At 72.0% G+C, this 56,120-nt stretch carries 53 protein-coding genes and 1 riboswitch (2 of these 54 cut by a window edge); of the genes, 26 read left to right on the forward strand and 27 right to left on the reverse strand.

Annotated features, from left to right (window positions below):
* Positions 1-206, forward strand: partial view of a DUF3263 domain-containing protein gene (locus ABD466_RS22615; protein ID WP_344659129.1) — the 3' portion only. The gene continues 136 nt to the left of window position 1, outside the view; 206 of the gene's 342 nt are visible here — the last part of the coding sequence; its start codon lies beyond the left edge, outside the window; the stop codon is at positions 204-206.
* A 416-nt stretch (positions 207-622) separates the two neighbouring features.
* On the opposite strand, the gene ABD466_RS22620 is transcribed toward ABD466_RS22615, so the two are convergent.
* Positions 623-1,951 carry an MFS transporter gene (locus tag ABD466_RS22620; RefSeq protein ID WP_344659130.1) on the reverse strand — a complete coding sequence of 443 codons (1,329 nt, stop codon included), beginning with the start codon at positions 1,949-1,951 and terminating at the stop codon, positions 623-625.
* 116 nt (positions 1,952-2,067) lie between these two features.
* Between ABD466_RS22620 and ABD466_RS22625 the strand changes: the two genes are divergently transcribed.
* Positions 2,068-2,808: an ArsR/SmtB family transcription factor gene (locus ABD466_RS22625; RefSeq protein ID WP_344659131.1), complete on the forward strand. Its 741-nt coding sequence runs from the start codon at positions 2,068-2,070 to the stop codon at positions 2,806-2,808.
* On the opposite strand, the gene ABD466_RS22630 is transcribed toward ABD466_RS22625, so the two are convergent.
* Positions 2,756-3,751: a glucosyl-3-phosphoglycerate synthase gene (locus ABD466_RS22630; protein WP_344659132.1), complete on the reverse strand. Its 996-nt coding sequence runs from the start codon at positions 3,749-3,751 to the stop codon at positions 2,756-2,758. The genes ABD466_RS22625 and ABD466_RS22630 overlap by 53 nt on opposite strands.
* A gap of 208 nt (positions 3,752-3,959) precedes the next feature.
* Positions 3,960-4,108: riboswitch (SAM riboswitch) on the forward strand.
* A 15-nt stretch (positions 4,109-4,123) separates the two neighbouring features.
* On the opposite strand from ABD466_RS22630, the gene thrC reads away from it, so the two are divergent.
* From thrC to ABD466_RS22660, 6 genes are all read left to right on the forward strand, one after another.
* Entirely contained in the window at positions 4,124-5,386 is a 1,263-nt protein-coding gene (gene thrC / locus ABD466_RS22635) for a threonine synthase (protein WP_344659133.1), read from the forward strand.
* A 65-nt stretch (positions 5,387-5,451) separates the two neighbouring features.
* Positions 5,452-5,727 (forward strand): ubiquitin-like small modifier protein 1, encoded by a 276-nt coding sequence (locus tag ABD466_RS22640; RefSeq protein ID WP_344659134.1) that lies wholly within the window; start codon positions 5,452-5,454, stop codon positions 5,725-5,727.
* Between the two features lie 347 nt (positions 5,728-6,074).
* Positions 6,075-6,278: a cold-shock protein gene (locus ABD466_RS22645; RefSeq protein ID WP_344659135.1), complete on the forward strand. Its 204-nt coding sequence runs from the start codon at positions 6,075-6,077 to the stop codon at positions 6,276-6,278.
* A gap of 336 nt (positions 6,279-6,614) precedes the next feature.
* A complete protein-coding gene (gene groL, locus ABD466_RS22650; RefSeq protein WP_344659136.1) occupies positions 6,615-8,237 on the forward strand; it encodes a chaperonin GroEL in 1,623 nt (540 codons plus the stop codon).
* A 213-nt stretch (positions 8,238-8,450) separates the two neighbouring features.
* A complete protein-coding gene (locus ABD466_RS22655; protein WP_344659137.1) occupies positions 8,451-8,999 on the forward strand; it encodes a Uma2 family endonuclease in 549 nt (182 codons plus the stop codon).
* Positions 9,000-9,103: 104 nt separating this feature from the next.
* Positions 9,104-12,031, forward strand: a complete 2,928-nt coding sequence (locus tag ABD466_RS22660; RefSeq protein ID WP_344659138.1) for an ATP-binding protein — start codon at positions 9,104-9,106, stop codon at positions 12,029-12,031.
* Between the two features lie 27 nt (positions 12,032-12,058).
* Here ABD466_RS22660 and ABD466_RS22665 read toward each other — a convergent pair whose 3' ends face one another.
* Genes ABD466_RS22665 through ABD466_RS22675 form a run of 3 tightly spaced genes read right to left on the reverse strand, consistent with a single transcriptional unit; the run spans position 12,059 to position 13,774 of the window.
* Positions 12,059-12,469: a helix-turn-helix domain-containing protein gene (locus tag ABD466_RS22665; protein WP_344659139.1), complete on the reverse strand. Its 411-nt coding sequence runs from the start codon at positions 12,467-12,469 to the stop codon at positions 12,059-12,061.
* Positions 12,466-12,834 (reverse strand): DUF4031 domain-containing protein, encoded by a 369-nt coding sequence (locus ABD466_RS22670; protein ID WP_344659140.1) that lies wholly within the window; start codon positions 12,832-12,834, stop codon positions 12,466-12,468. Before ABD466_RS22670 ends, ABD466_RS22665 begins: the two co-directional genes overlap by 4 nt.
* Entirely contained in the window at positions 12,800-13,774 is a 975-nt protein-coding gene (locus ABD466_RS22675) for an NAD(P)/FAD-dependent oxidoreductase (RefSeq protein WP_344659141.1), read from the reverse strand. Before ABD466_RS22675 ends, ABD466_RS22670 begins: the two co-directional genes overlap by 35 nt.
* A gap of 66 nt (positions 13,775-13,840) precedes the next feature.
* Here ABD466_RS22675 and ABD466_RS22680 point away from each other — a divergent pair, with 66 nt between their 5' ends.
* On the forward strand, positions 13,841-14,398 hold the full coding sequence (locus tag ABD466_RS22680; protein WP_344659142.1) for a helix-turn-helix domain-containing protein: 558 nt from the start codon (positions 13,841-13,843) through the stop codon (positions 14,396-14,398).
* Here ABD466_RS22680 and ABD466_RS22685 read toward each other — a convergent pair whose 3' ends face one another.
* From ABD466_RS22685 to ABD466_RS22705, 5 genes are all read right to left on the reverse strand, one after another.
* A complete protein-coding gene (locus ABD466_RS22685; RefSeq protein ID WP_344659143.1) occupies positions 14,399-15,025 on the reverse strand; it encodes an HD domain-containing protein in 627 nt (208 codons plus the stop codon). It lies immediately after the preceding gene.
* Positions 15,026-15,124: 99 nt separating this feature from the next.
* Positions 15,125-16,837 carry a phosphoenolpyruvate--protein phosphotransferase gene (ptsP, locus tag ABD466_RS22690; RefSeq protein WP_344659144.1) on the reverse strand — a complete coding sequence of 571 codons (1,713 nt, stop codon included), beginning with the start codon at positions 16,835-16,837 and terminating at the stop codon, positions 15,125-15,127.
* Positions 16,830-17,096: an HPr family phosphocarrier protein gene (locus tag ABD466_RS22695; RefSeq protein WP_344659145.1), complete on the reverse strand. Its 267-nt coding sequence runs from the start codon at positions 17,094-17,096 to the stop codon at positions 16,830-16,832. The genes ptsP and ABD466_RS22695 overlap by 8 nt, the downstream gene beginning before the upstream one ends.
* 40 nt (positions 17,097-17,136) lie before the next feature.
* Positions 17,137-17,586, reverse strand: a complete 450-nt coding sequence (locus tag ABD466_RS22700; protein ID WP_344659197.1) for a PTS sugar transporter subunit IIA — start codon at positions 17,584-17,586, stop codon at positions 17,137-17,139.
* Between the two features lie 88 nt (positions 17,587-17,674).
* Positions 17,675-17,905 (reverse strand): PTS sugar transporter subunit IIB, encoded by a 231-nt coding sequence (locus ABD466_RS22705; RefSeq protein ID WP_344659146.1) that lies wholly within the window; start codon positions 17,903-17,905, stop codon positions 17,675-17,677.
* A gap of 208 nt (positions 17,906-18,113) precedes the next feature.
* Here ABD466_RS22705 and ABD466_RS22710 point away from each other — a divergent pair, with 208 nt between their 5' ends.
* From ABD466_RS22710 to ABD466_RS22720, 3 genes are all read left to right on the forward strand, one after another.
* Complete coding sequence (locus ABD466_RS22710) at positions 18,114-18,872, forward strand: GntR family transcriptional regulator (protein WP_344659147.1); 759 nt, start codon at positions 18,114-18,116, stop codon at positions 18,870-18,872.
* Between the two features lie 70 nt (positions 18,873-18,942).
* On the forward strand, positions 18,943-20,280 hold the full coding sequence (locus tag ABD466_RS22715; RefSeq protein WP_344659148.1) for a PTS transporter subunit EIIC: 1,338 nt from the start codon (positions 18,943-18,945) through the stop codon (positions 20,278-20,280).
* A 165-nt stretch (positions 20,281-20,445) separates the two neighbouring features.
* The gene (locus ABD466_RS22720) at positions 20,446-21,144 is read left to right on the forward strand and encodes a copper homeostasis protein CutC (protein WP_344659149.1); all 699 of its coding nucleotides are present in this window, start codon (positions 20,446-20,448) and stop codon (positions 21,142-21,144) included.
* Positions 21,145-21,317: 173 nt separating this feature from the next.
* Here ABD466_RS22720 and ABD466_RS22725 read toward each other — a convergent pair whose 3' ends face one another.
* From ABD466_RS22725 to ABD466_RS22745, 5 genes are all read right to left on the reverse strand, one after another.
* Positions 21,318-22,325 (reverse strand): SPFH domain-containing protein, encoded by a 1,008-nt coding sequence (locus ABD466_RS22725; protein WP_344659150.1) that lies wholly within the window; start codon positions 22,323-22,325, stop codon positions 21,318-21,320.
* A 72-nt stretch (positions 22,326-22,397) separates the two neighbouring features.
* Entirely contained in the window at positions 22,398-24,539 is a 2,142-nt protein-coding gene (locus ABD466_RS22730) for a HelD family protein (protein ID WP_344659151.1), read from the reverse strand.
* Positions 24,540-24,735: 196 nt separating this feature from the next.
* The gene (locus ABD466_RS22735; protein ID WP_344659152.1) at positions 24,736-26,388 is read right to left on the reverse strand and encodes a DNA repair helicase XPB; all 1,653 of its coding nucleotides are present in this window, start codon (positions 26,386-26,388) and stop codon (positions 24,736-24,738) included.
* A gap of 48 nt (positions 26,389-26,436) precedes the next feature.
* Positions 26,437-28,083, reverse strand: a complete 1,647-nt coding sequence (locus ABD466_RS22740) for a flavin monoamine oxidase family protein (RefSeq protein ID WP_344659153.1) — start codon at positions 28,081-28,083, stop codon at positions 26,437-26,439.
* A 136-nt stretch (positions 28,084-28,219) separates the two neighbouring features.
* Positions 28,220-28,936 carry a TetR/AcrR family transcriptional regulator gene (locus ABD466_RS22745; RefSeq protein WP_344659154.1) on the reverse strand — a complete coding sequence of 239 codons (717 nt, stop codon included), beginning with the start codon at positions 28,934-28,936 and terminating at the stop codon, positions 28,220-28,222.
* 113 nt (positions 28,937-29,049) lie between these two features.
* Here ABD466_RS22745 and ABD466_RS22750 point away from each other — a divergent pair, with 113 nt between their 5' ends.
* From ABD466_RS22750 to ABD466_RS22775, 6 genes are read left to right on the forward strand one after another with little or no spacing between them, the layout of a single operon-like run.
* The gene (locus ABD466_RS22750; protein WP_425558706.1) at positions 29,050-30,741 is read left to right on the forward strand and encodes an amidohydrolase; all 1,692 of its coding nucleotides are present in this window, start codon (positions 29,050-29,052) and stop codon (positions 30,739-30,741) included.
* A gap of 45 nt (positions 30,742-30,786) precedes the next feature.
* Positions 30,787-32,454, forward strand: coding sequence for an ABC transporter substrate-binding protein (locus ABD466_RS22755; protein ID WP_344659155.1), 1,668 nt, complete (start codon positions 30,787-30,789; stop codon positions 32,452-32,454).
* 26 nt (positions 32,455-32,480) lie between these two features.
* Entirely contained in the window at positions 32,481-33,404 is a 924-nt protein-coding gene (locus ABD466_RS22760) for an ABC transporter permease (protein ID WP_344659199.1), read from the forward strand.
* Positions 33,401-34,285: an ABC transporter permease gene (locus tag ABD466_RS22765; protein WP_344659156.1), complete on the forward strand. Its 885-nt coding sequence runs from the start codon at positions 33,401-33,403 to the stop codon at positions 34,283-34,285. The genes ABD466_RS22760 and ABD466_RS22765 overlap by 4 nt, the downstream gene beginning before the upstream one ends.
* Positions 34,282-35,301, forward strand: a complete 1,020-nt coding sequence (locus ABD466_RS22770; RefSeq protein WP_344659157.1) for an ABC transporter ATP-binding protein — start codon at positions 34,282-34,284, stop codon at positions 35,299-35,301. The genes ABD466_RS22765 and ABD466_RS22770 overlap by 4 nt, the downstream gene beginning before the upstream one ends.
* Positions 35,298-36,086: an ABC transporter ATP-binding protein gene (locus tag ABD466_RS22775; RefSeq protein WP_344659158.1), complete on the forward strand. Its 789-nt coding sequence runs from the start codon at positions 35,298-35,300 to the stop codon at positions 36,084-36,086. The genes ABD466_RS22770 and ABD466_RS22775 overlap by 4 nt, the downstream gene beginning before the upstream one ends.
* Before the next feature lie 36 nt (positions 36,087-36,122).
* On the opposite strand, the gene ABD466_RS22780 is transcribed toward ABD466_RS22775, so the two are convergent.
* Positions 36,123-37,601, reverse strand: coding sequence for a beta-N-acetylhexosaminidase (locus ABD466_RS22780; protein ID WP_344659159.1), 1,479 nt, complete (start codon positions 37,599-37,601; stop codon positions 36,123-36,125).
* An 88-nt stretch (positions 37,602-37,689) separates the two neighbouring features.
* The gene (locus tag ABD466_RS22785) at positions 37,690-38,721 is read right to left on the reverse strand and encodes an ABC-2 transporter permease (RefSeq protein ID WP_344659160.1); all 1,032 of its coding nucleotides are present in this window, start codon (positions 38,719-38,721) and stop codon (positions 37,690-37,692) included.
* Positions 38,722-38,875: 154 nt separating this feature from the next.
* Here ABD466_RS22785 and ABD466_RS22790 point away from each other — a divergent pair, with 154 nt between their 5' ends.
* Together ABD466_RS22790 and ABD466_RS22795 are read left to right on the forward strand one after the other, a co-directional pair.
* The gene (locus ABD466_RS22790) at positions 38,876-39,298 is read left to right on the forward strand and encodes a MarR family winged helix-turn-helix transcriptional regulator (RefSeq protein ID WP_344659200.1); all 423 of its coding nucleotides are present in this window, start codon (positions 38,876-38,878) and stop codon (positions 39,296-39,298) included.
* A gap of 88 nt (positions 39,299-39,386) precedes the next feature.
* Positions 39,387-39,770 (forward strand): hypothetical protein, encoded by a 384-nt coding sequence (locus ABD466_RS22795; RefSeq protein WP_344659161.1) that lies wholly within the window; start codon positions 39,387-39,389, stop codon positions 39,768-39,770.
* Between the two features lie 216 nt (positions 39,771-39,986).
* On the opposite strand, the gene ABD466_RS22800 is transcribed toward ABD466_RS22795, so the two are convergent.
* Entirely contained in the window at positions 39,987-40,646 is a 660-nt protein-coding gene (locus ABD466_RS22800) for a TetR/AcrR family transcriptional regulator (RefSeq protein ID WP_344659162.1), read from the reverse strand.
* A gap of 117 nt (positions 40,647-40,763) precedes the next feature.
* On the opposite strand from ABD466_RS22800, the gene ABD466_RS22805 reads away from it, so the two are divergent.
* On the forward strand, positions 40,764-42,266 hold the full coding sequence (locus ABD466_RS22805; RefSeq protein ID WP_344659163.1) for a DHA2 family efflux MFS transporter permease subunit: 1,503 nt from the start codon (positions 40,764-40,766) through the stop codon (positions 42,264-42,266).
* 24 nt (positions 42,267-42,290) lie between these two features.
* On the opposite strand, the gene ABD466_RS22810 is transcribed toward ABD466_RS22805, so the two are convergent.
* The 5 genes from ABD466_RS22810 to ABD466_RS22830 all read right to left on the reverse strand — a co-directional run bounded on the left by ABD466_RS22810 (position 42,291) and on the right by ABD466_RS22830 (position 46,029).
* Positions 42,291-42,902 carry a DUF7003 family protein gene (locus ABD466_RS22810; RefSeq protein WP_344659164.1) on the reverse strand — a complete coding sequence of 204 codons (612 nt, stop codon included), beginning with the start codon at positions 42,900-42,902 and terminating at the stop codon, positions 42,291-42,293.
* A 14-nt stretch (positions 42,903-42,916) separates the two neighbouring features.
* Positions 42,917-43,531: a MarC family protein gene (locus ABD466_RS22815; RefSeq protein WP_344659165.1), complete on the reverse strand. Its 615-nt coding sequence runs from the start codon at positions 43,529-43,531 to the stop codon at positions 42,917-42,919.
* A gap of 117 nt (positions 43,532-43,648) precedes the next feature.
* Positions 43,649-44,848, reverse strand: a complete 1,200-nt coding sequence (locus ABD466_RS22820; RefSeq protein WP_344659166.1) for a trans-sulfuration enzyme family protein — start codon at positions 44,846-44,848, stop codon at positions 43,649-43,651.
* A 64-nt stretch (positions 44,849-44,912) separates the two neighbouring features.
* A complete protein-coding gene (locus tag ABD466_RS22825; RefSeq protein WP_344659167.1) occupies positions 44,913-45,308 on the reverse strand; it encodes a cold-shock protein in 396 nt (131 codons plus the stop codon).
* 103 nt (positions 45,309-45,411) lie between these two features.
* Complete coding sequence (locus ABD466_RS22830) at positions 45,412-46,029, reverse strand: HAD family hydrolase (protein WP_344659168.1); 618 nt, start codon at positions 46,027-46,029, stop codon at positions 45,412-45,414.
* A 66-nt stretch (positions 46,030-46,095) separates the two neighbouring features.
* Between ABD466_RS22830 and ABD466_RS22835 the strand changes: the two genes are divergently transcribed.
* Both ABD466_RS22835 and ABD466_RS22840 read left to right on the forward strand, forming a co-directional pair.
* Positions 46,096-46,389 carry a hypothetical protein gene (locus ABD466_RS22835; RefSeq protein ID WP_344659169.1) on the forward strand — a complete coding sequence of 98 codons (294 nt, stop codon included), beginning with the start codon at positions 46,096-46,098 and terminating at the stop codon, positions 46,387-46,389.
* Between the two features lie 116 nt (positions 46,390-46,505).
* Positions 46,506-47,180 carry a sucrase ferredoxin gene (locus ABD466_RS22840; protein ID WP_344659170.1) on the forward strand — a complete coding sequence of 225 codons (675 nt, stop codon included), beginning with the start codon at positions 46,506-46,508 and terminating at the stop codon, positions 47,178-47,180.
* Between the two features lie 36 nt (positions 47,181-47,216).
* Here ABD466_RS22840 and ABD466_RS22845 read toward each other — a convergent pair whose 3' ends face one another.
* Positions 47,217-48,224, reverse strand: a complete 1,008-nt coding sequence (locus tag ABD466_RS22845; RefSeq protein WP_344659171.1) for a UbiA prenyltransferase family protein — start codon at positions 48,222-48,224, stop codon at positions 47,217-47,219.
* A 103-nt stretch (positions 48,225-48,327) separates the two neighbouring features.
* On the opposite strand from ABD466_RS22845, the gene ABD466_RS22850 reads away from it, so the two are divergent.
* Entirely contained in the window at positions 48,328-50,592 is a 2,265-nt protein-coding gene (locus ABD466_RS22850; protein ID WP_344659172.1) for a helicase-associated domain-containing protein, read from the forward strand.
* Between the two features lie 63 nt (positions 50,593-50,655).
* On the opposite strand, the gene ABD466_RS22855 is transcribed toward ABD466_RS22850, so the two are convergent.
* From ABD466_RS22855 to ABD466_RS22865, 3 genes are all read right to left on the reverse strand, one after another.
* Complete coding sequence (locus ABD466_RS22855) at positions 50,656-51,477, reverse strand: 1,4-dihydroxy-6-naphtoate synthase (RefSeq protein WP_344659173.1); 822 nt, start codon at positions 51,475-51,477, stop codon at positions 50,656-50,658.
* 8 nt (positions 51,478-51,485) lie between these two features.
* Entirely contained in the window at positions 51,486-52,133 is a 648-nt protein-coding gene (locus ABD466_RS22860; RefSeq protein ID WP_344659174.1) for a futalosine hydrolase, read from the reverse strand.
* Between the two features lie 100 nt (positions 52,134-52,233).
* Entirely contained in the window at positions 52,234-54,006 is a 1,773-nt protein-coding gene (locus ABD466_RS22865) for an MFS transporter (protein WP_344659175.1), read from the reverse strand.
* Between the two features lie 134 nt (positions 54,007-54,140).
* On the opposite strand from ABD466_RS22865, the gene ABD466_RS22870 reads away from it, so the two are divergent.
* Positions 54,141-55,286 carry a DUF3027 domain-containing protein gene (locus tag ABD466_RS22870; RefSeq protein WP_344659176.1) on the forward strand — a complete coding sequence of 382 codons (1,146 nt, stop codon included), beginning with the start codon at positions 54,141-54,143 and terminating at the stop codon, positions 55,284-55,286.
* 17 nt (positions 55,287-55,303) lie between these two features.
* Positions 55,304-56,120, forward strand: partial view of an MFS transporter gene (locus tag ABD466_RS22875; RefSeq protein WP_344659177.1) — the 5' portion only. The gene runs 551 nt beyond the window's last position; 817 of the gene's 1,368 nt are visible here — the first part of the coding sequence; the start codon lies at positions 55,304-55,306; its stop codon lies off the right edge, out of view.

Here is a 56,120-nt window from a genome sequence, read left to right on the forward strand (position 1 = left end):
ACTACCAGATGCTCAACGCCCTGCTGGACGACGAGGCCGCGCTGGCCGCCGAGCCGGAGGTGGTGAAGCGCCTGCGCCGGCTGCGCGCGGCGCGGCAGCGTGCCAGGTCCGGACGGGTGAACCGGGTCGCCGACATAGAGCCGGAGCCCGACGGGGACGCCGCGTCTGTGTCTAATGAAGGGCATGATCGGGGCCAAGCTGCTTGACCGGGACCGCGCCGACGACCGGCCGGGATACCGGGACCCGCTGGGATTGGTGAGCGAGGGACGGCCCCCGGGCCGCGCGCGGCGGGCCCTGGTGGCCGCCGCCGTGTGCGGAGCCGGGCTGCTGGCCGGGCTCGGGCTGTTCGGCGGCTCGCCGGCGAAACCGGCCAAACCGGTCGCCGCGACCGGGATCATGACCGCCGCGGATGCGCTGGGTACGGGGTCTGAGGCGGCGCACGCGCCGCGGGCGCACCGGTTGCGCACGCGCCATCCGGCGAAGCAGCCGGCGCACTGGACGCACTCCTCGACGGCCAGGCACAAGAACAGCACACACAAGAACAGCACACGTAAGGGGAGTGCCGGAACCGGCGCCCCACACGGCGCCGTCCGGCACTCCCCGGCTCGGAGTCCGGCCTCCGTCAGCCGGCCTGCCGCGCCTCCGGCCACTGTGCCGCACGCAGGGCCCGTTGCGACACCGCGTACAGCACGGCCAGCGACATCACCAGGGACAGCCCCAGCAGTGTCGCGGTAGGCGAGAACCACTGCAGCGCGGCGCTCGCGGCCAGCGTCCCGGCCGGGATCCCGACGAGCAGGAACATCTCCAGGGCGGCGGCGGTCCGGCCGCGCTGCTCGTCCGGCACCGCCTGCAGGATCAGGACGTTGACCATCACCACCGCGGACGGGATGGCGGCGCCGGACGCGGCCAGGAACGCGGCGTCGGCCCACGGGTTCGCGACGAACGTCATGCCGAAGTTGGTCAGGGCGAACATCATGCAGGCCACGATCAGGACCCAGCCCGGGCGCAGCGCCCGCAGCAGCGGCTTGGCCAGCGGCGTGCCGAGCAGTCCGCCGACCGCCGTCGCGGCCACCACCAGACCGGTGGTGCCGGAGGCGGCGTGCTGCTGGTCCAGGCGGACGATCAGGCTCAGGAAGATCGGGTAGCCGGCCATGTTCACCAGGCACAGGCTCAGGGCGGTGGCCCGCATCACCGGGTCGCGCAGGATGGTCTTGATGCCGAGCAGGACGCCGCCCTCGGGCTTGCCCTCCGCGGCGCCGCCGTGGCCGCCGTCGGCCCGCGCGGCCGACTCCGGCAGGCGCAGGAACAGGACCGTCAGCAGGGACAGCACGCCGGAGAGCGCGGCGAACAGGAACGGCAGCGCCCGCGAGGCGGCGAACAGCGCGCCGCCCAGCGGCGGGCCGGCCAGCTCGCAGGCGTGGTTGCGCAGCTGCTCCCGGGTGAGCGCGTCCGGCACCTGCTCGGCCGCCACCACCTGGCGGATCATCAGGGTGCGGGCCGCCGCGAACGGCTGGATCCCGCCGAGCACCGCCGCGGTGGCCAGCAGCTGCCACAGGCTCAGCGCCCCGGCGAAGTAGGCGACGGCCACGCCGCCGGCCGCGACCGTGCGGACCGACTCGGACACCAGGAGCAGGCGGCGGCGGTCGTGGCGGTCCATCAGGTGGCCCACCGGCAGCGTCGCCAGGACCGAGGCGATCAGCTGGACGGTGGCGAACAGACCGGCCTTCAGCGGCGACCCGGTCATGGCCAGGATCACCAGCGGGTAGGCGATGTCGGCGGTGGTCAGGCCCAGCATCGCCGCCACCGAGCCGCCCCAGAGCAGATTGAAGTCGCGGTTGCGGCGGAGCGAGACGGGCGCGGCCGGGGCCGGAGCGCTGACGATCGGCGCGGCCTCGACCGGTATGGCGTCCACTGCTGCGGCCTCCGTCTGCTCGAGCGCTGTTGCGGTCATCGTGAACCCTCCCCTGAAGATGAACGTTCTCGTTCGTGCGAGCATTCACGGTCGATTGACCATTCACGCTTGAGTGAATGATGGCGCATCCGTGAGCATCTGGCAAGATGGACCCCATGGGCAGCAAGGGGAACGGTTCTGACCTGGGCGGCATGCTCGACGGCGTCCGGAAGGAGGTCCGGGGCGCGGTCCGGGACGCGCAGAAGGCGGTGTCCGAGGCCAAGAGCCAGGTGGCCGGGATCGGCCCGCTGATCGACGAAGTGGTCCGCACCGTCACCGACGTCGACACCATCAAGGCGCTCGCCGACACCACGCGGCTGTCGATCCTGCGCGCGCTGTCCCGGGACCGGGTCCCGAAGTCGGCCAAGGAGCTGGCCGAGGAGCTCGGCGAGCCGCAGACCAAGCTCTACCGGCACCTGAAGGTGCTGCTGGAGGCCGGCCTCATCGAGGTGGCCGAGACCCGCGTGGTGTCCGGGATCGTGGAGACGAAGTACCGGGCCGCCCAGTCCTCGGTGACCATCGACCCCTCCGAGCACCCGGACGAGACCCGCGAGGTGATGAGCCGGATCATCAGCGACAACATCGGCGACTACACCCGGCGCTTCCTCCGGCACCTCGAGACCGAGGAGTACCCGGCCGATCCCGAGGCCGCCAAGTCCCACGGCATGCTGATGAACCTGTCCGCCACCCTGCCCCCGGAGGTCGCCGAGGACTTCCAGCGCAGGATGCAGGCCCTGGTCAAGGAGTTCGACGACTATCCGCGCGATCCGGACGGCGTCCGGATCGAGGGGATGGTCACGTGGTTCACGCCGTCGGGCCCGGGCGCCCGGGGCGGCCGTCCCGGCCCAGAGTCCTGATCGGCGGCCGCTCCACCACCGCCACGTCGGTGGAGCGCGGCGCGAACCCCTCGGCGTCGCGGTGGAACTGGGTCATCAGGGTGTTGGGCTCCGTCGCCTCGTCGCCCGGCACTATCCGGCCCTCGCGGTGCAGCCGCTCCCACGCCACCTGCATGATCTCGCTGGCCATCCGGCCCAGCCCGGCGTCGTCCTGGTGGTGGTGCAGGCGCACGCCCACGTCCACCTGCGCCATGCCGTCCAGCCCGACCAGCGCCAGGGTGTCGATCAGCATCGCCGTCTCCACGCCGTAGCCGGTGGGGAACGGCAGCCGCTCCAGCAGCGACCGGCGGGCCGCGTACTCCCCGCCCAGCGGCTGCACGAACCCGGCCAGCAGCGGCCAGTGCAGGTTCAGGATCGGCCGCGCCACCAGCTCCGTGACCCGGCCGCCGCCGGCCGGCAGCACCGCCGAGCCGGCCACCAGCGGGCGGTCGTACATGGCCTTCACCAGGTGCACGTCCGGATCGCCCAGCAGGGGCCCGAGCACGCCGGTCACCACGGTCGCGGAGAACTCCCTCAGGTCCGCGTCCACGAAGCACACCAGGTCGCCGGTGGTCGCCGCCAGCGACCGCCACAGCACCTCGCCCTTGCCGCGCACCGAGGGGATCGCCGGGAGGATCTCGTCGCGGTGCAGGACCTTCGCCCCGGCCGCCGCCGCGTTCTCCGCGGTCCGGTCGGCCGAGCCGGAGTCGACCACCAGCAGCTCGTCGACCAGCGGCGCGGCCTCCATGAGGTCCTCGCGGACGGTGGCGACGATCGCGCCGACCGTCTCCTCTTCGTCCAGGGCGGGCAGGACCACGCTGATCCGGGCGCCGGTCGCGTCCTTGGCGGCCAGCAGCCGCTCCAACGGCCAGTCCGACGCCTTCGAGGAGCGCACGGCAAGCCACCGCTCCACCTCTTCCAGCACCGGGCTCTCCACTCCTGAAATCGGTATCCGCGGGCCCCTCCAGACTAAGCGAACGATTCCCCGCCCCACCGGCCCCCGGCCCCGGCGCGTCTTCGCCGAGCCCCGGACCGGGATCGCGGAGGGGCCCGGACTCGCCGTCTCGGGATCCGGACGGGCTGGTCCCGCAGAGCGCCTCGCGGCTTACGCTCCTTGAACACAACTCAATAAGCGCTCATCCAGAGGAGCTGAGGGACCGGCCCTACGACGCTCCGGCAACCATCCGTTCTGCCGCCTCCGATCTTCATCGGCCCTGTGCGGCACGGCGCGGTGCCAACTCCGGCCCACCCGGCAGCCGCCGAGCCGTGGGAAAGATGAGGAAAGGAACCTCGCGTCATGTCCAGCACCCTGCTGTCCGCCGCCACCTCCATCGCTCCGTTCGGCCCCGCGGTGCACCTCTCGTGTCGTGAGTGCGGGCACACCACGGAGCTCGGCCCGAAATTCGCCTGTGAAGAGTGTTTCGGCCCGCTGGAGATCTCCTACGACTTCGGAACGGTGACGCGCGAGCAGATCGCCGCGGGTCCCTCGTCCATCTGGCGCTACGCCCCGCTGCTGCCCGTACCGGCCGACGTCGCCGCCCGCCCCAACACGAACCCCGGCTGGACCCGCCTGGTCCGCGCCCACCACCTGGGCCGGGAGCTCGGCCTGGCCGACCTCTACGTCAAGGACGACTCCGGCAACCCGACGCACTCCTTCAAGGACCGCGTCGTCGCGATCGCCGTCGAGGCCGCCCGGACCTTCGGCTACACCACCCTGTCGTGCTCCTCCACCGGCAACCTGGCCGGCGCGGTCGGGGCCGCCGCGGCGCGCGCGGGCCTGGACGCGTGCGTGTTCATCCCGTCGAACCTGGAGAAGGAGAAGGTCGTCGTCGCCTCGGTCTACGGCGGCCGGCTGATCGCCATCGACGGCACCTACGACGAGGTCAACCGGTTCTGCAGCGAACTGATCGGCGACGAGCTCGGCGAGAAGTGGGGCTTCGTCAACGTGAACCTGCGGCCGTACTACGCCGAGGGCTCCAAGACGCTGGCGTACGAGATCGCCGAGCAGCTCGGCTGGCGGCTGCCGGAGCAGATCGTGATCCCGGTGGCCTCGGGGTCGCAGCTCACGAAGATCGACAAGGGGTTCCGGGAGCTCGTCAAGCTCGGGCTCGTCGAGGACACCCCGTACAAGGTGATCGGCGCCCAGGGCTCCGGCTGCTCCCCGGTGTCGCAGGCCTACAAGGACGGCATCGACGTCATCCGCCCGGTGAAGCAGCCCGACACCATCGCCAAGTCGCTGGCGATCGGCAACCCGGCCGACGGCCCCTACGTGCTCGACATCGCCCGGCGCACCGGGGGAGCGGTGGAGGACGTGACCGACGAGGAGATCCGGGCGGGCGTGAAGCTCCTGGCCCGCACCGAGGGCATCTTCGCCGAGACCGCCGGCGGGGTGACCGTGGGGGTGCTGAAGAAGCTCGCCGACGAGGGCCGGCTGGACCCGGACGCGGTGACCGTGGTGATCAACTCCGGCGACGGGCTCAAGACCCTGGACGCCGTCTCCGACTGCGGCCCGACCGCCGTGATCAAGCCGTCCCTGGACGCGTTCCGCGCGACTCTGTGAATTCCCGCCCCCTTTTCGCACATCTTTATCAGCGTCGCAGGGCGCATCAAGTAAGGAGCATGTGAATGAGCATCACCGTACGGATTCCCACCATCCTGCGCACCTACACCGACGGACAAGCCGAAGTGTCGGTGGCGGGCGGTACGCTGGCGGATGTGATCGATCAGCTGGAGGCCGGTCACACCGGGATCCGCGCGCGGGTCCTGGACGAGGACGGGAAGCTGCGGCGGTTCGTGAACGTCTACGTCAACGACGACGACGTGCGGTTCGCCGAGGGTCTGGGGACCGCGGTGCCGGACGGCGGCAGCGTCTCCATCATCCCGGCGGTCGCAGGGGGCTGATGCGGCACCCCGGTGCCCGCGGCGCGGATCGGTTCCCGTATCGTTATCTACTCACCGTGTTCACGGCGAGCGGATACGCGGGGATCGGTCCGTATTTGTCCGCACACCTCTTACAAACCCATCCAGAATCTCTCTGATTTAGGCCTGTTGTACTGAGCGTCACTTTGGCTAGTCTCAGCGCCGGTCGAACGATTCGGCGAGATCCCTCCAGCTCAACCCTCTTGGTACGGCGGGTGGTACGGCGGCGAACGCAGACCCTGGCCCGCGGGGTGCGGGCCGGAAATGGGGTGGGTGTTCCACAGGGGGTAGCCCACTCCGTCTAGAGCCGGCAGCAAGGGGAGTACGGAATGGCTCAGGGCACCGTCAAGTGGTTCAACGCGGAGAAGGGCTACGGGTTCATCGCGGTCGACGGCGGGTCGGACGTCTTCGTCCACTACAGCGCGATCCAGATGGACGGCTACCGCAGCCTGGAGGAGGGGCAGCGGGTCGAGTTCGAGATCTCGCAGGGCCAGAAGGGCCCGCAGGCCGACATGGTCCGGGTCACCGTCTGACACGTCCCCGGTCCGCGCCGCAGGCGCTGACCTCCCCCACCCGGGTCGCGACCATTCGGGCATGAACCGCCGCCCGACCGGAGGACTCCGCACCATACCCAGGGCCCGCTCCCGCAGCACCGGGGGCGGGCCCTCGCCGTGCCCACCGGCTTGCACTCGCCGGGGGAGAGTGCTAATCATTGAGCTTGGCAGTCTCACACCGAGAGTGCCAACCCGAGAACCTCTCAGGCGAGGCTCCACCTCCGGCGCGGCAGGGACCGCGCGGGCGGGCGGGCCGTCCGTCGCGGGCGCCTGGCGGTTCGCCAAGGATCCCTGGTGTGGGAGGTCTGTACCACAATGTCTAAGATCATCGCGTTCGACGAGGAGGCCCGGCGCGGCCTCGAGCGCGGCATGAACCAGCTCGCGGACGCGGTCAAGGTGACCCTCGGCCCGCGCGGGCGCAACGTCGTTCTGGAGAAGAAGTGGGGCGCCCCCACGATCACCAACGACGGTGTGTCGATCGCCAAGGAGATCGAGCTCGAGGACCCGTACGAGAAGATCGGCGCCGAGCTCGTCAAGGAAGTCGCCAAGAAGACCGACGACGTCGCCGGCGACGGCACCACCACCGCCACCGTGCTGGCCCAGGCGCTGGTCCGCGAGGGCCTGCGCAACGTGGCGGCCGGCGCGAACCCGATGGCGCTCAAGCGCGGCATCGAGGCGGCCGTGGAGGCGGTGTCCTCCGAGCTGTCCGGGATGGCCAAGGACGTCGAGACCCGCGAGCAGATCGCCGCGACCGCCTCGATCTCCGCCGCCGACACCGCCATCGGCGACATGATCGCCGAGGCCATGGACAAGGCCGGCAAGGAAGGCGTCATCACCGTCGAGGAGAGCAACACCTTCGGGCTGGAGCTGGAGCTCACCGAGGGCATGCGCTTCGACAAGGGCTACATCTCTCCGTACTTCGCCACCGACCTGGAGCGGATGGAGACGTCCTTCGACGACCCGTACATCCTGATCGCGAACTCCAAGATCGGTAACGTCAAGGACGTGCTGCCGATCCTGGAGAAGGTGATGCAGAGCGGCAAGCCGCTGGTCATCATCGCCGAGGACGTCGAGGGCGAGGCCCTGGCCACCCTGGTCGTGAACAAGATCCGCGGCACCTTCAAGTCGGTCGCGGTGAAGGCCCCCGGCTTCGGCGACCGCCGCAAGGCGATGCTCGGCGACATCGCGATCCTCACCGGCGGCCAGGTCATCTCCGAGGAGGTCGGCCTGAAGCTGGACTCCGTCGGCCTGGAGATGCTGGGCAAGGCCCGCAAGGTCGTGGTGACCAAGGACGAGACCACCATCGTGGACGGCGCCGGCGACAGCGACTCGATCGAGGGCCGCAAGAACCAGATCCGCGCCGAGATCGAGAAGTCGGACTCCGACTACGACCGCGAGAAGCTGCAGGAGCGGCTGGCCAAGCTGGCCGGCGGCGTGGCCGTGATCAAGGCCGGCGCGGCGACCGAGGTCGAGCTCAAGGAGCGCAAGCACCGCATCGAGGACGCCGTGCGCAACGCCAAGGCGGCCGTCGAGGAGGGCATCGTCGCCGGCGGCGGCGTGGCCCTGCTGCAGGCCGGCCAGAAGGCGTTCGAGAAGATCGACCTGGCCGGCGACGAGGCCACCGGCGCGAACATCGTGCGCCTGGCCCTGGAGGCCCCGCTGAAGCAGATCTCGGTCAACGCCGGCCTCGAGGGCGGCGTCGTGGTCGAGAAGGTGCGCGGCCTGGAGTCCGGCTTCGGCCTGAACGCCGCCACCGGCGAGTACGTCGACATGATCAAGGCCGGCATCCTGGACCCGGCCAAGGTCACCCGCTCGGCCCTGCAGAACGCGGCCTCCATCGCGGCCCTGTTCCTGACCACCGAGGCCGTCATCGCCGACAAGCCGGAGAAGGCCGCGGCGCCGGCCGGCGGCATGCCCGGCGGCGACATGGACTTCTGAGCCGACGCTCAGGATTCTGGTTCGCGGTAGTACGCGGGAGGCGGTTCCGGCTTCGGCCGGGGCCGCCTTCGGCGTGTTCGAACTGATTGTTACCCGTCTGGGTGAAATTTTCCGGTTCGCTTCCCCCGCGCTGCCCGTGGTGTGTGAGTCTATGCTCGGAGTGTGACGATAACGGGACACTCCGATGCCCATGGCGGCAGCAGGGAGCCACTCATGACGGTCACGGCGGAAGAACGGCAGGCCTTCCTCGAGTTCGACGCGACGCTCGGCCCCGAGTACCGCGCCGAACTCATCGCGGGGAGGATCGTCGTGAACCCGCCGCCGGTCGGCAACCACGAGCGTGTCATCAGCCGGATCACGCAACAGCTCGCACGAAAGTCGGCCGTGGAGTTCGATCACTCCGCCAATCGAGGGCTGAGCACTCCGGTGGGCAACGTCATTCCGGATCTGACGGTTGCCGAGCCCGGATCGTTCGATGACGAACCCTCGTGGGGAACGCCTGCCGGGTGGTTCATGGCTGTGGAGGTGACGTCGTCGGCGCCGGAGGACGACCGAGAGACGAAACGCCGTGCCTACGCGGCGGCCGGCATCCCGCTTTATCTACTCGTCGACCGCGGCCGACGCGAAACGGTGCTCTTCAGCCTCCCCGACGTCGAAGCCCAGGACTACCGCGCCGACGTCCGCGTCCCGTTCGGATCAGACCTCGAACTTCCGGCGCCGTTCTCCTTCACCCTGACCGACTTCACGCCGTCGGGAGCCTGATCCCGTTTCCCGTTGCCGCAGCTACCGCCCCGGCCGACACCCTTGCGCCGCTTATCCGATCTTTGGGTTAATGATGACATCAGCCCTATGAGACAGGAGAGCGCATGGCCCCAGCGTCGCCCGGCCGCCATCGCGTACTCCGGTGGCTGAACCATCCGCGACGGCTGGTCCGCCTCACGCCCGGTCAGCGGCGGCGCTTCATTCTCGTCATCGGCAACACGATCGTGACCTCCGGGTCGATCATCCTGCAGGTCTCCACGCGCGGGAACATCGTGGTGTGGACGCTGGCGCTGATCACCGTCTCGCTGATCACCGGCGTCCTGGCCATCGGGACCGAGTGGCTCATCGTCGAGGGGACGAATCAGCCGTCGACGGCTCAGCTTCCGTCCCCGGCGACCGGGTGGCCGGAGAAGGGCCGGGCGGACCCTCCCCAGACGCCGTACTCCTCGGATCCCGATCACACCGCGCCGCTGGAGCTGCCCCCCACCGACTCGCAGTTCATCGGGCGGCGGGCCCAGCTCGACCAGCTCCGGACCATGCTCGCCCGCACCGCCGACGACGGGCGCGGCGCTCCGGTCCTCGCGCTCTACGGGATGGGCGGCGTCGGCAAGACCTCGCTCGCGATCCAGTTCGCCGAGGAAGTCCGCGACGACTATCCCGGCGGAGTGCTCTACCTCTCCCTCGGGGAGGGCGGCACCGTCGGGCTCGACGCCCCCGACCCGGCCACCTCCCTCGGGCGCCTTCTCGCGTCTCTGGGCGTCCGTCCCGGTGAGGTCCCGCCCGAGGAGGACGCGCGGCGGCGCCTCTACCACGACCGCCTCGTCGGCCGCCGGGTGCTCGTCGTCCTCGACGACGCCAAGTCCGCCGCGCAGGTCCGTCCGCTGCTCGCCCGCGTCCGCGGCTCGGCCACCGTCATCACCAGCCGCCGTCCGCTCGGCCTGCTCGAAGCCGACCCCTTCACCGTCGGGGGCCTCGACGACGACAGCCTCCGCGAGCTCCTCATCCGCCAGGTCGGCGCGCGGCGCGTCGCCGACGAACCGGACGCCGCGCGCCGGATCATCCGCGCGTGCGGCGGCCTCCCGCTCGCGCTGCGCCTGGTCGCCGCCCGGCTGCGGGCCAACAAGCACTGGACGCTCGCCGAGCTCGCCGACCGTCTCAGCCTCGACGAGTTCCGCTCCGGCGACGTCCGCGTCCGCGACGCCATCGCCGTCTCGTACGCCGACCTCAGCCCTCGCAGCCGCCGCGCCTTCCACCTCCTGACCCTCTTCCCCTCCGTGTCTCTTCGCGAGTGGGCCCCGGCACCGCTTCTCGACATCCCCGTCGCCGAGGCCCCGCTCGTTATGGAAGACCTCGTAGAGGCCCAGCTCCTCGAACGCGCCGCGCGCGGCAGCACCAGCGGTGCCGAGTACCGCTTCCACTCCCTCGTCCGCGAGTACGCCGAGGAACGCCTCGCGGCCGAGGAGACCCCTGAGGAGCAGCGCGCCGCGCTCGCCCGCCTCGGCGGCGCCTTCCTCACCCTCGCCGAGTACGCCGAACACCTCACCGACCCCACCGTCCCCCGCCACGGCCGGGCCGGAGGTGCCCTGCCCTCCCGCGCCGAGCACTGGCATGTCGACGACCCCGACCTGCTCCGCTATGCCGAGTACGGCCCCACCCGCTGGCTGCTCGGCGACTGCCGCCGCGTCGGCCGCATGGTCGAGCGCGCCCACGAACACCAGCTGTGGGACCTGTGCTGGGAGATGTCGGTCGTCATCGCCCGGGTCCTGGAGACCGTCTACACCGTCTGGAACCGGTGGGACGACGTCCTGCGGGCCGGCCTCGCCGCCGCCACCCGCCGGGGGGACCGGCGCGCCGAGTCGATCATCCAGCAGGGCTACGGCGTCCTGCGCCACTACCAGGACCGCTTCGACGAGGCCCAGCAGCACTTCACCGTCTCGCTCCGCCTCTGCCAGGAGATAGGCCACCGCCCCGGCGAGGCCTACACCCTCCGCTGGATAGGCCGCAGCCACTACTTCTCCGGCCACTTCGCCGCCGCCGTGCACGAGCTTGAGAACGCCCTCGAACTCTCCCGAGCCCTCGGCAACAAGCTCGCCGAGGCCCGCGTCCTGCGCGATCTCTGCGAGGCGTACGCGGGTCTGCGCCGGTTCACCGACGCCGAGGAGGCGATCCGCGCCGCGCTGGAGCTCTTCGAGGGCGACGCCGTGGAACAGGGCGCCGATTGGGACGTCCGCCAGCCCGCCGAGGCGGCTCGCGCCCGCCGCGACCTCGGGGTCCTGCTCAACCGCCGCTACAAGTTCGCCGAAGCCGAGCAGCAGCTCACCTCGGCCGTCGACACCCTGACCACCTTGAGCCACTGGTACTGGCGCGCGTCGGCGGTCTTCGACCTGGGCATGCTCCGCCTGCGGCAGCACCGCCCCGTCGAGGCCGAATCCCTGATCTGGCAGGCTTACGAGACGTTCCACAACTCCGGCTACCGGTACTGGACCGCTGTCGTCGGCCGCCGCATCGGCATGCTCCGGCTGGAACAAGGCCGCGTGGAGGAGGCGGTCGAGTACCTGCTCCCGGCGCTGGAGACGTTCCAGCAACTGGGCCTCGGCCTCTGGGAGAGCTACACGCTGCGGGTGCTGGCCTGGGCGCGCCGCGACGAAGGCCGGCTGGACGTCGCCGACCAGCACCTGGAGGACGCCGCCGCCCTCGCCGCCCGTTACGACGACCCGTGGGGCCTGATGCGGGTGCGCTGGATGCAGGCCTCGGTCTGGATGGGACAGGGCCGGGCGGCCGACGCGGTCAGGCTCTACCGGGAAGCCGCGGCCACGGCCGCCCGGTACGAGGAACCGTGGCAGGAAGCCGAGATCCTCGCCGACCTCGCCAAAGCGCTCCGCGCCACCGGCGACCGCGCGGCCGCCGCCCAAGCCGAGGCCGAGGCCGAGGCGAAGGCGGTCGGGACGTCGCCGCGGCGGGCCGGGCGCTGGCGGTCGCTGGCGACGATGGGGCCGGGACGCCGGGACAGGCGCGGCGGTCCGGCTTCCTGACAGGCGAGGACAGGCCGCCGACGGTGTCTACACCCAACCCCACAACGTCGCCCGCCAACCCAGCTCCACCCGGCTCTGGGCGCCGGCCATCGTCATCAGATCCTTGATCCGCCGCTCAAGGCTTCGCCGGCTCATGTGCAGGGAACGGAGTGCTTCCTCGCACGCGTCGTCCAGCAGCGCCTTCAGCAGCTGGCGGCCTTCGCGGTCCGGTGTCCGCCCGCTGGGCGCCGGTACGGGCTCGGACACCGGCAGCCCGGTCAGCGCGGCATGGCGACCCAGCTGCATGCGGTTGCGGCACTGCGCGCCCTCCATCAGGGCCCGGACATAGCGCTGAACGGTCCGTTCGCTGACGCCCAGACGGGTCGCGACGGCGCGGTCCGTGAGCCCGGCGACCAGCAGGCCGAGGGTCTTCTGCTTCGTGTTCGTCGACAGCATCATGGGTGAGCCCCCGGCGAGGTCGACTCGGGAAGCCGGCGAGGTTCGGTCTCGGTCCCGCCGCGCGGCCGGCGGGACCGCTTGGGACGCCGCAACCCGGCGGCCGTGAGCCGCAGCAGCAGCTCACGCGATCCCACCGGCGTCGCTCCCGCGCCGACCGCCGTCTCATACAGGTGCGACGGGATGTCGTAGTGGTCGCGCTCGAAACCGCGCGGCGGGAGGCCGATGCGGTCGGCGAAGGCGTGCAGTTCCGCGAACGACACGTCGCTCACCAGATGCGACCACAGGCGACCGTGGCCGGGCCACGTCGGCGGGTCGATGAGGATCACCTCTTCATCCAAGCACGGGCTCCAGGGCCGCCTCAACATCCGCCTCCACCAGCGCCGCGTTGATCTGCGCCGCGGTCATCGTGGCCGCGCCCGCGCCGGCGATCACGCCGCCCGAGGGGTCGGCGACGTTGCCCGCGGCCCAGACCCCCGGGACCGAGGTGCGGCCGCCGGGGCCGATCACCGGCCAGCCGGTCTCCGGATCGGACTCGCAGCCCAGCGCGTCGAGCAGCATGCTGTTGGGCTGGAACCGCGGCACCAGGAACAGCCCCTCGCGCGGGATCACCGTCCCGTCCTCCAGCTCCACGCCGCTCATCCGTCCCTCCGTCTCGACCAGCCGTCGCACTCGCCGCTCCTCGACCACGACGCCGCGCGCCGCCAGCCGGGCGCGGTCGGCGTCCTCCAGCGGGTGCCCGTCGAGGAAGTACACGAGGTCGTCCGTCCACTGCCGCAGCAGCAGCGTGTGGTGCGTCGACATCGGGCCGGTGGCCAGTGTCGCGAGCGCGCCGTCCCGGACCTCCCAGCCGTGGCAGTACGGGCACACGTGGACGTCGACCGCCCACAGGTCCGACACGCCCGGCACGTCCGGCAGCACGTCCGTCAGCCCCGTCGTCACCAGCAGCTGCCGCGCCGTCGGAACGCAGCCGCTGGCCAGCGTCACGGTGAAACCGGTGCCGGTGCGCTCGACCTTCTCGGCGAAGTCGGTGACGACCACGCCTCCGTACGACAACACCTCGGCACGGCCCAGCTCCAGCAGCTCCATCGGCGGCATGCCGTCCCGCGACAGGAAGCCGTGCATGTGGGCGGCCTTGGCGTTGCGCTGGGCGCGGGCGTCCACCACGAGCACGCGGCGGCGCGCGCGGGTGAGCATGAGGGCGGCGGACAGGCCGGCCGGGCCGCCGCCGATGATCACGACGTCGTAGTGCTGATCGGACATCCCGAAGGACGTGGACTCCGGTGCGGTGCTCATGTCGGTGCTCATGCCGCGAGGATGCGCTCCCGGCGCGCCGCCGGTAAAGAAAAGTTGCCGGTTTGGCAAAATGGGACCATGGCTGACACCCCCTCCCACCTCGGCGAACGGCTCCGCGCCGCGCGTCGCGCCCTCCACCTGACGCTGGCCGAAGCCGCCGCGGAGACGGGCATCTCGGTGAGCACGCTCTCGCGCCTGGAGAACGGCGGGCGGCGCGCCACGCTGGAGCTTCTGCTGCCGCTGGCCGGTCTCTACGACGTGTCGCTGGACGAACTCGTCGGGCGTACACCGCCGCCGCGCAAGTACCCCGACGGCCGGGTGATCGTGCCGCTCACGAGGGAACCCGGTGGTCTGCGCGCGTACAAGATGCTGCTCCCGCCGCCGCAGGGTGAACAAGTGCCGGAACTGCGGACCCACGAGGGCTGGGAGTGGATGTACGTGCTCAGCGGGCGGTTGCGGGCCGTGCTGGCCGAGCACGATCTGATCCTGGTCAAGGGCGAGGCGATGGAGTTCGACACGCACGTGCCGCACTGGTTCGATGCGGCTGGTCCGGGGCCGACGGAAGTGCTGACGTTGTTCGGGCCGCAGGGGGAGCGGGTGCATGTGCGGGCGCGCTCCCGAGGGAAGTGGGGCTAGTCACCCCTCCAGCTCGGCGATTTCAGCACTCAGATTCGCCCGCGCCCGCTTCTCGTACCGCTCCACCGCCACCGGCGTCCGGAACAGCGCCGGCAGCTCCAGCAAGGCCTTCAACACCGCCGCCCGCCCCGGCCGGAACAGCTCGTCCGGAACCTCGGAGTACTCCTGCCGGATCGCCTGCTTGTAGGCCGCGTAATCCGCCGCGCGGCCGCCCAGGACGGCGAGGTCGGCGTCGCAGAGCACCGCACCGTTGCGGTCGTCCTCGGCCGCGGCGTGTCCCTTGGTCAGCCGCACCAGCCGCGCCACCTCCGCGACCCGTTCCGGCGGGACCAGGAGCACCGGCAGCTCGGTCTCGGCCAGCTGGGCGCTCAGCTCCTCGTTGTCGCCGCTGGCTTCGCCGCCGTCGTAGACCGCGTCGTGGAACCACGCGGCGTAGCGGACCGCCGTCACGTCGTCGGCGTAGCCGCCGAACTCGTCGACGCCGTCCAGGACGCGGGTCAGGTGCTCGAGGGTGTGGTAGCGCCGATGCGGTTCGGACCAGCGGGCGACCAGGTCGTCGCCCAGCCGGATGCTTTCCGGCGTGATGCCGGCCAGCGCCAGCCAGCGCTCGTGCAGCGACTTCGCCATGGTCGCAGCCTACGCCGATCGATCAGTGGCGCAACGCGCGCGGGGCGGGGCACCGCCGGTCGGGTGCGGTGCGGGCACGATCCGGGGCCCCACGGCGCCCTACTCCTCCGCGGCCGCCTCCCGCGCCTCGCGCGCGGTGGCCGCCGCGCTGGCGCGCACCGCCATCGCCCCGCAGCGGGCCAGCGTCCGCGCCGCCAGCGCGTCGCGGACCTCGGCGATCGCCGAGGGCGCCATCGACAGCGACCGCACCCCGAGGCCCACCAGCACGCACGCCAGCAGCGGGTCGGCCGCCGCCTCCCCGCACACCCCCACCGGCTTCCCGGCCGCCTCGCCCGCCGCGCCCGTGGCGCCGATCAGCTGCAGCACCGCCGGGTGCCACGCGTCCTGCAGCGTCCCCAGCGCGCCCAGCATCCGGTCCGCCGCCATCGTGTACTGCGTCAGGTCGTTGGTGCCGATCGACGCGAACCCGGTGCGCCCGGCCAGGATCGGCCCCGCGGTCAGCGCCGACGACGGGGTCTCGACCATGATGCCGACGCGGCCGCCGGCGACGTCCAGGCCGCACGTCTCGGCCAGCTCGCAGAACCACTCCGCCTCCGGCGTCCCGTCCACCATCGGCGCCATCACCCAGACGTCCGCCGCCACGCCGCGGGACGCCTCGCGGATCGCCAGCAGCTGGGTCCGCAGCACCGCCTCGTTGCGGCCGTCGAAGGCCCGGAACGCCCGCAGGCCCCGCTCGCCCAGCGCCGGGTTCGGCTCCTGGCCCAAGCGCACGAACGGCAGCGGTTTGTCGGCCCCGGCGTCCAGGGTGCGCACCACGATCCGGGAGCCCTCCGGGAACGCCTCGAAGACGGCGCGGTAGACCCGGACCTGGTCCTCGAACGCCGGCTCCTCGGCAGAGCCCAGATACAGGAACTCGGTGCGGAACAGGCCCACGCCCTCGGCCCCGGCCGCCAGCACCGCCGGCACGTCCGCCGCGGTGCCGATGTTCGCCAGCAGCTTCACCGGCTCGCCGTCGGACGTCCGCCCCGGACCGCTCAGCGTGGCCGCCTTCGCGGCCGCCGCCGCCCGGGCCACCGCGGCCTCCTGCTCGGCGTGCGTCGGACGGGCCACGACCGTGCCGTCGGCGGCGTCCACCAGCACCGGCGTCCCGTCGGCCAGCGCCAGCACCCCGGTGGCGCCGACCACGGCCGGGATGCCCATCGCGCGGGCCAGGATCGCGGTGTGCGAGGTCGGGCCGCCCTCCGCGGTCACCAGGGCCAGCACCAGGTTCCGGTCGAGCAGCGCCGTGTCGGCCGGGGCCAGGTCCTTGGCGACCAGCACATAAGGGTCCTCACGTTCCGGCAGGGCCGCCATCGGCACGCCCGCGGCGACCGCGACGGCGCGGGTGCCGATGTCGTCGAGGTCCGCGACCCGGCCGGCCATGTAGTCGCCGAGCCCGGAGAGCAGCTCGCGGTACTCGGCGAAGGTCTCGTGGATCGCGCGGGCCGCGGTCTTGCCCGCCGCCGTGCGGGTCCCGATGGCCTCCTCCAGGGCCGGGTCCTCGGCCACCATGGCCTGGGCCTCGAGCACGTCCGCGGTGTCGCCGCCGGCGGCCGCGCCGCCGGCGCGGAGGTAGGCGGCGACGGCGGCGACGGCGGCGCGGGCCTTGGCCCGCTCCTCGCCGGGCGGGCCGGCGGCGGGCCGGTCGGGAGGCTCCGGGGGCGCCTCGCTCATCCGGGCCACCGGGCCGGCCACCGCGGCGGTGCCGACCCCCACCCCCCGGTACGCGGTGCGCCCGGGCCCGCCGTGGTCGGCGGCCCCCATGTCAGGCATCGAGGTCGGTCTCCAGCAGCTCGGCCAGCTCGTCGACGGCCGCGGCGGCGCCCTCGCCCTCGGCGGCCAGCACCACGCGGTCGCCGTGCCGGACGTCCAGCGACATCACCGCGAGCATCGACTTCGCGCTGACCGGCCGGCCCCCGTCCTTGGCCAGGGTGACCGGCACCGGCGACTCGCCGGCCTTCCTCACGAAGACCGCCGCCGGCCGGGCGTGCAGCCCGACCTTGGAGGCGACGGTCACGGTGCGCTGGGGCATGGATCAGGGTCCTCGTCTCAGTACTCGGCGATCGGCGGGCTCAGCGCCAGTGGAACAGTTCGTCGCCGGCGACCACCGTGCCGCCCGCGATCGCGTCGATGGCCGCGGTGTCGGCGTCCAGCGCGATCACGGGGCTCACCGGGGACAGGCCGCCGGCCTCGACGTCGGCCGGGTTCCACGTGACCACCGGCTGTCCGGCCCGCACCCGTTCGCCCTCGACGGCGACCAGCTCGAAGCCCTCGCCTTCCAGGTTCACGGTGTCGATGCCCAGGTGGACCAGGATGCCGCGGCCGTCGTCGGACTGCACCACGAAGGCGTGCGGCTTGAGCTTGACCAGCCGGCCGGCGATCGGCGCGACCGCGGTCTGCAGCTTCCGGGCGGGATCGACGGCCGCGCCGGGCCCCACCATCCGGGACGCGAACACCGGGTCGGGGACCTCGGCCAGGCCGATCGCGGTGCCGGTCAGCGGAGAGGAGATGTAGATGTACATGGTGCTCACTCGTGGTGCTCGGGGCGCGGTCGCCGGACGGGCGCACCGGGGACCGGAGAAGTCGACACGGCGCGGGTGGGCGGCGGAGCTACATCAGGTCCTCGATGTCGTTGGCCAGGGAGTCCGCCTCCGGACCGACCACGACCTGGACGTTGTTGCCGACCTTCATCACCCCGTGGGCGCCGGCGGCCTTGAGCACGGCCTCGTTCACCTTGGAGCCGTCCCGCACCTCGGTGCGCAGCCGGGTGATGCACGGCTCCAGCTCGATGATGTTCTCGGCGCCGCCCAGCCCGGCGATGATCTGCTCGGCCTTGCTCACGGAACTCTCCTTACTCCGCCGGGCCGTGCGCGGCGCGCACGGCCCGGGTTGGTGACAACACCGGACATTATCCCACTAAACAGTCAAAGTCTTGACTGCCACGCCACCTTTGCGCCGTCTGTGGGCGAGCCGGCGCGGGTGGTGCGGCGGCGCGAACGCCTGCGTCGTAGTTGACACCGATATGGCCCCAGTGGTCTAGTCCGGTGACATGAGCGATGAGGCGCCGGGGATCGACCCGACCAGCTCCGTGCCCAAACATCTGCAGCTCAAGGATCTGTTGGGCCGGATGATCGCGGAAGGGCTGGGGCCCGGCTCGCCGATCCCGTCCGAGCGGGACCTGGCCGAGCAGTACGGGCTGTCCCGGATGACCGTCCGGCAGGCCATCAACGCGCTGGTCGCCGACGGCCGCCTGGAGCGGCGCCTGGGGCGCGGCACGTTCGTGGCGCAGCCCAAGATGGACGTGCAGATCCGGCTGGTCGGCTTCACCGAGGACATGCGCCGCCGGGGCATGACCGCCAGCTCCCGGACCCTGTCCTTCGAGCGCATCCACGCCTCCAGCGCTCTGGCCGCGCACCTGGAGGTGGAGTCCGGCGAGCCGGTGGTCCGGCTGGTGCGGCTCCGCTACGCCGACGGCATCCCGATGGCGATCGAGCGCACGCATCTGCCGGAACGGCTCGTGCCGGGTCTGGTCGAGGCCGGGGCGCCGGAGTCGCTGTACCGGTACCTGGCCGAGGAATACGGGATCGTCCTCACCTGGGGGGAGCAGTCGATCGAGGCGGCGACCACCGCCGCGGAGGACGCCCCCCTGCTGGGGATTCGCTCCGACGGCGTAGTCCTGGTGATGGCGCGACGCTCCTTTGCAGAAGATGTGCAAGTGGAGTATGCGACTTCTGCCTATCGTGCCGACCGGTACCAGCTGTGGGTGCCGCTCGCGCAGGCGGCCCGACCGATAGTCCGCAACCCGTAACCGCGTCAGGGAGCTCCTTCGCCGGTCGCGGGCCTGGCACCACGTGTGGCACACCGAGAGGAACCACCTGATGAGCGCAGACGCCGCCGACGCCGCCGGCGCCGCCGCGGCCCCGAAGCAGCCGGGGTGGGGCAGCCGGACGTTCGCCGTGCTGCAACGCATCGGGAAGTCCCTGATGCTGCCGATCGCCACGCTCCCGGCGGCCGGCCTGCTGGTGCGCTTCGGCCAGGAGGACATGCTCGGGCGGTTCCACACCACGGTCGTGAAGAACGCCGCGCTCATCATGGCGACCGCGGGCAACGCGCTGCTCAGCAACCTGCCGGTCATCTTCGCCATCGGCGTGGCCATCGGCTTCGCGAAGAAGTCGGACGGCAGCACCGCCGTGGCGGCGATCGTCGGCTACCTGGTGTACCACGCGGTCTCGATGCAGATGTTCCTCGGCTCGGCGCTCAAGGACCAGGTCCGGAGCGTGGTGATCAAGGACGCGGCCACCGACGTGCACTCGGCGGTGCAGGTCGGCGGCCTGCAGTACGCGCTGGACCTGACCAAACCGAACCCGACCGGCGTGCTCGGCGGCATCCTGGTCGGCATCAGCGCCGCCCTGCTGTGGCAGCGCTACTACCGGATCAAGCTCCCCACCTGGCTGGCGTTCTTCGGCGGCCGCCGCTTCGTCCCCATCATCACCGCCGTCGCGTGCGTGTTCCTCGGCGTGCTGATGGGCTGGATCTGGTCCCCGATCGGCCGGGGCATCAACGACCTGTCGAACTGGATCACCCACAACAGCTCGATCGGCCTGTTCATCTACGGCAGCTTCAACCGCGCCCTGATCCCCTTCGGCCTGCACCACATCCTGAACGCCTTCCCGTGGTTCCAGTTCGGCACCTTCACCAACGCCACCGGCACCTACCACGGCGACATCGCCCGCTTCCTGAACGGCGACCCCACCGCCGGCCTGTTCATGACCGGCTTCTTCCCGATCATGATGTTCGGCCTGCCCGGCGCGGCCCTGGCCATGTGGCGCTCCGCGATGCCGACCAAGCGCAAGGTGGCCGGCTCGATCCTGATCTCCGCGGCCCTGACGTCCTTCGTCACCGGTGTCACCGAGCCGCTGGAGTTCTCGTTCATGTTCGTCGCGCCGGTGCTCTACGTGATCCACGCGATCCTCACCGGCATCTCCATGTCCCTGATGTGGAGCCTGGGCTGCAAGGACGGCTTCAACTTCTCGGCCGGCCTGATCGACTTCATGCTCAACTGGGGCAAGGCGACGAAACCCTGGCTGATTCTGATCGTCGGGCCGATCTATTTCGTGCTCTACTACGGGATCTTCACGTTCGCGATCAGATGGCTGAACCTGAAGACGCCGGGGCGGGAACCCGATCCGGAGCTGGACGAGTTGGCTCCGGCTTAGCGTTGCTCCGAAAGCTTGAACAACGGCGGGCACTTGTCCGTCGTGAGCGTCCCATCGCGTGGCTGACGCCACGCGATTGGACGCGCTGTCGGATAGTCGTCGGCCCCATCGCGGACCCCCGCGCCACGTTCGTCAAGACCCCCGATCCATGGCAGGCTGCCACGTATGCCTGAACCGACGCCCCTGCTGGAAGTCATCGCCGTCGACGCCGCCGACGCCCGCGCCGCCCATGCCGGCGGTGCCGACCGCCTCGAACTCGTCTCCGAGATGCAGCACGCGGGCTTCGCCCCCTCCCTCGAGACCTTCGAAGCCGTCCGTGCGGCGGTTCCCCTTCCGCTCCGCGTGATGATCCGCCGCCGCGAGGGTTTCTCCGCCGGGGGCGTCCAGGGCGTCGCAGAGCTCGTGCACACCGCCGACGCCCTGCGTCGCGCCGGTGCCGAGGAGTTCGTCCTGGGCTGGCTCGACCCCGACGGCACGGTGGACGGCGAAGCCGTCCGGGCCGTCCTCGACGTGCTCGGCGGCAGCAAGTGGACCTTCCACAAGGCCGTCGACGCCACCGATCAGCGCGACGCGGTCTACGACGCCGTCCGCGGACTCCCGGGTCTGGACACCGTCCTCACCTCGGGCGGCTTCCCGGCCTCCGGCGACGGCGTCGAGGTCCTCCGGGCCGAGGCCGAGCGCGAGCGCTCGCTCGGCGGGCCCCGCATCCTCGTCGGCGGCGGCCTGACCCAGGACGCGCTGCCGGACCTGCGGGCCGCGGGCCTGGACGCGTTCCACGTGGGGACGGCGGTGCGCTCCGCCGGGACGTGGGACTCGCCGGTGGACGCGGAGAAGGTCGCGCTGTGGCGGAAGCTGGTGGGTTAGGTGTACTGCCCCACCTCACCCGTTCGGCCGCGATCAAAATGAGCAGCCGTACCTACGCCGAGTGACTATTGCCCGATTCAGGGTGTTGAGCGACGATTGTCATGCGGTTCGGCCCGCCTCGGCAAACGCCGCCGGGGCTGGCCGAAGGCGTTCCGCACCAATCCGCGGCTCGTTCACGACGAAGGCTTCGTGGTCGGCGTACCCGGCGTCACCGCGAAGCCGGCGCCGGGGGCGAAGGTGGTCACGTTCGGCGGGATCGCCTTCATGATGTCGATCTGCGCGCAGGCGGGGCACGCCTCGTACCCCTTCTGCCGGGCCGCGTTGGCGGCGGCGTCGGCCTGGGCCTGGGCGACGCGCGCCTGGGCCTCGCTGACCTGGGCGTAGGCGGCTTGGGCCTTGTTGACCGCGTCCTGGACGTCGTTCGGCAGGGTGATGCGGACCAGGTTGAAGCGGACGTTGACGAGGAAGTCGTCGCCGAGGGTGGCTTTCAGGTCGGCTTCGAGGGACTGGTTGATGGCGTCCTGGATCTTGGCGATGTTGCTGTTGTTGGCGTTGGCGGGGGTGCCCTGGTTCTGGGCGTTGGGGTTGTTCTGGACCAGGGCGCAGGAGGAGACGAGGTCGGCGCAGCGGAAGTCGCCGATCTGCTCGCGGAGGTCGTTGTCGATGACGGGGCGGATGATCTGGTCGAGGAAGGTGGACCAGCCCTGGTCGCCGTCGTAGGCGTGGCGGGCCTTGCCGTCGGCGCCGGTGAAGGTGCGGGTGCCGAACCTGTTGTCGAAGTCGGAGATCACCTTGTGGTCCAGGTTGAGGCTGAAGTAGAAGGTGCCTTCGATCCCCATCTGGACGCCGTCGCTGGAGGGGGTGTCGACCACGTCGACGCCGGGCCGGTCGCCGCGGTTGGCGGCCGCGGTGATGGTGTAGAAGCGCTGCTGGGCCGGGTACTTGTGGACGACGCCCCACATGCCGGTCCAGCGGAGTGAGGACGACGGGTCGATGATCGACCGGATGTTGCGGTCGCCGAACCAGCCGCCGTGCCGGACGACCGCGATCTCGCCGGCGTCGGTGCGGTCCCAGGCGTCGATGAAGGACGAGAACAGGGACAGCGCGGTGATGAGGCCGGCGAGGGCGGCGGCGAGGATGGCGTAGAAGCGCGGGCTGCGGCGTGACACAGACAACTTCATGTCTGACTCCTGATCCCCCTGTGGCCCGGCGCGTTGCCGGGCTCGAATCAGGCGCCGACGATACTCCCAGGGTCAGACTGCCGTCAGCTGCGGGGGGAGCGGAGCGCTGTGCAGGACGTGCAGGCGGGAGACGGCGCGGGTGAGAACCACGTAGAGGCGGCGCAGCCCGCGGGGTTCGGCGGCGACGATCTCGGCCGGTTCCAGGACCAGGACCTGGTCGTACTCCAGGCCCTTGGCCAGGGTGGCGGGGACGAGGACCAGGCGGGGGCCGGTGTCCGTGGCGAGCAGCGACTCCACCAGTTCGGCTTCGGTCTCCGTGGCGCCGTCGATCGCCGGGGCCGGGGGTTCGGAGCCCAGCACCGTGTGCTCGACGCCCGCCGTGGTGAGGGCGGCGGCGATCTCGGCGATCCGGGCGTCGGCGGTGATGAGGCCGACGGAGCCTTCGTGGGTGGCGAGGGCGAGTTCGGCGGCGGTGACCGCGGTGTCGACGAGGTCCGAGGCGTCGGCGACCGCGTCGATCTCCAGGGAGCCGCCCTGCTGGCGGACCGAGGTCGGCGGGAGCAGGCCCGGGGCGGCGTCGGGGAGGAGCCTGGCGGCGAAGTCGATGATCTGGCGCGGCACGCGGAAGCCCAGTGTCAGCTCTTCGATGACGGCCTCGGTCTTGCCCAGATGCTTCAGCGTCTCGGCCCAGGACGGGGTGGCCCAGGGAGTGGTGCCCTGGGCGATGTCGCCGAGGACGGTCACACTGCCGGTGGAGCAGCGGCGGCCGACGGCGCGGTACTGCATGGCCGACAGGTCCTGGGCCTCGTCGAGGACGACGTGCGCGAGCGAGGGGAACCGGTCGAGCTGGTCGTGGGCCTCGTCGATGATCACGGCGTCGGCGCTGGACCACTTGGCCGTACCGGGCGTGCGGGGCACCTTGGGCCGGGTGGCCGTCCACAGGATGCCGGCTTGCTCCTCGGACGTGAGGATGCCCTCCGCGGCGGCGGCCAGGGCCTCGGCGTCGGAGTAGAGCTCGAAGACCACCTTCACCGGGTCGATGGCCGGCCAGAGCAGGTCCACCGCCTTGCGCACCTCGGCGGTGCGGGCGACCGCGTTCTGCGTGCGGTCGTCGGTGGTCTCGCCGGCCGCCTCCATGCGGTACAGGATCGCGTGGGCGATGCGGGGGGCGAGCATGGCGCGGCCGGAGCCGTAGCGGACGTCGCGTTCCCGGGTGGCGGCGATGAGCTCGTCGATCTCGTACGCGGGGACGCGCCAGCGGCGGGAACCGCGGACGACCATGATGCCCTCGGGAAGCGCTTCCTGGGCGGTGCGGAGCCGGGACCAGATGGCGTTGTGGAGGACCTCGGCCATCCGCGCGTCGCCCTTGACCACCCCGGACTCCGGCGGGTCCTGGGCGGTGATCTTCACGCGCGCGACCAGGTCGTCGACGGTCGTCTGGCCGACCTCGATCTCGCCGAGGGCGGGGAGGACCTGCTCGATGTACTTGAGGAACTCCTTGTTCGGCCCGATCACCAGCGAGCCGCCGCGGCGGAGGCGGTCCCGGTGGGCGTAGAGGAGGAAGGCGACGCGGTGCAGGCCGACGGCGGTCTTCCCGGTGCCGGGAGCCCCCTGGACACAGACGCTGACGTTCATGTCGGCCCGGACGATCTCGTCCTGTTCGGGCTGGATGGTCGAGACGATGTCGCGCATCGGGCCGGAGCGCGGGCGCTCGATCTCCTCGGTGAGGATGCGGCTGGCGCCGGCCCCGCCGTCGCCGGCGGAAGGGCCGGACAGGGGCTCGTCCTCGTACCCTGTGATGGCCCCGTGCGCGAAGCCGAAGCGCCGCCGCCGGTCCAGGCCCATCGGGGCTTTCGGAGTGGCGCGGTAGAAGGCGGTCGAGACCGGGGCGCGCCAGTCGATGACCATCGGCTCGCCGGACGCGTCGTGCACGTGGCGCCGGCCGATGTAGTAGTGCTCGTCGCGGAACTCGCCGGCGTCGGCGACGTCGCCGTAGTCGAGGCGGCCGAAGAAGAGCGGGACGTTCGGGTCGTCCATCAGGGCTTTGGCGCGGGCGCGGAGCGCGGCCAGCAGGTTCTCGGTCGAGACGGCGTTCCCGCCCTGGGCCTTGAGATTGAGGGCCTCTTCCCGCATCGCTCTGAGGGCGGCGCGGGATTCGTCGAGGTGTGACTGTTCCTGGGCGACGATGGGATCGGCGTCGCTGGTTTCGGGCATGCCGGACTCCTGAAGAAGTAGAGGAAGAAGCGCACACGGCGGCGCTGACGGCGCGGTGCGGTGTCGCTTGGAGGTTCTTCAGGCAGAGGTCCGCGCGGTTCCGTAAGAGGCGGAACCGCCGTACGTGCCGGGCAAGGCGCAGTAGCTTAGCAGGCCTTGCCCGGCGGTGTTAAATCACCGTACGGCGTGATGACTGTCAGATGTCCTTACCAGCGAACACGTCGTCGGCGTCGACGATGCGGTACGCGTACCCCTGCTCGGCCAGGAACCGCTGCCGGTGGGCGGCGTACTCCTGGTCGACGGTGTCCCGGGACACGACCGCGTAGAACCGCGCCCCGCGCCCGTCGGCCTTCGGGCGCAGCACGCGGCCGAGGCGCTGTGCCTCCTCCTGCCGCGAGCCGAACGTGCCGGAGACCTGGATCGCGACGCTGGCCTCCGGCAGGTCGACGGAGAAGTTCGCGACCTTGGAGACCACCAGGGTCGGGATCTCGCCGGTGCGGAAGCCCTCGTAGAGGCGCTCGCGCTCCTTGACCGGCGTCGTGCCCTTGAGCACCGGGGCGTTCAGGCGCTCGCCGAGGTCGTCCAGCTGCTCCAGGTACTGGCCGATGACCAGCGTGGGCTCGCCGGTGTGCTTCTTGACCAGGGCCTCGACCAGTTTGGCCTTGGTGGCGGTGGTGGACGCCAGGCGGTACTTCTCCTCGGGCTCGGAGCTGGCGTACTTCAGGCGCTCGTGGTCGGTGAGGGTGACCCGGACCTCCACGCAGTCGGCGGGGGCGATGTAGCCCTGCGCCTCGATGTCCTTCCACGGGGCGTCGAAGCGCTTGGGGCCGATCAGCGAGAAGACCTCGCCCTCCATGCCGTCCTCGCGGACCAGCGTGGCGGTCAGGCCGAGGCGGCGGCGGGACTGGATGTCGGCGGTGAAACGGAAGACCGGGGCCGGGAGGAGGTGCACCTCGTCGTAGATGATCAGGCCCCAGTCGCGGGCGTCGAAGAGCTCCAGGTTCGCGTAGACGCCCTTGGTCTTGCGGGTCAGGACCTGGTACGTCGCGATGGTGACCGGGCGGATCTCCTTGCGGGCGCCGGAGTACTCGCCGATCTCGTCCTCGGTGAGCGAGGTGCGCTTCAGCAGCTCGTTGCGCCACTGGTGCACGCTGACCGTGTTGGTGACCAGGATCAGCGTCGTGGCCTCGACGCCGGCCATCGCCGCCGCGCCCACGATGGTCTTCCCGGCGCCGCAGGGGAGCACGATCACGCCGGATCCGCCGTGGCGGAAACCCTCGGCGGCCTCCTTCTGGTACGGCCGGAGCGTCCAGCCCTCCTCGCGGAGCGCGATGTCGTGGTGCTCGCCGTCGACGTAGCCGGCCAGGTCTTCGGCCGGCCAGCCGACTTTCAGCAGGACCTGCTTGAGGGTCCCGCGCTCGGAGGGATGCACCTTGACGGTGTGCTCGTCGACCCGGGAGCCGATCAGCGGCTGCACCTTCTTGTGCCGCACCACCTCTTCCAGGACCGGCACGTCGGTGGTCTCCAGGACCAGGCCGTGCACCGGGTGCTGGAGCAGCTTGAGCCGGCCGTACCGGTCCATGGTGTCGGCGATGTCGACCAGCAGCGCGTGCGGCACCGGGTAGCGCGAGTACCGCAGCAGCGCGTCGATGACCTGCTCGGCGTCGTGGCCCGCGGCGCGCGCGTTCCACAGCGCCAGCGGCGTCACGCGGTACGTGTGGATGTGCTCCGGGGAGCGTTCCAGTTCGGCGAACGGCGCGATGTCGCGGCGGCAGTCCTCGGCCTGCGCGTGGTCGACTTCGAGGAGGAGGGTCTTGTCGGACTGGACGATGAGGGGGCCATCGGGCACGTGGGGCTCCTTGGTCGTCAAAAAGCAGATCTACTAGTGTCGCACGAGCTAGATTTGCAACCTAATCTCTGCCGCGGCTCGTTCGCCGGAGCGGAGGGCCGAGTCCAACGTCATGTTGTCGACGTCGGTGTGTTCCCCGGCGAAGTGCACGCGTCCTTCCTGCACAGCCTCGTAGCCCGCGAACGTGGTGTATTGCCCGACTTGGTAGTAGTGATATGCGCCACGGTGCCACGGGTCGAGGCTCCAGTGGTCCTCGTAGGCGACGCCGGTGTAGGCCGCCGCCGTGCCCGGGAAGACGTGCTCGATCTGGTTCAGGAACCACGTCACGTCGGCCGACGGCGCCGGGCCGTGTGCGGCCCCGGTCAGGGTGTTCTGGGCGACATCGCCGCCGGGGAAGTTCACGAGCAGCGCCGGGGAGCCGTGGGCTCCGAGGTTCACCGTGCCGTCCCAGGACGTCTGGTAGCCGTCCGGGCCGGTGTTGCTGACGCCGTTGCCCCCGGCGCTCGGCCAGGTCTTGGTGCCCAGCTGGAGCACCAGCTTGCCGTTCTGGCCCATGCCCTGCTGCTGGATCGCGGTGTCCTTCAGCGCCGACAGGCCCGCGCGGCTGTAGTCCACGTCGCGCAGCATGCGGAACGGCAGCGCCAGGACGACGTGGTCGGCGACCGCCGTGACCGTGGTCCCGGCGGCGTTGAAGGTCAGCGTGTAGCTGCCGTCGGTGTTGCGGCAGACGGCGACCAGTTGGTGCCCCTGCCGCACAGTGCCTGCCGGAAGCTGCCCGAGCATGCCGCTGACCAGCTGGTCGTTGCCGCCGGCGAGGTGGTACTTCTCGTCGAAGCCGGCGGCGCCGTCGAAGGTCCGGGACGAGCCGAGGAACCCGATCAGGCCGACGGCGGACGCCAGCGCCGGTTCGCCGCCGGACTGGAGCTGGAGGGACTCGATGATCTGGGTCAGCGGGTCGCCCGAGGACAGGCCGATCGAGGACAGGTAGTCCAGGCACGACATCTGGTCCAGGCGGCGGGCCTCGGTGGTGAAGGAGTCGTAGCGGGGCGTGCCCATGGCTTGGTACGACGCGTGGAAGGCCGAGTAGGCCTCGGCGACCCAGTCCTGTTGCTGCTTCTTGCCGGGGTAGGAGGCACCGTTGACCCAGGCCTCGTAGTCGCCGCTGGTGAGTGCGCCGCCGTTGGCGAACTCGGTGGTGAGGCCGAGGCTGGAGGCCAGGTTCAGAACCGCGGTGTCGGTGGAGCTGATGAACGAGCCGCCGTGTTCGTGGACCTGGCCGGCCGCGAAGAAACCGCGCAGTGACCAGCAGCGGCCGCCGATGTGCGTGGTGTCGGCCTCGTAGACGGTCGAGGCGACGCCGTTCTGTGTCCACAGGCTGTGGGCACAGCGCAGGCCCGCCAGGCCGGCGCCCACGACGACCACGCGCGGTGCCGTGGCGGCGTTCGCGCGCGGTGCCAGGGCCAGTGTCGTGGCGGCCGCCGCGCCACCGAGCAGGCTGCGGCGCGAAACGGCGCGCGCGGCCCAGTAGCGCTCGACGCGGCCGGAGGCCGCGGCCCGAGCGTGGATGTGCTGCACGCGCTCGGCGCGCATCCCCACCAACTCGTCGACCGGGATCCCGGTCCGTCGCGACTCGCGCTCGGCGGCGAACGCTTGGCGCAGGGCGCTGGGTATTCCACTTCCAGTTCTCGTCGACATGAGCACTCCCGGGTCAGGGCGGTGAGATCCGCGACGCGAAGCGTCTCCTTGACGGGCGGTGGTGGGAGACGGGCGGGCGGGTCCGGATGACCCGAGAGTGAACCGCGTCACAACGCTGATGTCAACGCTGTTGCGCTCAACCGTCCGCAGCGGCCTCCGCGGCCCGCACCTCCGCCGCCCGCCGCTCGATCTTGTCCAGCAGCGCCTCGACCCGCGCGGCGTAGATCTCCTCGTGCGTCACCGCCGCCAGTTCCTCGACCAGGCCGGCGATGCGCGGGAAGCGCTCCCGGTCGGCGAGGCGGTACTCGCGGCTCCACGCCGACTGGTCGGCTTCCCGCTCGGTCGGTGCGAACAGCTGGAGCGCCGCGTGCTGGCCGACGTAGGCCAGGATCGAGTCGCCGAACATGCGGTAGTGGACGGCGGCGTCCGCGCCGGTCAGGCCGGCTTCGTGGACCGCGCCGAGGATGAGCTCCACGATGCGGAACTCGTTCGGGCGGCGGGTGGTGCGGGACGCCATCAGGGAGCTGACGACCGGGTACTTCATGCCGACCCGGAGCGATTCGGCGGCCAGGGCGCGCAGCCGGTCGCGCCAGGCCAGGCCGTGCGGGACGCCGTCCAGCGCCTCGCCGAGCGTGCGGTCGGCGACGGACAGCAGGAGCTCGTCCTTGTCGCGGAAGTGCCGGTAGACGGCGGTGGGATCGCAGCCGAGCTCCTGTCCGAGGCGCCGGACGGTGAACGCGTCGTCGCCGCCGCGGGCCGCGATCCGCAGAGAGGCCTCGATGATCGCCTCGGGCGACAGCTGGCTGCCGGAGCGCTTGCTGGTCGCGGTCCGCGCTGATGAGTGAGTGGCCATGATGCCGGCCAGTATAACGAGACGGAAACGGGAGAGCGCAACAGTGTTGACAGCGGAGTTGCGCTGCGCTTCGATCCTCGGACAAGCGGACCGGCCGCGGGACGAGGGTGAGGATGCGGAGCGCAGTGGACACAGGGAATCCGGGTTCCGGGGCGGTGGGGGGCTCACGCCCGGCGGCGACGGCCGAGACCGTGTTCGTGGGCGGCCGCGTCTTCGCCGGCGGGACCTCCCGCCCGGCCGCCGTGGCCGTGGCCGGCGGGCGGATCGCCGCGGTCGGGCCCGAGGCCGGGGTCAGGCCGCTGATCGGGACCGGGACCGAGGTCGTCGACCTGGCCGGCGGCCTGCTGACCCCCGGCTTCGTCGACGCGCACAACCACGCGGTCTTCGCGGGGTTGCAGCTCATGCGCTGCGACATGTCCGGCCAGACCGAGGCCGACCAGTACCTGAAGACGGTCGCCGACTACGCGGCCGCGCACCCTGACGCCCCGTGGATCCTCGGCGGCGGCTGGTCGATGGACAGCTTCCCCGGCGGCATCCCGACCCGGCGGCAGCTGGACGCGATCGTTCCGGACCGGCCGGTGTACCTGACCGTCCGCGACGGCCACGGCGCCTGGGTCAACACCCGCGCACTGGAGCTGGCCGGGCTGACGAAGGACACGCCGGACCCGGCGGACGGCCGCATCGAGCGCGAAGCCGACGGCACCCCGATCGGCATGCTCCAGGAAGGGGCCATGGACCTCGTCCCGGTCCCGGTCGCCACCCATGCCGACGCGGTGGCCGGGCTGCTCGCCGCCCAGCGCCACCTGTTCGCCCTCGGCATCACCGGGTGGCAGGACGCGATGATCGGCGACCATCCCGGCAACCCCGACAACTTCCCGGTCTACCTTGAGGCCGCCCGCAGCGGCGCCCTCAAGGCCCGGGTCGTCGGCGCGCTGTGGTGGGACCGCGAGCGGGGTCTGGAGCAGATCCCCGACCTCCTGCGGCGGCGCGCGGAGGGCACCGCCGGGCGTTTCGCCGCGACGAGCGTGAAGCTGATGCTCGACGGGATCGCCGAGAACTTCACGGCCGCGATGCTGGAGCCCTACCTCGACGGCTGCGGCTGCGCCACGGCGAACCGCGGGCTGAGCTTCATCGACCCCGATGTGCTGCGCGAGGCCGTGCGGAGCCTGGACGCCGAGGGCTTCCAGCTGCACTTCCACGCCCTCGGCGACCGCGCGGTGCGGCAGGCGCTGGACGTCCTCGAAGCGGCGCGCGCCGTGAACGGCCGCAACGACCACCGGCACCACCTCGCGCACCTCCAGATCGTGCACCCCGACGACGTCCCGCGCTTCGCCGCGCTCGGCGTTGCCGCGAACATCCAGGCGCTGTGGGCCGCGCACGAGCGGCAGATGGACGAGCTCACCATCCCGTTCCTCGGAGCGGAGCGCTCGGCGCAGCAGTACCCGTTCGGCGACCTGGCCCGCGCGGGCGCGCGCCTGGTCGCCGGCAGCGACTGGAACGTCAGCAGCCCCGATCCGCTGCTCGGCATCCACGTGGCCGTGAACCGCTCGCGGATCGGCGAGAACCCCGACCCCTTCTACCCCGAACAGGCGCTCACCCTGGCGCAGGCGCTCGCCGCCTACACCGAGGGCAGCGCGTGGATCAATCATCTCGACGACCGGATCGGAACCGTCGAGCCCGGCAAAATCGCCGACCTCGCGGTGCTGGACCGGGACCCCTTCGCCCACCCAGCCGGCGAGATCGGCGCCACCCGGGTCCGGCGGACCTATGTCGAGGGCGAACTGGTCTTCGCCGCCGACGCCTGACGAAGCGACAGCAGAACCCTGACCGACGTCCCCGAGGAGAGAGCTGTGACTGTGACCATCCGAAGCCGCCGCACGGCCCTGGCCGCGGCGACGGCGCTGGCGCTGACCGTGACCGCGGCCGCGTGCAGCGGCAAGGCCGGCGGATCCGGTGGATCCCGCGACGGCCGGGCCGGTTCCACCACCGGCGCCGGCAAGACCTCGTACCACCTCACCGCCGACACCGGCACGCCGAAGGGCGACGTGGACTCCTTCACGTGGTCGCTCTTCGCCGAGCCGCCGTCCATCGACTACACGCAGGCCTTCGACTACCCGCCGAACCAGGTCCTCGCCAACGTCTGCGAGAGCCTGCTGCGCTGGAACCCGGACCTGACCACCTCGCCCGGGCTCGCCACCGCGTGGCAGAACCCTGATTCCAAGACCTGGGTCTTCACGATCCGTGACGGGGTGAGGTTCCACGACGGGACCACGCTCACCGCCGACGACGTGGTCGCCTCGCTCAGCCGGAACATGGATCCGGACGCGGCCAGTGTCTGGGCGAACCAGTACCGGAACGTCGACAAGATCGAGAAGACCGGTCCGCTCCAGGTGACCGTGCATCTGAAGAGCCCCGACTCGACCTTCCTGGAGTACATGGCCGCCAGCCCCGGCACCGTGGAGTCGGCGGCGACCCTGACCGCCGACGGCAAGGACTACGGCGGCCCGGCGAAGGGGGTGAACTGCACCGGCCCGTTCTCCTTCGGCTCCTGGCAGCCCGGCCAGTCCATCGTCCTCAAGCGGTTCGACGGCTACTGGGACCCGAGCCTGAAGGCGCACAGCAAGCAGGTGAAGTTCGTCTTCATCGTCGACCCGACCGCGCGCGTCAACGCCTTCCAGACCGGGGAGGTGGACGGCGGCTGGATGATCCCGCCGGGCTCGTTCTCGCAGCTGGCGTCCAACGTCTCCTTCGGCAAGTCGACGATGGTCGCCGACGAGGTGGTCGCGAACCTGAGCGGGCCGCTCGGCGACCCGCGGGTCCGCCAGGCGCTGCTGATGGCCACCGACCGCAAGGGCATCATCGACGCCGGGGACGGCGGCGTCGGCGAGATCGCCGACTCGTTGGTCAGCGCGGACAACTGGAGCAACGCCCCGGAGGCCGAGAAGAAGGCCGGGACCACGGGGCTGCCGTCGTATCCCTACGACAAGGCCAAGGCGAAGGCGCTGGCCCAGCAGGCGGGAGTGCACGGCCAGGAGGTGGTGATCGCCACCAGCCCGCTGGACACCCAGACCACGATCATCACCCAGGCGATCGCGCAGGCCTGCACCGACATCGGCCTGACACCGAAGATCGACACGATCGCGGCCGACAAGTACACGGCGCTGTTCACCGATCCGGCCGCGCGCAAGGGCGTCGACCTGTTCCTGACCTTCTGGTATACGTCCATCACCGACCCGCTGGACATGTACGCGTCGCTGGAGACCGGCGCGTTCAGCAACTACGGCGGCTACTCCAACAAGGATTTCGACGCCGCCTTCGAGCAGGCGGTCGGCTCCTACGACCCGGCCGCGCGCGCCCAGGCCACCGGGAAGGCGCAGCAGATCGCGCTGACCGAGCTGCCCTGGCTGCCGCTCTACGACGAGCCGGTGAGCGTGTATCAGGGGCCGAAGATCACCGGGGTGAAGCCGTCGATCGACTACCTGTACTACCCGTGGGCCGCCGAGATCGGGGCCCGGTGACGGTGAAGAGCCCGAACCTCGTGTCTGTGGCGTGGCTGCGCAGGGTCGGCGCGATGGCGTCGACCTTGCTGGTCACCTCGTTCCTGGTCTTCTCCTCGCTCTATCTGGCGCCCGGCGACCCGGTGGCCTTCCTGGTGAAGGGCCGCTCGCCGAGTCCGGAGCAGCTGGCCGCGATCCGCCACGAGTACGGCTTCGACAAGCCGTTCCCGGTCCGCTACTGGGACTGGCTCACCGGCCTGCTGCACGGCGACTTCGGCCAGTCCTACCAGCTGCACGCCAGCGTGGCCTCGGTGATCGGCTCGCGGCTCCCGTCCACGCTGCTGCTGGTCGCGCTGGCCACGGTGCTGATCGTGGTGCTGGGCGTCGGCCTCGGGGTGTTCGGCGCGCTGCGCGGCGGCAAGGGCGTCGTGGTGGCGGTGACCGTCGGCGCGGCGGTCCCGTCGTTCACGGCGGCGATCGTGCTGCGCTCGGTGTTCGGGGTGCGGCTCGGCTGGTTCCCGACCGTCGGCACCGGTTCGGGGTTCGGAGACGAGCTGCACCACATGCTGCTGCCGGCGATCGCCCTCGCGATCACCTTCATGGCCCTGGTCACGCGGGTGACGCGGGCGGCGATGCTGGAGGAGCTGGGCCGCGAGCACGTCGAGGTGGTGACCAGCCGCGGGCTCCCGCGCACGGCGGTGATCCGGCGGCACGTGCTGCGCAACGCGCTGGGACCGGTGGTCACCGTGTCGGCGCTGCTGATCTCCGGGCTGCTGGTCTCCACCGCGATCGTGGAGTCCGCCTTCGGGATGAACGGCGTGGGCTCGCTGCTGGTGAGCAGCGTGAACCACATGGACTTCCCGGTGGTGCAGGCCGTCGTGCTGCTGGTGGTGGCCGCGTTCGTGGTCGTGAACACGGTGGTGGACCTGGTGTATCCGGTGATCGATCCGAGAGTGCGGGCGGCGCGATGAGCAGTGTGACGGTTTCCGGGCCGCGGCCCCGGTTCGGGGGCGCGGCGGCCCGGCTGGCGGCGGTGGCGCGGCTCACGTGGCCGGTGCGGATCTGCGCCGCGCTGCTGGTGCTCGTGGTGCTCGGCGCGGTGTCCGCGCCCTGGCTCGCGCCGTACGACCCGGCCTCCGGCGACCTGTCGAGCACGCTCGCCGGGATGAGCGGCGACCACTGGCTCGGCACCGACGCCGGCGGGCATGACACGTTCTCACAGTTGCTGGCCGGCGGCCGGACCAGCCTGCTCGGGCCGCTCGGCGTGGTGGTGTTCTCCACCGTGTCCGGCGTCCTGGCCGGGCTGTTCTCCGCATGGCGCGGCGGATGGGTGGACGCACTGATCGGGCGCGTGCTGGACATCATGTTCGCGTTCCCGTCGCTGCTGTTGGCGATCCTCGCGGTGGCGCTGTTCGGCAAGGGGCTCGGGGCGCCGGTGGTCGCGATGGCGATCGCCTACATGCCTTACACCGCACGGCTTGTGCGGGGTCTCACCCAGCAGGAAAAGATGCGTCCTTATATAGCGGCCTATCGGGTGCAGGGACACTCGGGGACCTTCATCGCGCTGCGCCGGGTGCTGCCGGCGATCGGCCCGACGGTGCTGGCCCAGTCGACGGTGAACTTCGGTTACGCCCTGCTGGACCTGGCCGCGTTGTCGTTCCTGGGGCTCGGCGTGCAACCGCCGACGGCGGACTGGGGCGCGATGATCAACCAGAGCCAGGCCGCGGTGCTGGAGGGACAGCCGCTGTCGGCGGTGTTGCCGGCGCTGCTGGTGGTCGTCGTGGTCGTCGCGGTGACGGTGGTCGGCGAGCACTTCGGCGACCGGCTGTCCGGACGGGAGGCGAAGGCGTGACCGGCTCGGCGCGGGCGGCGCTGCTCGCCGTCGACGGCCTGCGGGTGACGGTCCCCGGCGCCGGGCGGCCGATCCTGGACGGCGTGGCCCTGACGGTGCGCGACGGCGAGGCGGTGGCGCTGGTCGGCGAGTCGGGTTCCGGGAAGTCGGTGACCGCGCGCACCGCGCTCGGCCTGTTCCCGGCCGGCGCGGACGTGTCCGGCTCCGTGGTCGTGGGCGGCACCGAGGTGGTCGGCGCCGGCTCCGGCGCCCTGAAGCGGGTGCGGACCGCGGACGCCGCCATGATCTTCCAGGACCCGCGGGCGGGTGTGAACCCCGTGCGGCGCATCGGCGACTTCCTCACCGAGCCGCTGCGCCGGATCCGGGGTGAGTCCAAGGCCGCGGCGACGGCGCGGGCGCTGGAGCTGCTCGGCGCGGTCGGACTGCCGGATCCGCCACGGCACCTGCGGCAGTTCCCGCACGAGCTGTCCGGCGGGATGCTCCAGCGGGTGATGATCGCCTACGCGCTGACCGCCGACCCGCGGCTGCTGCTCTGCGACGAGCCGACGACCGCGCTCGACGTGACGACGCAGGCCGAGATCATGGCGATCCTCGCCCGGCTGCGGCGCGAGCGCGGGCTCGGGATGTTGCTGATCACCCATGACCTGGACTTGGCGGCGGCGGTCTGTGACCGCGTGTACGTGATGTACGCGGGACGGATCATGGAGGCGGCGCCGTCGGACGTCCTCATCGCCGCGCCACGGCACCCCTACACGCGAGGGCTGCTGGGCTCGGCGCCGCCGTTGACCGGACCTCTGGCGCGGCTCACCCCGATTCCGGGTGCGCCGTTGGGGCTGGCCGAGACGGTCGGCGGCTGTCCGTTCGCCGCGCGGTGTCCGCACGCCGTGCCAGGACTTTGCGACACCACGGAGCCGGAGCCGGAGCCGGAGGTGGACGGGGACTCGATGGTCGCGTGCCTGCGCGCCGCGGAGCTCGGTGCCTCGCTGATCGAAGAAACCCAGGGGGAGTCGTCGTGACCGCGCCGCTGTTGGAAGCCGTCGGGCTGCGCAAGGCCTATGGCGCGAACGTCGCCGTCTCGGACCTGTCGTTCACGCTGGAGGCGGGGGGCGCGCTCGGTCTGGTCGGCGAGTCCGGGTCCGGGAAGACCACGACCGCGCGCATGCTGATCGGTCTGGAACAGCCGGACCGGGGCGGGATCCTGGTGCGCGGCAAGCCCCTGGCGCACGCCTCGCGGCTGGAGCGGGCCAAGGCGGTGCAGATCGTCTTCCAGGACCCGTACCTGTCGCTCGACCCGCGGCTGACGATCCGGGCCGCGCTCGACGACGTCCTGCGGTTGCACGGGCATCCGGACCGGCCGGGGCGGATCGCCGAGCTCCTGGACCAGGTCGGGCTGGGGGAGCGGGAGGCGGCGGCGAGGCCGCGGGGCCTGTCCGGGGGCCAGCGGCAGCGGGCCGCCATCGCCCGCGCGCTGGCCGTGGAGCCGGGCGTGCTGGTGCTCGACGAGGCGGTGTCGGCCCTCGACGTGTCGATCCAGGCGCAGGTGCTGAACCTGCTCGCCGACGTCCGGCGGGAGACCGGGGTCGGCATCGTGTTCGTGAGCCACGACCTCGCGGTCGTGCGCTACCTGTGCGACGAGGCACTGGTCCTGCACCGGGGCGTCGTCGTCGAGCGCGGGCCGGTCGAGGCGCTGCTCCAGGACCCGCGGGACCCGTACACGCGGCTGCTCATCTCCTCGGTGCCCCACACGGGGTGGAGCCCCGAGGAGATCTCGAAGCAGCGACGCGCCCTGATACGGGGGTGAGAGCGGGGAGGGCGGGGAGGGCGTGCGCGGCGAGGCCTACTCGGCGTGCGGATCCGAGCGCCAGCGCGGGGCGGGCTGCTTCTGCCACGGCAGCGGCCCGTCCAGCGGCCGGTATTCGACCCCGAGCGCGTCCAGCCGCTCCAGGTGCTTCACCAGCCGGCCCCGGAACTCGGCGAAATCGCGCTCCTCACCGGACCACACCGTCTCGCTGAAGGCCGACAGGCGCGGGAAGGCCTGGTAGTCGACGATCCGCGGCGAGGGCATGTACTCGCTCCACAGCGTGGCCTCGGACCCGATGACGTGGCCGGCGTCCTCCTCGGGCATGTCCGCGGGCACCGGCTCGAAGCCGTAGGCGCGCTCCAGGCTGGTCGGCGCGGCCCAGGGCGCGCCCGGCTCGCCCTCGTCGTCGGACTGCCGGTAGTCGAAGTAGACCCAGTTGTAGGGGCTCGTCAGGGTGTCGTGGCCGCGGCGCGCCGCCTCGACCGCGCCGTCGGTGCCGCGCCACGAGGACACGACGGTGCCCGGGAACAGCTCGCCCTCCAGGATCTCGTCCCAGCCGAGCAGCTTGCGGCCCTTGGCCGCGACGTGCGCGCTGATCTGGTGCAGGAACCAGGCCTGCAACTCCTCCTCGGTGGTCAGGCCGAGCTCGGCCTTGCGCTGCTGTGCCCGCGCGCTGGCCTTCCACTCGTCCTTCGGGCACTCGTCGCCGCCGAGGCAGACGTACTCGCCGGGGAACAGGTCGCAGATCTCGTCCATGACGTTCTTGTAGAACTCGATGGTCGAGTCCTCCACGTTCAGGACCGTGGTGGCGATGCCGAAGAGCGTCCAGACCTCGCGCGGCTCGGCGGCCGAGGGCACGTCCTGGTTGCCCAGCTCCGGGTACGCCGCGATGGCGGCGGTGGAGTGCCCCGGGACGTCGATCTCCGGGACGACGGTGATGTTCCGCTCGGCGGCGTAGGCGACGATCTCGCGGATGTCGTCCTGGGTGTAGAAGCCGCCGTGCGGCTCGCCGTCGCCGACGGTCTCCCGGCGCCAGGACCCGACCTCGGTCAGCTTCGGGTAGCGCTTGATCTCCACGCGCCAGCCCTGGTCCTCGGTCAGGTGCCAGTGCAGGACGTTCAGCTTGTGCAGCACCATCAGGTCCAGGAACCGCAGCACCTCGCGCTTGGGCAGGAAGTGGCGCGCCACGTCCAGCAGCACGCCGCGCCAACGGAAGCGCGGGGTGTCGATGATCTGCACCCGCGGGATCGGCCACGGTCCGGTGTCGCCGGCCTCGCGCAGCGCCACCGGCGGCAGCAGCTGGCGCAGCGTCTGCTCGGCGTAGCAGACCGCCGCCGGGCTCCCGGCCTCGAAGACGACGCCGGCTTCGGTCACGGTCAGGCGGTAGCCCTCGGGGCCGAGTTCGGGCACGCCGTCGAGCAGCGTCACAGGGGTCTCGGAACTGAAGAGGAGCTCACCGGTTCCACGCGCTATGTGCAGCGGCTTCGGGATGATGGAGATCTCAGGCGCGTCCATAGCCGACAAGATCTCACGGATCGGTGATCGATGAAACGAGGACTTCGGCCGCGCGTTTCTGCGCGACCGAAGAGTGATCCGATCAGAATCAGACGGCTACGAGCTCTTCCATCTCCTCCTCGGCCTCGACCGGTGTCTCGACGGCGGGCACCCGGTTCCGGCGCTCAGCCAGAGCGGCCGCTCCGACCGTGAGCGCGCCGACGCCGACCCATGCGACGAGCGTCCAGGCGTGGCGCGCGACGCCGTCGCCGCCGAAGTACAGCAGGCTCCTGACACCCTCGACGAGGCCGGCGCCGTTCCAGAAGCCGTGCAGCCCGCCGAAGAAGCCGTTCTGCAGCTCGGGCTGGAACAGGCCGCCGGAGCTGGTGAAGTTCAGCATCACGAACAGGACCATCATCACCAGCGTGGTCCACCGCTTGAGGAAGGTGTGCAGCCCCACGCCGACGAGCAGAATCGAGGCCGCGTACAGCCAGGACAGACCCCAGACGCCGAGCAGGCTGTGGTGCGCCAGGTGGAACACCGGTCCGGCCAGGACCGCGCCCACGGCGCTCACCACGGTGGCCACGCCGAATGCCAGGCCGGTCTTCCGCTTGAGCGACCACGTCGCCGCGCCGGCGCCGATCGCGGCCACCGCGCTGTAGGAGCCGATGCTCACCGCGACCATGAGGAAGAACGCGCCCGCGTTGGTCGGATCGTCGGCGGTGGTCGGGGCGACGTCGGTGACGGTCAGCGGCCTGCCTTCCACCGCCGCGACCGTGGTGAACACCTTGGAGGCGACGGTGGCCGAGGAATCGCTGTCGCCCTCGGCGATGTAGAGCTGAGGCCGGGCCGGGTCCGGGACGAAGGCGCCGGCCAGATCGCGGCTGTGCAGCCGCGCGACGGCGGCGTCGACGGTCGGCAGCGTCGAGACCGTCAGCGCGTCCCCGGCCTTCGTCTGGACGGCGTGGGCGACCGCGGCCGTCTGCGGGCCCTCGCCGATCACGGCCACCTTCACGTGGTGCGGGTGCGGGGTCATGAAGGCGCTCATGTAGGCCAGGCCCATGCCGACGCACATCAGGAGTGGGGTGATCAGGTGGAGGAGGACGTGACGGACCTGGGCCGGGTTCTGCGGGGCTGCCATCGGATGCCTTCTTCTCCCATGTAGTTGCTAACTACAACCTACTTCTAGATGTACTATACAACTAAGTGGAAGGAGGGTGGTCGTGACGGAGCGTGAGACGCGTCACCGTGAGGTGCGGGGGCGCGATGAGGTGGTGGACGCGATCCAGCGGGAGATGACCGTCTTCGCCCGGCGGGCCCGCGCCTTCGCCGGGCGTCTGCACCCGGAGCTGACGCTGGTGTCGTACACCCTGCTCGCGCACCTGGAGGAGACCGAGGACTCCGGTGGCTGCCTCGCCAAGGACCTGGCGGCGCACTACGGCCTGGACAAGTCCACGGTCAGCCGCCAGGTCCAGACCCTGGAGCGCCTCGGGTTCCTGGAGCGCCTCCCGGCCCCGGGCGACCACCGCGCCCATCTGCTGCGCCTGACGCCGGCCGGGGCCGAGATCCTGGCGCAGGTGACGGAGAGCCGCCACGCCGCGGTCTCCGAAAGATTGTCGGGATGGAGCGAGGAGGACGTCGCGGCCTTCGCCGAGCTGCTGACCCGCTACAACTCCGGGCCGTCCTCAGGCGTTGACAGTCCGGAAACAGCACACTGATCACTTTTCGGGCGCCCGGGCCAAGGGCTGGGAACTGCACGTGCAAAGGGTCTGTGCATCTGCGGATTCCGCGCATACGCTAGATAGCGTGGACGAGTCCTTGGTGGAGGCCTTCGAGCCGGTGGCCCGTGATCTGCGCGCGGCCGGACTCGACTGTCAGCTCGCTGACGACCACTCCGGCTCGGACCCGAGACTCGGCGCCACCGCCGAGCTGATCGTCTCCGGCGTGAAGGTGGGCCTGCTCACCCTCGGCGCGGCGATACTCGACACCGACTCGCGCACGCTCTACCTGGCCGCGCAGACCCAGCGTCTGGTGCAGGCCAACCTCGCCATCAGCGGGCGGGTCATCGAATGGCCGCCCTGCGTGCCCAGCCACGGGCACCCGATGATGGCCACCCGCGGGCGGCGGACGCCGCTGTGGACGTGCCCGTTGGACGGATCGATATCCGTGGCGATCGGCTCGCATCCCTAGTGTCCTGCGCCGGGAATCCGCTGCGGAGATCGACTCCAGGAACGACCCTGGCGGCGCCGGTGCGTTGACCGCTGCGCGGCCAAGCTGAACAGCCACGACCAACCAGGTCGAGGCAGTTCATCCGACTTGCCAGGCCCGCCCCTGAAGCCGATTTCCATCACCTTCACACCACAAGCTCGCCTCAGCCGTCGGGCACCGGATTTCCGGCGCAGGACATTAGGAGCGCGGCTCGTAGGCGCGCAAGAAGAAGTCCACTCCCCGCGCGACCCGCTTCTCGAACTCCGCCTCGAAGTCCATGTCCGGCCGGATGCGCCGCACGTCGGTTCCCGTGGGCGCCGTGAGCTGGTGCGCCAGCAGGTCCGGTTCGGCCAGCACGTCCTGCGGCACGTCGAGCAGCCCGGCCCGGGCGAGTTCCGTCAGCAGCCGGTTGAGACGGGGGTAGGTGCGGCCCGGACCGTTGCGGAACCAGCGCTCGCGGAGCTCGGGGTGGTGCTCGGCTTCGGAGTCGACGAGCTTGCGGAGGTCCACCAGGGGGCCGGTGTAGACGGCGCGGATCCAGGCGCGGGTCAGGTCCAGAAGCGCCGCGCGGAGGTCGCCCGGGCCGGTGAGCCGTGAGGGGTCGGGGAAACCGGAGTCCATCAGCTCCATGATGTCGGCGACCACCATGTCCTGGACCGCGTCGGTCACCGCCATGAACAGGGTGTTCTTGTCGCCGAAGTGGTTGTAGACGGTCTGCTTCGACACCTTGGCGTCGGCGGCGATCGCGTCGACGCTCGCCCGGCTGAAGCCCTCGCGGAGGAACACCGTGGTGGCGGCGTCCAGGATCGCGCGGCGCTTCTTCGGGTTGCCCTGGATGTCGGCTGCGGTCGCGGTCATGGCCCTCATTCTCTCCCGCGGAGACGGCGCGGTTGTCTATCTGGACTCATGAGTCTAATCTTTTGGACTGTTGAGTCCAAAAGATTGGACCGAAAAGTCCATTGGGGAGGGATGATCATGTCCGACCAGCGGCGGGGTGCCGACCGGCTGCCCCGGGAGTACCTCAAGATCGGTTCCGCGCTGGTGCTCGGCGCGGCCATGGCGATGCTGGACGCGACGGTGGTCGCGGTGGCCACGCGGACGCTGGCCGAGAAGTTCGGGTCGACGCTGTCGGCCGTGGCGTGGGTGTCGACGGCGTATCTGCTGACGCTGTCGGTGGTGGTGCCGCTGTCCGGCTGGGCCATGGGCCGGTTCGGCGGGCGCCGGGTCTGGCTGACCGCGGTCGGCGCCTTCCTGGCCGGGTCCCTGCTGTGCGGCCTGGCGTGGTCGGTCCCGAGCCTGGTCGCCTTCCGGGTGGTGCAGGCGCTCGGCGGCGGCTTGATCCAGCCGGTGGGGCAGGCTCTGCTCGGGCGTACCGTCGGGCCGCGCCACATGGCGCGGGTGATGGCCGTGATGTCGGTGCCGATGGCGCTGCTGCCGGTGCTGGGCCCGGCGGTCGGCGGGCTGCTGCTGGCCGAACTCGGCTGGCGCTGGATCTTCTTCGTCAACCTGCCGATCGGGCTGCTGGCGATCGTGCTGGTGCGGCGGTGGGTGCCGGCGGTGGAGGGCATGGCGGGGCGCGGGTCATCGGGTGGCGCGGCGCGGCTCGACGTGCGCGGCTTCGCTTTGATCGCGCCCGGGCTCGCGTCCCTGGTGTACGGCTGCTCGGCGGCCGGGGACCATGGGGGCTTCGGGGCGCCGGCGGCGTGGCTGCCGATGGCCGGCGGCGTGGCGCTGCTGGTGGCCTTCGTGTTCTACAGCCTGCGCACCAAGGTCGCCCCGCTGCTCGACCTGCGGCTGTTCGCGAACCGGGCGTTCAGTGTCGCGATGCTCAACGCCCTGCTGCTGGGCGCCACGCTGTTCGGGGCGATGTTCCTGTTGCCGCTGTACTACCAGCAGGCGCACGGGTTCTCGGCGCTGCGGGCCGGGCTGGTGCTCGCGCCGCAGGGGGTGGGCACGGCCCTGTCGACGTTCGTCGCCGGTCGGCTCACGAACCGGGTGGGGCCGCGAGTGCTGGTCATGGCCGGCACGGCGGGGGCGACGGCGGCGACCGTGCCGTTCGCCCTGGTCGGCGCCTCGACGACGGCACTGTCGCTGGCCGCTCCGCTGTTCCTGCGCGGTCTGGGCCTCGGGCTGGTGATGGCACCGCTGATCACCGCCGGCTACTCGACGCTGCGCCGGGAGTCGATCGCCCAGGCGACGACCACCTTCAACATCCTGAACCGGGTCGGCGGCTCGATCGGCACCGCGGTCCTGGCCGTGACGCTGGTCCGCGGCTTCGGCGACGGAGCGCCGACGGCGGCGAAGGTGGCGTCGGCCTACGGCACCACGTTCTGGTGGGCACTCGGCTGTACCGCGGTGACGCTGGTCGCGGCGGCCTTCCTGCCGGGGGCGAGGGCGATGCGGGCCGCGCTGGCTCAGGCGGCCCCGGCCACGCCTTCGGGGGCCGAGGACCGTGAGTCGGCCGCGGCGGCCGCTTGAACCGGGCGCCGGAGGAGTCCGGGCCTACGCCGTCCCGGACTCCGGCCAGTACGACCAGTGCGTGTTCGGCGCCCGCGTCGGCCGGTACTCGTGCGGGTTCCCGCTGTCGAGCACCTTCGCGATGAGCTGGAAGGCCTCCTCCCGGCTCGGGCGCTCGACCAGGGAGTCCGGATGGTGCCAGGACTCCAGGCGGAGGATCTCCGGCAGATCGGGCGGGATCAGGGAACGCAGTTCGGACTCGTCGGCCAACAGCAGGTCGCGGTGGGCCGGGACGAGTTCGCGGACCACTTCCGGGAAGTACTCCCACCCCGACGCCTCGACCGTGAGGTCCTGGCCGCGGACCCGGATCGGCTTGCCGCCGACGTAGTTCCCGTCGTCGTCGAGGAGCTCGTCGAGGTTCTCCACACGCTCGATCTGGCGGCCGGCGCGGACGCCGAAGGCGGTGAGCGCGTCGGTGACCGAGCGGGCGCCGGCGTTGTAGCCGACCGTCTCGATCACCACGGCCCAGCGCTTCTCGTCGCGGTAGACGTGCAGGCGGACGTCGATCGCGTGGTAGTACCCGTGGTCCAGGAACGGGAAGGTGAACTCGTGCGCCGAGGCGTCGATCTGGTCGAGGAACTGCTGTCCGAAACTCACCGGTCAAGCCTAGGTCAGCCGGCCTTGATGAACGCCCGCACCGCGTCGGCCACCATCTGGACGGCGATCGCGGACAGCAGCAGGCCGGCGATCCGGGTCACCAGGGTCACGCCGGAGTCCTTGATGACCCGGATGACCTGGACCGAGAACCGCATCGTGAGCCAGAGCGTGAGGTGGATCGCGACGATGGCCAGGGCCACCGCGTCGATCCCGGCCCAGTGCGCCGTCCCGGCCCGCTTGGCGAACACCATCACCGCGACGATCGCGCCCGGCCCGGCCAGCAGCGGCGTCCCCAGCGGCACCAGGGCCACGTTCACCGCCTCGTTGGCGCTCGAGGGCTCCTCGCTCTTGCCGGTCAGCAGTTCCAGCGCGATGAGCAGGAGCAGCAGGCCGCCGGCGCCCTGGAGCGCGGGCAGCGTCACCCCGAGGTAGTCCAGGATCTGCTGGCCGAACAGGGCGAAGACGCAGATCACGCAGAACGAGACCGTCGCGGCCTGCCACGCCGCGCGTTGCCGCTGCGCCTTGGTCCGGCCGTTGGTGAGCGCCAGGAAGATCGGCAGCGTGCCCGGCGGGTCCATGATCACGAACAGGGTGATGTAGGCCTCGAGGAAGAGTTTGCTGTCGAACACGAGTAACAGGGCACCACAGACTGGGGTGAAGCGCATAACGGCGCCGAGGGAAACGGGTGATCGCGCAGGGCCGCCGACCGCCGCGGGCGACCGCCGACGGCCGACGACCCGCCGCGGCTACAGCTTCGCGAACGCCGTGTCGAGGTCGGCGACCAGGTCCTCCGCGTCTTCGAGCCCTATCGAGAACCGCAGCAGTCCGGCGTCCGGCCGGGCGTCCGGGGCGACGTTGCGGTGGCTGAGCGAGGCCGGGTGCGTGATCAGCGACTCGGCGCCGCCGAGCGAGGCGGCGTGCAGGATCAGCCGGACGTTCTCGGCGACCGCGGCCGCCGCGTCGTACCCGCCGCGCATCTCGAACGCCATCATCGCGCCGGGCAGCAGCAGTTGGCGGTCCGGACCGACCAGGCCGTCCGGGTCGCCGCCGGGCAGGCCGGGGTAGTGGACGCGCTCGACCGCCGGCTGGCGGGCCAGCCACTCGGCCACCGTCTGCGCCGTCTCGGAGGCGCGCTTCACCCGCAGCGGCAGCGTCTGCAGGCCGCGGTGCAGCAGGTAGCCGGCCAGCGGGTGCAGCAGGGCGCCGGTCTGGATCCGGATGTCCCGCAGCCGCGCGGCCCACTCGGCGGTGGTCGCGACGACGCCGCCGAGCACGTCGGAGTGCCCGCCGATGTACTTCGTCGCGCTGTGCACGACGAGCGTCGCGCCGTGCCGCGCCGGCTGCTGGAGCACCGGCGTGGCGAACGTGGAGTCCACCAGGAACGGGACGTCGCCGCAGGCCGCCGCCACGGCGTCCAGGTCGAGCAGCCGTGCCGTCGGGTTGGCCGGGGTCTCGACCACGACCAGCGCGGTGTCCGGCCGCGCGGCCAGGGCCGGCGCGATCCCGGCGACCTCGTCGACCCAGGTCACCTCGGTGCCGAGCGTGCCCTTGCTGAGCAGCCCGTCGGTCCCGCCGTAGATCGGGCGCACCGCCACGATGTGCCGCTTCCCCCCGGCGGCCGGGACCGCGGTGGCGGCGAGCAGGCAGGCGCTGATCGCGGCCATCCCGCTGCCGAAGGACACGGCCTCCGGCAGCCCCTCCAGCTCGGCGAGCGCCTGTTCGAAGCCGGCCGTGGTCGGGTTCCACATCCGCTGGTAGACCAGCCCGCCCTCGGCCGTCGGCCCCCGGCCGGCGACCAGCTCGGCGTAGCTCTCGCCGCCGGCGTCCACGCCGGGCAGGTGGTACGTCGCCGACAGGTCGATCGGCGGCGTCGGATTCGTCGTGATCCGTCCGGCGTGGACGGCGGACGTGGCGGTCACCCGGGCTATGTTCCGATCAGCGCTCATGCTGCGATTATGCGAGCGATGCCCGGGATCGGGCAGGGCCGTTCACGATGCGGTGGCCTGGTCGTCAGCTCTCCAGCTGGTCGGCGACCGCGCGCAGCACGCCGGCCAGCTTGCGGGAGGTGGCCCGGTCCGGGTACTTGCCCCGGCGGAACGTCTCCGACATGCCGTCCAGCAGCTTCATCACGTCCTCGACGATGACCACCATCTCCTCGGCCGGCTTGCGGTCCCGCGCCGCGATGGCGCTCTCCACGCTCGGCCGGGTCTCCAGCACGTGCACGCCGATGGCGGTGTCGCCGCGCTTGCCCGCCGCCACGCCGAACTCCACCCGCTGCCCGGCCTTGATGTCTGTCATCCCGGCGGGCAGGGCGGAGGAGTGCATGAACACGTCGGGCCCGTCGTCGCGGGTGATGAAGCCGAAACCCTTTTCGGTGTCGTACCACTTGATCTTGCCGGTAGGCACGGTGGGACCCTCGCGTCTGCTTGTCGTCGTCGGTGTTTCACTCTTGCGGGGTAAGCGTAACCAGGGAACGTCCCCCTTGGGCAGCGTTATCACGGCGCGCCGATCAGGCGGCCAGATACCCGTCCAGCCAGGCCGGGAAACCCAGCAGGTCGGCCAGCACGACGTCGGCTCCGGCGGACGCCAGTTCCGCGGCCGGCACCGGCCCGGTGGCCACCGAGACCGCCACCGCGTCCGCCGCGCGGGCGCCGTGGATGTCCGCGATGTGGTCCCCGACATAGACGGTGGCGCCGTGCTCCAGCAGCGCCTCGCCCTTCTTCGGGCCCCAGTGCCAGCCGACCAGGATGTCCGGGGCCAGGCCGAGGTGCTCCAGGTGCTGTGCGGCGTTCGGGCCGTATTTGGCGGTGACCACCAGGACCCGGCCGCCGGCCGCGCGGACGGCGGCGTAGGCCTCGGCGGCGCCGGGCATGGCCGGGGTCGGCTTGATCGCGAAGTCCGGGTAGAGCGCCCGGTAGCGGTCGGCGACCGCCGGGATCGCCTCGGCCGGGAACCAGTGGGCGAGTTCCTCGTCCAGCGGCGGCCCGAGGCGGCCGACCACGGCGTCGGCGTCGATGTACACGCCGGTCTCCCGCGCCAGCTCGGTCATCACGGCGTGCACGCCGGGGCGGGAGTCGATCAGGGTCATGTCGAGGTCGAAGCCCACGGTGAAGGACGCTGCGATCATGTGATGAGCCTATCCGGGCTCTCCCGGACGGAGTTTTCCCCGAGTCGAACGGGTTATCGGGGTCGCATGTATCGAACGGATGGCAAGCGGGCGGCCGGAGACCTCGTCTTCCTCGCCGCCGTCATCATCGCGATCATCCTGGCTCTGCACATCGTCTTCGTTTTGTTGGACGCCAACGGCGGGAACGACATCGTGCGGACCGACGCGGACTGGGCCGGGTGGCTGGCCACCTGGTTCAAGGACCTGTTCACCCCGGACAATCCGAAACTCAACGTGTTCCTGAACTACGGACTGGCCATCCTGGTGTACCTGGCGGTGGGCGGCGTTCTGCGCCGGGTTCTCAACGACGCGCTGGCGTAGCGGGTCACCGGTTCGGGCGAGCGGGGACGGCGCCGGGGATAGGGCGCCGTCCCCGAGGGGTAAGGTGAGGCTACCCTCATGTACTCCGTGTCGCCTGCACCGCCGGGGAGCCGCCCGTGTCCGTCTGCGATTCCGCCCTCGGGGGCTGTGCCGCCGTGTGCCGCACGGCTCGGGAGCCGATGGCGGACACCGCGCCGCCGCGGGCGAAGGCGTGGCTGGCCGTCGAGCATCCGGGACCGTGGCCGGCCTTCGGTCTGCCCGCGGACCTGCCGCCGGCCGCCGCCGAGGTGCTCACCGTCGCCCCGGCGTACGACGTGCGGCCGCAGTTGATCCGGCGTCCGGACCGGGCCGGCCGCGCCGGCGGCGGGGACTGGACGATCTACGCGGCCGGCGGCCCTCCCGGCGCCCGCTGGCTGGAGCGCCGCCTCACCGATGACGTGGCCGACGTGGCCGAGCTCGACCTCGCGGCGCTGTCCTCCGGGCCGGCGCCGGGCTTCGGCGAGCGGGTCCGGGACCGGCTGCTGCTGGTCTGCACCCACGGCAAACGCGATGTCTGCTGCGCCCGCTACGGCGCGCCGGTCGCCCGGGACCTGGCCGCGCGCGGGCTGCCGGTGTGGGAGACCACGCATCTGGGCGGCGACCAGTTCGCGGCCAACCTGGTGTGCCTGCCCGACGGCACGTATCACGGGCTCCTGGACCGGGCGTCGGCCGCCGGCGTCGCGTTCGCGTGCCTGCGCGGCGAGGTGACGCCGACGCACTACCGCGGTCGGGCCGGGGTCGGCCCGGCGTAGTCCGCCGTGGTTCCGCCGTACTCCGGCGGTTCCGGTTCAGCCGGACTTGGCGACCGCCTTGAACAGCCGCCACACCAAGTAGAGCGCGCCCAGCAGACCGAGCATCGTCGGCACGGCGGTGAAACCGTCCTTGGCCGCTTGCCACGTGTCATCGGAGTTCAGGGGCCCGGTGTGCCCCGTGGAGCGGCCGCGTGCCAGGAACAGACCGAAGGCGTAGAACAGCAACGCGGTGAGCGGCACACCGATCAGCGCGAACCGCTTCTCGCCGGGCGTGAACGAGTACGAGGTAAGGGCCAGCACGTAGCCGACGACGACGATCGCGATCGTGTACGGCGACATCGCCACCGCGTTGACGATCGCGCCGATGCACAGCACGACGACCGCGGCCAGGCCCTGGGTGTGGCCCTGGGCCGTGCGCCGCATCATGGGCCCGTAGGCCATCGGCGCGGGCACCGCGGGCGGAGGCGGGGGCGTGGACGCCGGGGTGAAGCTGCCGCCGCTCTCGATCGGGATCTGCGGCCCGGCGTTGCCGCCGCCGTGGTCGCCGCCGGACTCCTCCGGCTCGCCGCTGTAGTACCAGTCCGCGGCGCCCGCGCCGAACGGGTCCGGTTCGGCCGGGATCTCCGGGCCGGGCAGCGCGTCGCCGCCGGAGTCGGACGCGCCGTAGCGGTCCGAGGGCGGGTTGCCGAGGGTCTCGGGGGTCACCAGGCGGGCCACGTTCGGGTCCACCTCGGGGGAGAACACCGAGGCCGCGCCGTAGGCGTTGACGCCGACGTCGGCGCCGCGCCGCTGCCGTTCCCGCGCCGCGTACAGCGGGTCCTTGTTGGCCTCGGCCATCACCAGAGCCTCCGGCCGGCCCATGCCGAGCAGGATCTGCCGGACGTCGGCGGCCTTCGTGGCCCGGCGCGCCGCGACCCGGGACTCGATCTCGGCGCGGGTGCGCGAGACGAGCTGGTTCCGGGACGTGGGCGACATGCGGCCCTCCGCCAGCGTGGACAGTTCGGCCAGGTAGCGGAACATCTCCTGGTCGGTCTCGGCCGTCACCGCTGGGATCCCCCTACCTATTCTGCTGACACGAGCCCCACTGCCCGCATCCGTATCGTATGCGGACGCTGTGATCGTCGGGACTCGACTACCGTTATGGGTGATGCCCATCGAACAGCCCGGCCATTCCGCAGAACCCACCCGCGCAGGTGCGCGGGCGACGGCGCGCGCCGTCGCGGACCCGGCGGAGGGTGGCGCGTCTCAGAGTCCGGACAGCGCGGGCCGGTCCGCGCCCCCGGTGCGGCGCCGTTCCCTGGCCGACGAACTGCGGGCCTGGCCGGCCGAGCGGCTGGCGAATCTGCTGGCCACCCGCCCGGACCTGGCGGTGCCGCCCCCGGCGTCGCTCGCCGCACTGGCCGAGCGCGCCTCCCAGCGGGCCTCGGTGGCGCTCGCGATGGACCGGCTGGACGCGTTCACGTTGCAGGTGCTCCAGGCGCTCGCGGTGTCACCGGAGCCGGTGACCGCGGCGTCGACGGCGGCTCTGCTGGGGCTGCCGGGCGACGGCACGGTGGACGGGGCGATCGCGCTGCTGCGCGACGCGGCCCTGGTGTGGGGGCCGGACGAAGGGCTGCGGCCGTTGGTCAACGCGCGGGAGGCGTTGGGGGAGAACCCCGTCGGCCTCGGCCCGCCGCTCGCCTCCGCCCTCAACAACTCCTCGCCGGCCTGGCTGCAGGCGGTGCTGCGGCGGCTCGGGCTGCCCGCGACGCCGGATCCGGTGACGGCCGTCGGGGCGATCGCCGCCCTGGCCGCCGACCCGCCGCGGATGCGGGGCGTGCTCGACGAGGCGCCGGCCGGGGTCGAGGCGGTGCTGGAGAAGCTGGTGTGGGGGCCGCCGTTCGGGAAGATCGGGACCGGCCCGGGGGAGGACGGCGCCGGCCGTGAGGCCGCCGCCGGCTCCCCGCTGGAATGGCTGCTGGAGCGCGGCATCCTGGGCCGCTGGAACGAGGACACCGTCGTCCTGCCGCGGGAGATCGCCTTCTTCCTGCGGCGGCACGTCTTCGGTTCCGGGCTGCACCGGGACCTGGCCGCCGAGCCGCCGGCCGTGCCGGTGGCGCAGCACGACGCGCGCCGGGCCGACGAGGCCGCGGCCGCCGCGGCGACGACCGTGCCCCGGCGCGTGGAGGAACTGCTCGACGCGTGGGCCTCGGGGCCGCCCGGCGTGCTGCGCTCCGGCGGGGCCGGGATCAGGGACCTGCGGCGCACCGCGCTGCTGCTGGACGCCTCCGAGGAGGAGACGGCGTTCCTGGCCGAGCTGGCGTACGCGGCCGGGCTGGTCGCCGCCGACCTGGCGTCCGGGTTCTGGCTGCCGACGCCGGCCTACGACCGGTGGCTCGACCTGCCGCCGGAGCGGCGCTGGGCGGAGCTGGCGGCGGCCTGGCTGGTGTCGGACCGCGCCGCCGGCCGGGTCGGCATGCCCGACGAGCGGAACCGGCAGGTGGCGCCGCTGTCCGCGGAGGTCGCGTCCTGGGCGGTGACCGAACTGCGGCGGGACCTGCTCGGCGAACTGGACCGGCTGCCGAAGGGCGCCACCACCGGCACCGACGCGGTCGTCGACCGGCTGTTCTGGGAGCGGCCGCGGCGCAGCGGGCCGGCGGTGCGGCAGCTGGTCGAGTGGACGCTGCGCGAGGCGGTGTGGCTCGGCCTGGTCGCGCCGGTGCGCGGAGCCGCCGGGATCCTGGCCACCCACGGCCGCGCGCTGCTGCTCGGCCTGCCGCGCGACGCCCTCGCCTCGGCGCTGGCCGCCGCGCTGCCCGAGCCGGTGCGCCACGTGCTGATCCAGGGCGACCTGACGGCGATCGCGCCCGGCCCCCTGGCCCCGGACGTGGCCCGCGAGATGGCCCTGGTCGCCGACATCGAGTCGGCCGGCGCCGCCACCGTCTACCGCTTCACCACCGCCTCGGTCCGCCGCGCCTTCGACGCCGGCCGCGCCGCCGACGACCTGCACGCCTTCCTCGCCGAGCACTCGCTGCACGAGATCCCGCAGGCCCTGACCTACCTGGTCGACGACGTCGCCCGCCGCCACGGCCGCATCCGCGTCGGCGCCGCGGTCAGCTACGTCCGCGCCGACAACGACGCCGCCCTCACCGAGATGCTCGCCGACCGCCGCACCGGCGGTCTGGGCCTGCGCCGCGTCGCCCCCGGCGTGGCCGTGTCGGAGCTCCCGCCCGAGGAACTGCTGGAGGGCCTGCGCGCCAACGGCTACGCGCCCATGGCCGAGAACGAGGACGGCAGCGGCGCCACCCCGGTCCGGGCGACGTCGCGGGCCCGGCGCGCGACGTCGTTCCACCCGTACGCGGTGCAGCGGCCGGCGCTGCCGGGGTCGGCGGCGGTGGTGGCGCTGGCCGAGGACTTGGCGGCGGGCGGGTAGGTCACTCGCCGGGGGCGCGCCGCGCGCCCCACCCCTCCGCTCATCCCGGCCCCCTCCTCCGCGTCACCGCGCGAGCAAGGCCTCCACCGCCGCGAGCCCGTCCGGCCCCAGCTCCCGCGTGAACTCGTTCACGTACAAGCCGATGTGCTGCCGCGCCACCTCCGGGTCCATCTCCTGCGCGTGCTCCATCACGTACTCGCGCGAAGCCTCGGGGTCGGCCCACGCGTACTCCACCGAAGCCCGGATCAGACCGGTCAGCTCGGCCAGGGCTTCGGCGCCGAGCGCCTTGCGGGCCACGATCGCGCCCAGCGGGATCGGCAGGCCGGTGTCCGCCTCCCACCACTCGCCGAGGTCGGCGTGGCAGGTCAGGCCGTGGTTCTGATACGTGAACCGGGCCTCGTGGATCACCAGGCCGGCGGTCACGTCGCCGTTCGCCACGGCCGGCATGATCTCGTGGAACGGCAGGACCTCGACCTCCATGCCGCCGGGCACGTTCCGCGCCGCCCAGAGCTCGAAGAGGCGGTAGGCGGTCGACAGCAGGCTCGGGACGGCCACCACGCCGCCGGACAGCGCGTCGGGGGTCACCGCGCCCCGGGACAGCACCAGCGGGCCGCAGCCGCGGCCCAGCGCCCCGCCGCAGTGCAGGAGCTCGTAGCGGTCCGCCACCAGCGGTACCGCCGGATAGGAGATCTTCAGGACGTCCGGGGCGTCCGCCTCCTGCACCCAGTAGTTGGTGACGTCGATGTCCGCGTAGGTGACGTCGAGGGCCGGGGCGCCGGGCACCAGGCCGTGGGCCAGGGCGTGGAAGACGAACGTGTCGTTCGGACACGGCGAGTAGGCGATGGAGAGCTTGTCGGGCAGGACGTTCGCGAGCGCGTCGGGCATAGGGCCGATTATGCGACGCCCGGCGCCTGGAGGGCGGCCAGGGTCTGACCGACCGTGGTCAGCACCTCCAGCGCCTCGCCGATCCGCCAGGCCTCGCGGTCGCGCGGGCCCACCGCGTTGGAGATCGCGCGGATCTCGACGAACGGCAGCTCCGCCATCGTCGCGGCGCTGGCCACGCCGAAGCCCTCCATGGCCTCGGCCGCCGCGTCCGGGTGGCGCTCAAGCAGCTGCGCGGCGCGCTCGGCGGTGCCGGTGGCCGTGGAGACGGTCAGGACCGCGCCGGTGACCACGGTCAGCCCGGCCTCGCCCAGCGCCGTCGCGATGCGCTTGCCCCAGCGCTCGTCCGGCTGGTCGACGCGCGGGGCGAAGCCCAGGTCCTCGACCGGCAGGAAACCGCCGGGGGAGTCGGCCCCGAGGTCGGCGGCGGCGACCCGGGTGGACACCGCCACCGAGCCGATCGGCGCGCGCGGCGCGAACCCGCCGCCGATCCCCACCGACACCGCCAGCTCGTAGGGCTCGGTGGCCAGGACCCAGGCCGCGCCGGTGGCCGCCGCCGCCGGCCCGGCGCCGGTGACGATCACCGTCAGGCCGTGGGCGCGGCGCTGGAGCGCCTCGCGTTCGGCCTCGACGGCGGCGGCCAGCAAGAACTCGTACATTCGGTCACTCCCCGTTGTTCAATGGGTGGTCTGCGTGGTCGGGTGCCCGCACGCCGGACAACGGCCCGCACGCGGACCGTGTTCCCGTAGGCGCCGTCTGTTAGACCCCGAAACTCTGCGCGGGGTTGGGTGCCACGAAGCGCAGATCCGCGAGGGCCTTCAACGTCACCAGGCAGACCGCCAGCAGCGCCACGGCCGCCACCACGAAGCCGACCGTCCCGTTGCCGTTGCCGGGGAACGACATCGCGATGCCCAGTCCGCCGCCGACCACCCACGACAGCTGCAGCAGCGTCTCGGACCGGGCGAACGCCGAGGTCCGGACCCGCTCCAGGGTGTCGCGCTGGAGCAGCGCGTCCAGCGACAGCTTGGCCAGTGAGGCGCTCATCGCCGAGACCGCGGCCACCGTGAGCACGGTGATCAGGTTGTAGTAGAAGGCACAGGCCAGCACCGCGCCGGTGGTCAGGGCCAGCACGGCGGAGATCACGCCCTCCGGCGCCCGGGCCTTCAGCACCGCGCCCAGCGAGGTCCCGACCGCGTTGCCGACGGCCGCCGCGGTGGCGATCATGCCGATCGCGACCAGGTCCTTGTAACCGGCCAGCGGGTGGTAGCGGACCAGGAAGGCCATGAAGATGGTCAGGTAGCCGGAGAAGCATTTGAAGGCCGAGTTGGCCCGCAGCGCCAGCACCACCGCCGGGCCCACCGAGCGCAGCCGCAGGTTCGGCATCGTCTCGGACAGCCGCGGGTCCAGGTCCCGGTCCTTCTTCTTCAGCTGCGCCTTCTGCTCGCCCTCGGCGGAGTCCACGCTGGAGGGCAGCCGGATCGACAGGAACGCGCCGAGGCCGAACACGATCGCCGCGCCGACCAGGCAGGACGCGGCGCCGCCGAAGTGCACCAGCAGGCCGCCGACCGGGGCGAAGGCGAAGGTGGCGACGATGCCGGCCATGGACGTGCGGGAGTTGGCCTTCACCAGGGTGGTGCCCGCCGGCAGCAGGCGTGGGATGACCGCGCTGCGGGTGACGCCGTAGGCCTTGGAGGCGGCCAGGCAGCCGAACGCCGCCGGGTACAGCGCCAGGTTGGCCGAGCCGTTGACGGTGCGCGCCATGATCAGCGCCAGCACCAGACGGCAGGCCATGGTCAGCGCCATCGCGATCCGGCGGCCGTGGCCGAAGCGGTCCAGCAGCGGGCCGATCACCGGCGCCAGCAGCACGAACGGCACCATGGTGATCACCAGGTAGAGCGCGACCTTGCCGCGGGCCTGGCCGGGCTGCACCCCGAAGAACACTGACTGCGCCAGCGCCAGCGTGATCAGCAGGTCGCCGACCGAGTTCACGGCGTGCAGCTCGATCAGGTACGACAGGCCGGACTCGCGGGCGCCGCCGGCTCCGGTGAACCGCCGGATCCGGCGGCCGAGGAAGCCGCCGACCCGGCCGACCGCGCGGCCGGTGGCCTCGGTGCCCTCGCCGAAGCGGCGCAGGAAGCGCGCGGTGTCCGACTCCGGCCGGGCCGGGACCAGCGGGGTCAGCAGCTCTATGTCGGCGGGGGACAGGTCCTGGGCGACCTCGGCCAGCTCCGGCACGGTGGTCGCCAGGTGCAGCGTCGCGTCGGACAGGGCGTCCGGGTTCTGGGCCTCCATGGTGCGGGTCGGCACCGGGTCGTGCCCGCGGGCGCCGTTCTCGGACGGGGCCGCCGAGGGACCCGAGGCGGGCGGGGTGTCGCCGGGCGCGCCGTCCCGCCCGGTCCCCGGCGCGGCTTGCCGGGGCCGTTTCGGCGGCAGCGGCGGGGGCTGCGGGATCATCGGCTGCGTCGCCTCCGGGGCGTCGAACACCCGCGTCCGTTCCTCGCCGTCCCGATTCGGCGTCTGATCCTTGGCCACGCCCCTATCCTGCCCGGAAAACGCGGACGTGGGGAGCCGATGATTCAAACGGCAAGCCGCAGATGGCGTCCGTGCGACCCCCGCCGGGCGAACCGCTGTCACGCGGAACCCCCGGTATGGGGGAGAATCGAGGCGTGAACGCCGCGACCGCCATCCCAGCCCGCTCAGCAGACAGCCGGCCGCGCACCCGCCAGCCGGTCCTGGACCCGGTGTGCGCCGAGGCGGTGGAACTGGCCCTCGCCGCCGCCGAGGACGTGGCCGGCATCGGCGAGGTCGGCCGGCACGTCGGCGTGGTCGCCGAGGGGGACCGGGTGGTGACCCACCTGTTCGAGTGCAAGGAGCGGGGCTACCGCGGCTGGAACTGGGCCGTGACGCTGACCCGCGCCCCGCGCACGAAGTTCGTCACCCTGGACGAGACCGTGCTGGTCGCCGGCGGCGACTCGGTGCTGGCGCCGGACTGGGTGCCCTGGAACGAGCGCCTGCGGCCCGGCGACCTGGGCCCCGGCGACCTGCTCCCGACCGCCGAGGACGACACCCGCCTGGTGCCCGCCTACACCGGCGAGGACGAGCAGGAGCCGGAGCCGTACCGCGAGCTGCGGCGGGACACGGTGCCGCTGGTCGCGTACCAGATGGGGCTCGGCCGCCCGCGCGTGCTCTCCCGCGAGGGGCGCGAGGAGGCCGCCGAGCGCTGGCACGAGGGCGAGTTCGGCCCGCATTCGCCGATGGCGCAGGCCGCCCCGGCCCGCTGCTCCGGCTGCGGCTTCCTGACCCCGCTGGCCGGGATGCTCGGACAGGCGTTCGGTGTGTGCACGAACGAGATCGCCCCGAGCGACGGCCGGGTGGTGTCGCTGGACTACGGCTGCGGCGCGCACTCGGAGGCCGCGGTGGTGCCGGCGGCGCATCCGACGTCGGAGCCGGTGGTGGACGAGTACGTGTACGACACGGTGAGCTTCGGGGAGCGGGTCGTGACGCCGGGGGCCGAGGCCCCTGCGACAGGCGAGACGGTTGAGGCTGGGACGCCTGAGGCAGTCCAGGCGGCTGAGACGGCTAAGACGGCTGAGACGGCTGAGACGGAAGCGGCGAGTGGATCTCCCGCCTCGGACACCGCGGGCATGGTGCCCGAGGTTGTGGGTGAATTGGCCGAGGCCGTCGCGTCCGCCGCCGAAGAGGCCGGGGCCGGGACGCCGGTCGAGGCGGTGGAAGTGAGCGTGGAGGCGGTCATCGTGGCCGAGGCCGTGCTCGAGGAAGCGCGCGAGGAAGAACCCGTCGATGAAAGTTGATCTGCGATGCGTGAGATGTGAGCGCCACCCTTACTGAGCCTGCCCGCGGGGTCCGGCGTGACAGCTGGACCCGCTTGCTGTACCTCCAGCTCGGCGCGTTCGCGTTCTTCCTGTACGCCTTCAGCCCTTCGATCAACCTCCTCAAGGACGACCTCCACCTCTCGGCGGGGGTCGCCGGCCTGCACTCGACCAGCTACGCGGTCGGCGTCACCCTCGGCGGCCTGGCCGCTCCCCGGTACATCCGCCGGGCCGGCGGCTCGCGACCGGCGTTGTGGTGGGGCCTGGTCGGTCTGTCACTGGCGGTCGGCTTGTTCTGCGCGGTCCCGGCGCTCGCGGTGACGCTTCCGGCGGCGGCGGTCTGCGGTGTCTTCGGGTGCTGGCTTTGTATAGCCGTGCCCGCGGCCCTGGCCCGCGCCCACGGTCCCGAAACGGGCCCGGCCGCCATCACCGAGGCGAACGCGGTGGCCGCGTTCGTCGGGATCGCGGCGCCGCTCGCGGTCGGCGGCGCGGCGGCGGCCGGCATCGGATGGCGCGCGGCCCTGCTGGCGGTCGCACCGCTCAGCGGACTCCTGTACCTGGCCCTCGGACGCGTGCGGGAGCCGGAACGGCTCGCGCCGGACGTCGAGCAGGTCGTCTTCGAAGCCGATCTCGCGGGTTGCTGCGTGACGGTCGCCGACGCCGGCGGGGGCGTCCAGACCGCCACCCGCGCACCGGTCCCCGCGCCGCGCACCGCTGAACCCGCGCCGCGCACCGCTGAACTCACATCGCGTATCGCTGATCGCGCGCTCGCCGAGCCGCCCACTCCCGCCGAGAACACCCTCCGTGCCCTCCCAC

The organism is Catenulispora subtropica, from assembly GCF_039531675.1.
In the GTDB taxonomy this organism is placed as follows: Bacteria; Actinomycetota; Actinomycetes; order Streptomycetales; family Catenulisporaceae; genus Catenulispora; species Catenulispora subtropica.

Excerpts from the sequence above, each read along its gene's own strand:
- ABD466_RS22620 (WP_344659130.1), bottom strand. The coding sequence starts at position 1,951 with ATGACCGCAACAGCGCTCGAGCAGACGGAGGCCGCAGCAGTGGACGCC.
- ABD466_RS22625 (WP_344659131.1), top strand. The coding sequence starts at position 2,068 with ATGGGCAGCAAGGGGAACGGTTCTGACCTGGGCGGCATGCTCGACGGC.
- thrC (WP_344659133.1), top strand. The coding sequence starts at position 4,124 with ATGTCCAGCACCCTGCTGTCCGCCGCCACCTCCATCGCTCCGTTCGGC.
- ABD466_RS22640 (WP_344659134.1), top strand. The coding sequence starts at position 5,452 with ATGAGCATCACCGTACGGATTCCCACCATCCTGCGCACCTACACCGAC.
- ABD466_RS22645 (WP_344659135.1), top strand. The coding sequence starts at position 6,075 with ATGGCTCAGGGCACCGTCAAGTGGTTCAACGCGGAGAAGGGCTACGGG.
- groL (WP_344659136.1), top strand. The coding sequence starts at position 6,615 with ATGTCTAAGATCATCGCGTTCGACGAGGAGGCCCGGCGCGGCCTCGAG.
- ABD466_RS22655 (WP_344659137.1), top strand. The coding sequence starts at position 8,451 with ATGACGGTCACGGCGGAAGAACGGCAGGCCTTCCTCGAGTTCGACGCG.
- ABD466_RS22660 (WP_344659138.1), top strand. The coding sequence starts at position 9,104 with ATGGCCCCAGCGTCGCCCGGCCGCCATCGCGTACTCCGGTGGCTGAAC.
- ABD466_RS22665 (WP_344659139.1), bottom strand. The coding sequence starts at position 12,469 with ATGATGCTGTCGACGAACACGAAGCAGAAGACCCTCGGCCTGCTGGTC.
- ABD466_RS22670 (WP_344659140.1), bottom strand. The coding sequence starts at position 12,834 with ATGTTGAGGCGGCCCTGGAGCCCGTGCTTGGATGAAGAGGTGATCCTC.
- ABD466_RS22675 (WP_344659141.1), bottom strand. The coding sequence starts at position 13,774 with ATGAGCACCGACATGAGCACCGCACCGGAGTCCACGTCCTTCGGGATG.
- ABD466_RS22680 (WP_344659142.1), top strand. The coding sequence starts at position 13,841 with ATGGCTGACACCCCCTCCCACCTCGGCGAACGGCTCCGCGCCGCGCGT.
- ABD466_RS22685 (WP_344659143.1), bottom strand. The coding sequence starts at position 15,025 with ATGGCGAAGTCGCTGCACGAGCGCTGGCTGGCGCTGGCCGGCATCACG.
- ptsP (WP_344659144.1), bottom strand. The coding sequence starts at position 16,837 with ATGCCTGACATGGGGGCCGCCGACCACGGCGGGCCCGGGCGCACCGCG.
- ABD466_RS22695 (WP_344659145.1), bottom strand. The coding sequence starts at position 17,096 with ATGCCCCAGCGCACCGTGACCGTCGCCTCCAAGGTCGGGCTGCACGCC.
- ABD466_RS22700 (WP_344659197.1), bottom strand. The coding sequence starts at position 17,586 with ATGTACATCTACATCTCCTCTCCGCTGACCGGCACCGCGATCGGCCTG.
- ABD466_RS22710 (WP_344659147.1), top strand. The coding sequence starts at position 18,114 with ATGAGCGATGAGGCGCCGGGGATCGACCCGACCAGCTCCGTGCCCAAA.
- ABD466_RS22715 (WP_344659148.1), top strand. The coding sequence starts at position 18,943 with ATGAGCGCAGACGCCGCCGACGCCGCCGGCGCCGCCGCGGCCCCGAAG.
- ABD466_RS22720 (WP_344659149.1), top strand. The coding sequence starts at position 20,446 with ATGCCTGAACCGACGCCCCTGCTGGAAGTCATCGCCGTCGACGCCGCC.
- ABD466_RS22725 (WP_344659150.1), bottom strand. The coding sequence starts at position 22,325 with ATGAAGTTGTCTGTGTCACGCCGCAGCCCGCGCTTCTACGCCATCCTC.
- ABD466_RS22730 (WP_344659151.1), bottom strand. The coding sequence starts at position 24,539 with ATGCCCGAAACCAGCGACGCCGATCCCATCGTCGCCCAGGAACAGTCA.
- ABD466_RS22740 (WP_344659153.1), bottom strand. The coding sequence starts at position 28,083 with ATGTCGACGAGAACTGGAAGTGGAATACCCAGCGCCCTGCGCCAAGCG.
- ABD466_RS22745 (WP_344659154.1), bottom strand. The coding sequence starts at position 28,936 with ATGGCCACTCACTCATCAGCGCGGACCGCGACCAGCAAGCGCTCCGGC.
- ABD466_RS22750 (WP_425558706.1), top strand. The coding sequence starts at position 29,050 with ATGCGGAGCGCAGTGGACACAGGGAATCCGGGTTCCGGGGCGGTGGGG.
- ABD466_RS22765 (WP_344659156.1), top strand. The coding sequence starts at position 33,401 with ATGAGCAGTGTGACGGTTTCCGGGCCGCGGCCCCGGTTCGGGGGCGCG.
- ABD466_RS22780 (WP_344659159.1), bottom strand. The coding sequence starts at position 37,601 with ATGGACGCGCCTGAGATCTCCATCATCCCGAAGCCGCTGCACATAGCG.
- ABD466_RS22785 (WP_344659160.1), bottom strand. The coding sequence starts at position 38,721 with ATGGCAGCCCCGCAGAACCCGGCCCAGGTCCGTCACGTCCTCCTCCAC.
- ABD466_RS22790 (WP_344659200.1), top strand. The coding sequence starts at position 38,876 with ATGACCGTCTTCGCCCGGCGGGCCCGCGCCTTCGCCGGGCGTCTGCAC.
- ABD466_RS22800 (WP_344659162.1), bottom strand. The coding sequence starts at position 40,646 with ATGACCGCGACCGCAGCCGACATCCAGGGCAACCCGAAGAAGCGCCGC.
- ABD466_RS22805 (WP_344659163.1), top strand. The coding sequence starts at position 40,764 with ATGTCCGACCAGCGGCGGGGTGCCGACCGGCTGCCCCGGGAGTACCTC.
- ABD466_RS22820 (WP_344659166.1), bottom strand. The coding sequence starts at position 44,848 with ATGAGCGCTGATCGGAACATAGCCCGGGTGACCGCCACGTCCGCCGTC.
- ABD466_RS22830 (WP_344659168.1), bottom strand. The coding sequence starts at position 46,029 with ATGATCGCAGCGTCCTTCACCGTGGGCTTCGACCTCGACATGACCCTG.
- ABD466_RS22835 (WP_344659169.1), top strand. The coding sequence starts at position 46,096 with ATGTATCGAACGGATGGCAAGCGGGCGGCCGGAGACCTCGTCTTCCTC.
- ABD466_RS22850 (WP_344659172.1), top strand. The coding sequence starts at position 48,328 with ATGCCCATCGAACAGCCCGGCCATTCCGCAGAACCCACCCGCGCAGGT.
- ABD466_RS22855 (WP_344659173.1), bottom strand. The coding sequence starts at position 51,477 with ATGCCCGACGCGCTCGCGAACGTCCTGCCCGACAAGCTCTCCATCGCC.
- ABD466_RS22860 (WP_344659174.1), bottom strand. The coding sequence starts at position 52,133 with ATGTACGAGTTCTTGCTGGCCGCCGCCGTCGAGGCCGAACGCGAGGCG.